Below are 55,248 nucleotides of genomic sequence, written 5' to 3'. Positions count from 1 at the left end.
CGAATTATTTCTCGACGAACGCACGCTCGATCAGGTAATCACCCGGCTCACGCATCCGTGGCGAAACTTTCAGGCCGAAGCTGTTCAGCACTTCGCTGGTCTCATCCAACATGCTTGGGCTGCCGCACAGCATGGCGCGGTCGTCCTCGGGGTTGATCGGTGGCAGGCCGATGTCGCGAAACAGCTTGCCGCTGCGCATCAGGTCGGTCAGGCGGCCTTCGTTTTCGAATGGCTCGCGGGTTACGGTCGGGTAGTAGATCAACTTCTCACGTAGCGCTTCGCCGAAGAACTCGTTCTGCGGCAGGTGCTCGGTGATGAATTCGCGGTAGGCGACCTCGTTGACGTACCGCACGCCGTGGCACAGGATCACTTTTTCGAAACGCTCGTAGGTTTCCGGGTCCTGGATCACGCTCATGAACGGCGCAAGGCCCGTTCCGGTACTGAGCAGGTACAGGTGCTTGCCCGGCTTCAAATCGTCAAGCACCAGGGTGCCTGTCGGTTTTTTGCTGATGATGATCTCGTCGCCTTCCTTCAAGTGTTGCAACTGGGAAGTCAGCGGGCCATCCGGGACCTTGATGCTGAAGAACTCCAGATGCTCTTCCCAGTTCGGGCTGGCGATGGAGTAAGCGCGCATGAGCGGGCGGCCGTTGGGTTGTTGCAGGCCGATCATCACGAACTGACCGTTCTCGAAGCGCAGGCCCGGATCGCGGGTGCACTTGAAGCTGAACAGAGTGTCGTTCCAGTGATGAACACTGAGGACACGCTCGTGGTTCATGTTGCTCATGTACGGGGGACTCCTGGAAATGGGTCTGCGCCAAAGGTATAGATGCGCAATTGCATAGCATTCTAATGGCGGCGACAATATCTGTTAACTGGATTATTAAGATAAGGGTTATCGGTTATATCGATATGCGATTTACTCTCCGTCAACTGCAAGTCTTCGTTGCCGTCGCCCAGCAGGAAAGCGTCTCCCGCGCTGCTGGCCTTCTGGCCTTATCTCAATCCGCCGCCAGCACCTCGATCACCGAGCTGGAGCGTCAATCCAGCTGCCAATTATTCGACCGCGCCGGCAAACGCCTGAGCCTCAACGCCCTCGGCCATCAGTTGTTACCCCAGGCGGTGGCCCTGCTGGACCAGGCCAAGGAGATTGAGGACCTGCTCAACGGCAAGTCCGGCTTCGGCTCCCTGGCGGTCGGCGCGACCCTGACCATCGGCAATTACCTGGCCACCCTGCTGATCGGCAGCTTCATGCAGCAACACCCGGAAAGCCAGGTGAAACTGCATGTGCAGAACACAGCCAATATCGTGCACCAGGTGGCGCACTACGAAATTGATCTGGGTCTAATTGAAGGCGACTGCAGCCACCCGGACATCGAAGTGCAAACCTGGGTAGAAGATGAACTGGTGGTGTTTTGCGCGCCGCAGCATCACCTGGCCAAGCGCGGCGTGGCCACGATGGAAGAGTTGACCCATGAAGCGTGGATCCTGCGGGAACAAGGCTCCGGCACGCGCCTGACCTTTGACCAAGCCATGCGCCATCACCGCAGCGCGTTGAATATCCGTCTGGAGCTTGAGCATACCGAGGCGATCAAGCGGGCGGTGGAGTCGGGTTTGGGAATTGGTTGCATCTCGTGCCTGGCGCTGCGCGATGCATTTCGCCGTGGCAGCCTGGTGCCGATAGAAACTCCGGATCTGGACCTGGCGCGACAGTTCTACTTCATCTGGCATAAACAGAAATACCAGACCTCAGCGATGCGCGAGTTCCTGGAGCTGTGCCGCGCTTTCACCGCCGGGGTTCAGCGCAGCGACGAGATCGTGCTGCCGAACATTGCCTGAGCGTTAGATCAGGATCACGGCCCACACCAGGGTGATCATGGTCAAGGCCACGAACTGCGCGGCGCTGCCCATGTCCTTGGCATTTTTCGACAGGGGGTGGCGGTCCAGGGAAATGCGGTCGATGGCCGCTTCCACCGCCGAGTTGAGCAATTCGACGATCAAGGCCAGCAGGCATACGGCGATCAGCAGGGCGCGCTCGACCCGGCTGACATGCAGGAAAAAGCTCAGCGGGATCAGGATGACGTTGAGCAGCACCAACTGACGAAAGGCCGCCTCGCCTGTGAACGCCGCGCGCAGGCCATCCAGGGAATACCCCCCTGCATTGAAGATACGTTTGATACCGGTTTGACCCTTGAAAGGCGACATAGACGTAGGCAACTGAACCAAAGAAGTGGGGAAACTAGATCACGCAAAGTCAAAAAAGCGTGAATCGATAACAACTTAATGCTGCGAAATTGACTCTAGTTGTTGCAGGAGCAGCGCCGCCTGGGTTCGCGTACGCACGCCCAATTTGCGAAAAATCGCCGTCACGTGGGCCTTGATGGTCGCTTCCGAGACGTTCAGCTCGTAGGCGATCTGCTTGTTCAACAAGCCTTCGCAGACCATAGTCAGCACCCGGAACTGCTGGGGCGTGAGGCTGGCCAGGCCGTCACGGGCGGCCTTGGCTTCGTCGGACACATTGATTTCTTCAAACGCTTGCGGCGGCCACGACACGTCGCCATCCAACACTTTACGCACAGCTTTCTGGATATCGGCCATCGCGCTGGACTTGGGAATGAACCCGCTGGCGCCAAACTCCTTGGAGCGTACCACCACGTCGGCTTCTTCCTGGGCCGAGACCATCACCACGGGGATCTGCGGGTATTGCCCACGCAACAGCACCAGCCCCGAAAACCCGTAGGCACCGGGCATGTTCAGGTCAAGCAGCACCAGATCCCAGTCGGATTTTTCGGTAAGGCGAGACTCCAGCTCGGCAATGCTGGCCACTTCCACCAGGCGGACGTCCGGACCGAGGCCCAGCGTTACCGCCTGATGCAGCGCACTGCGAAACAGCGGGTGGTCATCGGCTATCAGGATTTCGTATGTGGCCATTGATTAAATGATCCTGTTTTTATGGCAGCCCTGATGGGTTCAGGGTTCGCCAGTACACACGGCAACGGCCAGGCAGCCATTGCCACAGGGCAAGCTCAACGTCAAAAGCACCTGAAACGACGTCGAAAATTCGCGGGTGCGCCCCAATCGGCGCCCAGCATGCCCAGCGCAGCCTGGAGGGTCAAGCACTACCCCGCGGGCATTTTAGCGGCGTGCGGGTTTACGGTGCCATCATGCCAACGTCGTCTGGTTATACCGCCGGGATATAGGGCGCAAGACGAGTATGGACGATGTCTGCAAAATCGAGGGGCCCCTGGAACTTGGCCGCCAGGTAATGGGTGCTGAACACGTCCAGATAGGCGTCCAGCACTTCACTGGCGGCAACGTCGCCGGCCAACTCCAGACACAGCGCCGCGACTTCGGCGGTGCAGAAATGATCATCACGCTTGGACCGGCGCAGTTTGTAGCGTGAGAGTTGTTCAGGCGCCAGGCTTAAAACCGGCAGGTGCTCAAGGTACGGGCTTTTGCGAAACATCTTGCGCGCTTCGCTCCACGTACCGTCCAGCAGAATAAACAACGGGCGCTTGCCCGCTTGCACGGCGACCTCACTGACAACCCTTTCCGGGGCTACGAATTCGCCGGGAAAGACGATATAGGCTTGCCATTGCGGGTCAGCCAGCAAGGCAAGCAATTGAGGATCGACTTCGGTGCGCGACCAGGCAAACGCTGTGGTGTCGTCAATCACATCGGCGATCAGCCAGCCGGTGTTGCTGGGCTTCATCGGTTCGACATCGTGCATCAGCAGGCACATAGCGGACGTGGCCTGGACCTTGGGCCGCCAGGCACACAGGCAGTACTCGGGGATCACCCGGCAACCAGGGCAGCGTTCGGCACGCGAACCGCGATTGACGAAAGGCTTGATAGCACGCGCCAGGCGCTGGGTGCGCAGGCGGGAGACGGCGTGGCTCATCGGATGCACCACAGGGACGGGTAAATCGACACGGGGTAGCTCAAGAAAGATGAAAGTGGCCGCAGTTTACCAGCGATACGCCTGGCTGTAGTGGCAAGGGGTCACCTATAATTGCGCGCCACTGAACGCACAGCGCAGTGGCTGGTCTATGCACCAGTACCCGAATCAGGAGAGTTTCATGCTGCGTTCCATGCTGCGTCTTGCCGCCCCATCCATCGCGCTTGCGCTGGTATTGCCTGTGGGCGCCCAGGCGGCCTCGCTGCTGGAGGCCCAAATGAACAGGAAGCTGCAGAGCGTCGCGGCCGAGAGCAACAAGAGCTTGCCCCGGGAAATCGACGAAAAAACCCTGGAAGTGGCCTATACCGTTGAAGGCATGCAACTGATCGACCACCTCAGTGTGCTTCCCGACCGTGCCGAACAGATGCGCGCCAACCCCAAGGCCGTGTATTTCCAACTGGGCCAGAGCGTGTGCCTGAACAAGGGTTATCGCGAGCTGATGGCCAAGGGCGCGGTCATGCGCTACGAGATCACCGAGAACAAGACCAACCGTCCTGTGGCATCGGTAAAGTTCGTGGAAGCGGATTGCCCTGCACCGGCGGCGGCAAAGAAGAAAAAGTAACCTTTACCTGACTGTCGCGCGCTGCTGTCCAGTGGTGCGCACGCCTCCCGCTTCAACGCTGCGTCCGCAGCCAGACTTCATGTGAGTGCCCAATAAGCGGTTGCCAGCCAAGGGTTTTTCGGCCCATGATCAAGTCATCCCCACCGCTCACTCACAGTATTTTTGATGCTGTTCTGTAACATTTTCAGGGCAAAAGAAGGTTGCCCCCTGCGGCAAGCAGCGACACATGCAGTGTCGTAGCCTCCGGCGAATCTCTCGTCGGCCACCCGGGCCCTGCAAGAAGGAGACGTTGAATGCCTTACGAACCGAACGACAGTCTGCTCCGGTATTTTGAAGAAAACGGTACCGACCTCACGCAGCAGGTAGAAACCCAACTCCAGCTGATCGCCCCCACCAGCCCGAATATCCCCCTGTATCGCGACATGATCCTCACCGTGCTGCGCATGGCCCAGGACGACCGCAACCGCTGGAACGCCAAGATCACCCTGCAAGCCATCCGCGAGCTGGACCACGCTTTCCGCGTGCTTGAGCAGTTCAAGGGCCGACGCAAGGTGACAGTATTCGGCTCGGCACGTACACCGGTAGAAAGCCCGTTATACGCCTTGGCCCGCGAAGTGGGTGCCGTGCTGGCCCGCTCCGACCTGATGGTGATCACCGGTGGTGGTGGCGGCATCATGGCAGCTGCGCACGAAGGTGCCGGACTGGAGCACAGCCTGGGGTTCAATATCACCCTGCCATTTGAACAACACGCCAATCCGACCATTGATGGCACCGAAAACCTGTTGTCGTTCCACTTCTTCTTTACCCGCAAGCTGTTCTTCGTCAAGGAGGCCGATGCGCTGGTGTTGTGCCCCGGTGGTTTCGGCACGCTGGATGAAGCACTGGAAGTACTGACCCTGATCCAGACCGGAAAGAGCCCCCTGGTGCCGGTGGTGTTGTTGGACGCCCCGGGTGGCGGCTTCTGGCAAGGTGCCTTGGACTTTATTCACAACCAGCTGGAAGCCAACCGCTACATTCTGCCCACCGACCTCAAACTGATGCGGCTGGTATACAGCGCTGAAGAAGCGGTGGACGAGATCAACCAGTTTTATGCCAACTTCCATTCAACCCGTTGGCTGAAGCGTGAGTTTGTGGTGCGCATGAACCACCCACTCAGTGATCGAGCGCTGGCTCATTTGCAGAACGAGTTCGCCAGCCTGCGATTGAGTGGTGAATTCCAGCAGCTGGCCTACACAGGCGAGGAACATGATGAGCCACAGTTCAGCCATTTGACCCGGTTGGTGTTCAACTTCAACGGGCGTGACCAAGGTCGGTTGCGGGAGCTGGTGGATTACATCAATTTGCCGGAGAACTGGGCACAGGCCCAAGGTAAAACGCAGCAAAGAGTGGCGCCGGAGCCAGCGTGATTTTCGAGCCAAAAAAAGCCCGCTATTTCCATAGCGGGCTTTTTTATTTTGTCGAGGTTTTCACGCCGTAGTAAAAACGACGTGGGGTTCGACCGCTCCCACATTTTGATCTTCAGCCGTTTGAAGAATCAGTCGTCCATATCCCGGCCGCTGAACAAGCGGCTGATCATCTCCATTGAAAACCCGCGATAACTCAAAAAGCGCCCTTGCTTCGCACGCTCTTTGGCATCAATCGGAAGATGGCCAGAGAACTTGCGACGCCAGGTGTCTTCCAACTGCGCCTGCCAGTTGATACCGCATTCGCGCAGGGCAAGGTCAATATCGGCGCGTTGCAGCCCGCGCTGGTTCAGCTCTTCACGAATCCGCGCAGGGCCGTAGCCGGAGCGCGCTCGGTAGGAGACAAAACTTTCGAGGTAACGGGATTCCGACAGCAATCCCTCTTCCGTCAAACGGTCGAGGGCGGTTTCGATCATCTCGGGCTCTGCGCCGCGCTGACGCAGTTTACGCGTCAGCTCGACTCGACCATGCTCGCGGCGAGCGAGCAGGTCCATTGCAGTGCGCCGAACGGCGACAAGTGTATCCAGTACAGCAGTCATCGTTTGTTTCAGACGTCAGTGTCGGCTTCTTCCATTTCGTCAACCGGCTCGCGGTTGGCGGCAGCTTTCACGTCTGGCGCTGGGGTCAGCAGCTTGTCGCGGATCTGCTTCTCAAGCGTGGCAGCGATGTCCGGGTTGTCTGCCAGGAACTTGGCCGAGTTGGCCTTGCCCTGACCGATCTTGCTGCCATTGTAGGCATACCAAGCACCGGATTTTTCGACGAAACCGTGCAGTACACCCAGGTCGATCATCTCGCCGTTCAGGTAGATACCCTTGCCGTAGAGAATCTGGAACTCAGCCTGACGGAATGGCGGAGCCACCTTGTTCTTCACAACCTTGACGCGGGTTTCGCTACCGACAACCTCGTCGCCTTCCTTCACTGCGCCGGTACGGCGGATGTCCAGGCGGACCGAGGCATAGAACTTCAGCGCGTTACCACCGGTGGTGGTTTCCGGGCTGCCGAACATCACGCCGATCTTCATACGGATCTGGTTGATGAAGATCACCAGGCAGTTGGCGTTCTTGATGTTACCGGTGATCTTACGCAGCGCCTGGGACATCAGGCGGGCTTGCAGGCCAACGTGCATGTCGCCCATTTCGCCTTCGATTTCAGCCTTGGGTACCAGGGCAGCCACGGAGTCGACCACGATCACGTCGATGGCGTTGGAACGCACCAGCATGTCGGTGATTTCCAGGGCCTGCTCACCAGTGTCCGGCTGGGAAACCAGCAGGTCGTCAACGTTGACGCCCAGCTTGCCGGCGTATTCAGGGTCCAGGGCGTGCTCGGCGTCGACGAACGCGCAGGTGGCGCCCATTTTTTGCGCCTGGGCAATCACCGACAGGGTCAGGGTGGTTTTACCGGAAGATTCAGGACCGTAGATTTCAACGATACGGCCTTTTGGCAGACCGCCAATGCCGAGCGCGATGTCCAGACCCAGAGAGCCAGTGGAAATAGCCGGGATCGCCTGACGGTCGTGATCGCCCATACGCATTACGGCACCCTTGCCGAATTGACGTTCGATCTGACCCAGGGCCGCAGCCAAGGCTTTCTTCTTGTTGTCGTCCATTAAAGTCCTCACGTAATCAATAAGGCCTGACGGCCAACACCTGTATAAGTAGACAGTATTGTTCCATAAAGATCAGAGATCGCCTACCCCTGATTTTCTATTTCTGCTGCAGCTCGTCGCAACAGGCCCTCTAGCGCGGCCTTTACCGTTTGTCGGCGGACCTCGTCGCGGTTACCGGGGAAGTGCCGAAGTTCGGCCGTGACCTCGTCACCCACGCCAAAGGCCAGCCACACAGTGCCCACAGGCTTGTCCGGCGAACCACCATCCGGCCCGGCAACGCCGCTGACCGCCACGGCAAAGCGCGCCAGGCTTTTTTCCTGCGCTCCGCGAACCATGGCCTCCACCACTTCCTGGCTGACGGCGCCCACTTTGGGGAACAGCGCCTGCGGCACATTCAACTGGCGGGTCTTCTGCCGATTGGAATAGGTCACGTACCCCGCCTCGAACCAGGCCGAACTCCCCGGGACCCGCGTGATGGCTTCGGCGATACCACCACCGGTGCAGGACTCGGCAGTGGCGACGTGGGCATTGAGCACTTGTAGACGGCGACCCAGGTCAGCGGCAAGTTGAGTGATTTCCTTCACGGTCATCTCCAGGAGTGGGCGGGGATTTGCCTACCCTACAGGAGCAAATCGCTCATGCAAGCGACAGACTGGAACAAGAGATTAGCGGGCAACTGCGCGCACATATGCCTGGCAAGCACGCAGTGCGATCAATCCTTCGTCGCCGGCATCGGTGATGCCGATAATTCGCTGAGCATGCGCCGGGTCAAGTCGGGCTCGCGTGGCTGCATGAACCACGCCGCCGGCGGGGGCGGTGGCGGGCATAGAACCGACACCACCGGGCTCGGTGGCGTCGAGAAGGACTGACAACCGCACATCAGCAGTGGCCAGGCGGTCGCGCAGAGCAGCCTGGTGACGTTGGGCATCGCTTAACTCCCGAGCATGTTGTTGGTCGCTGGCGCTGAGTTGTTGCTCCAGGGCCAGCCGTTTGTCGTATTCGGCCTGTTGTTGACGCAAGGCCGCCTGATTTTGCTGACTGAGCGCCTGGGCATGGGCAGTTGATTGCCGCTCCATCTGCGCACCCAAGCGCCAGGCCTGCACCTGCCAAGTCAGCGCCACCAACAGGCAAGCGCCGATCAGGCGCCAAGCCCCTAGGAAACGCATAACACCGCCTTCGCCCGTGCCCATAGCTGCAAGCGGTTTTCCAGACCATTGAGCCCGCCGTTGATACGCCGGGTGATGGCGGTGAACTGGTCCTTGTCCGCCAGCTCGTTCAGGCCGTTGCTTTGCCAGAACCAGGCTGCCGACTCCGCGGCCCATTGGGGCTGCTCCAACAGTTCCGGTTGCCGCAACAAACGATCGTCGCCAAACAGTGCCTGGCTGCACGTCAGGTAATTGCGACGCCCGGTAATCTGGATCAGCCCCCGGCCCCGATACTGCTGACCGTCGCCGTCGGCTTCGGGGGTGTTGCCCAGGCGGGCGGCCAGGGTGCCGGTGTCGTATTTGCTCAGGTATTGATCGCTGCCCAGTTCGCGTACGTAGCGCAGTTCGCCGGATTCATGGCCAATTTGGGCGAGGAAGGCGGCGGTGCGTTTGGGACTATTTATGTTGTGCCGAACAAACGCCGCATTCAGAGCAGTTAAAAAAAGGCCCGCTCTCAGGCGGGCTCCAGGCATCACTTGAAGCAGTTGAGGGAGCGAAATCACCATTGGCTTTACTCTTAAACGTCTTATATAGACAAGCCACCGGCCGTGATCGAACTGCGGTAGCCCGTTGCCGGATCGCCCACATGGGTCACCTGGGTAATCGACCATCGCCCCTGCATATAGGAAGGCCAAGACTCATCCAGCAGCAACAGCCCTTCGGCGGCCAACAGCGGGTTGCCTGGGCAATCGATCATCAGTGTCTGGCCTTCACGCTCGACGCGGCGCAGTTCCGCTTCAGCCACGGCACGCGCTTGCGCTTCGTTCTGGTAACGCTGGCGCAGGGTCTTGAACGGCGCGGTGCCGACCTGCACCACATGCTGCCTGCCCGCGGCGGCATCCCACCAGGTGACGCGACTGCCCTTGTATTTCGAGCGGGATGTTTCATCGAGCCTGGCGGTGATGAAGGCGGATTCGCCGGGGCGGTTATCCTCGGTGACAGACAGTTTCACCTCCGGCAGCAACCGGCCGGAGAGCGAGTTGACCCGCCCGGCCTCAGCCAGCACATACAGTTCGTTGATCGGCTTGGTCACTGCGCGATAACACTTGGCCAGGCGAGTGATGAACGCCATGTCGCTTTCGTTGGACTGGTCGATATGAGGAATCGCAATACCGTCCAGCGCAGGCGCCACACGCGGTGAATAACCGTGGCGGCTGACCAGTTGCCGGAACAATGCCCCCAGCGTCGTCGGCCCGTAACTGGCGGAGCGACGCTGGCGATAGCCACTGGCGTCCGCCACGCTGAAGGGCGCAGCCGTCGCCACGATCATCAAGCGCATGGGAAACAACACCGGGGTGCGCTGGGTAATGACGAACTCGCCTTTTTCCACCAGCCCCGATTCCTGATACCCGACCCGCAGGCCGATCTTGCCGCTCAGGCTGGGCAGGCCTTCCAGGCCCTCGATATTAAGGGTCAGTTCCAGTCGATCCGTCTGGATGCCGGCGGCGTCGGTGTGGCTCCAGTGCATCAGGCGTTGATTGAGCAGCGCCGCGTTGGCGCCGTAGAACTCCACAATGGGCGTAAATCCCTGTGCCATGCCGCCTCCTCAATCCCAGGCCGAAACGGGACGCACGGCAGCCGGCCGCGTCGCCAGTTCGGGGATGACCACCCACACGCCGGCCGGCAGCACCGGGCCATATTCGGCAAGCTCGGGGTTCAGCCGCCAGAGGGTTTCTTCCGCCGCATCATCGCAACGGCCCAGTTCGCGGTAGAGCAGCAGGTTGACCGAATCACCGGCAATACTTCGTACTCTACGCATTGACGAATTCCTCCAGCTCAAGGGTCCAGATCATAACCATGGCGGTGCCGTCATCGATCACATTGCTTTGGTTTTCCACCACTGAATTGATCCGCCACAGGCCCCAGTTGCGGCCGATACCATCGACCAGCGGCAACGGCGCCCGGGCGTTTTGTAAGGCGCGCAGTTCGTCCAGGCGCTGCATGCCCACAGCGTGCATCGCCGTGCCGCCGAACGTGAGTTTTTCCAGCTTCTGGCCGTTCTGTCGCGACTGCGACTTGCTGGCAATGATCGCCAGGTCGGCCCAGCCACCATCGCTGTTGCGAATCAGCGTGGAATACGCGAAGCCTCGGGAGAGGCCAAAAATAAAATCGCCCAGTACCATTTGTTGTCGCATCAATCACCTCCTGAAGGGTCGGCCAGTGCCGCGTTGCGCCGGATGCCGAGGGTGTCGGTGACCATCGGCATGCATTGGAATTGCAGGGCCTGGATCACCTGGTTGACGACTTGCTGGGCGTCGGCCGGGTTAATGCCGGTGATCTGGATGCTTGGCGCGATCGTGACCTGCACGTTATCGGTGCGGGCGGTGTTGAGTTCCTTGCTGACGGCATTGGGCGCGGGCAGACGATCGTTTGAGCCGAACAGCTTGTCACCCAGCCAGGTGCCCGCCTCGCCGCCGAGCAGGCCACCGATGACACCGCCTACGGCGGTGCCAACGCCAGGGAAAATCATCGTGCCGATGGCGGCGCCTGCCGAGGCGCCTGCCGAGGCGCCGGCCCAGGTGCCGCCGGCAGCGCCGAGGCCGGAGGCAATGGCTTTGGTATCGCCGGTGCGCAGGCCTTGAACGACATCGTAGGCCGCGTCGGCGTACCTCAACGGGCCAAGACGGGAGGCGCCAGCGGACTCCAGCCGAGTCATCGCAGCGGCCAGGCGGGACGTTGGGACATGAGGCGTATTCGGTGCAGGCGTTGGGTGTGGCACGGACACTGCGATAGGAACAGGCTTAGGCGATGGGCCACCGGCACCACCCGGCCTCTCGAACTGCCCCCGCGCCAACGCGTCGATCAAACCGAGTGGTTTGCCTGGGTTGCCACTCACACGCTGAGCACTGCTCACGGCACCTTGAGTCGTCGGTACGGCCTGAAAGCCCATCCGCGATGGGTAGCCCGCGCCAGTGCCCAACCTGTCCGACGCCGTTCGCAGCCACGTACGAAGCTTTCCAGGTTTCTTGCCAGAGGTTTTCTTCTCTTCCGTGCGGCGATAGTCAGGTGCCAGGTAAATGCTCGGGCTGGCCGGGCCTGGAACAGGTGAGCCGGGGCAGCAGACGCCCTTGCTTTTATCGTTTTTAAGCCACTTACCGGCGTTGGGAAATCGCTCGGCGATGGCATCCACCGCTTTGCCAGAGACTCTGCTTTTGGCCGTATCCCACAGACTGGTGAGCAGTTCCTTCCCGACAAATTTCGCGGCAGTCGCGCCGTACTCCAGGCCCTTATCCGTCCAGGAGCTTGTCGATGAAGCAGGCTCTTTCTGCTGGTTTTTCGCGGGAACCGATGTGGCATCGACCGTCTTGGTTTCCAGCGAACTGCCATTAATGAACAACGTACTGTTAAGCGTCTCCAGCGTCTCGCGCAGCCGCACTTGCTCCAGTGTTAACGCATTGAGGTCGACACTGACAGTGACCAGCGCTGCGCTGAGTTGCGACTGTGGCTCCGGCGGCGGCGCGGTATCCAGGCCCACAGGCGCGGCGAGGCCCGCGTAGAACGGCGCCAGCACATTGCCTAGGTCCGCATCGCCCATCAACCAGCGCCTATCTTCCTGGGCGAGCCTGGTCGCAAATTGAGTCTCTTGCATCCCGCTTACTCCTGTTTAACGCCAAGGCGAGTGATCGCGATGTCGTAGCGGCGCAATGCTTTTCCGGCGTTCCAGTCGAGGATTTCCGCCTCATTGACTGCGTAAATCAGCGGCACCACATCGAGGATTACTTCGATGTCGCGCTCCGAAAGAAGTCCGCCGGTTGATTTAAAAAATCGTCGATACGCTCCTGCAGTTCCGTCCAGTCGGGCACCGTCAGGCCGGCCAGGTCGGGGATCATCAGGCCGGTGCAGTGGGCGGTAATGAACTCGGCGCGCTCTTTATTGGTGGCGAGTTTTTTCATCACCTTGGTGGCGCGCAGCGCAGGCATTTCGAGGGGCAGTTCGGTCCAAGTGCGGCCGGCCGCGTCGAGGGGCAACAGCAGGTGAACGGGCTGGTCGTGCGTCGCAGCTTCGGGTGCTTGCAGAAAGAACGACGCCGGGCGCGTAGACATTTCGTGTACGTATTGGGCAATGCTGACGTAGTCCGGGCGCTTGAGTTGGTCGAGTTCTTTTTCCGACAGGCCGGTGGCGAGTTTCGCCAGCTCGAAAAACTGGTCATCCTCGTCATCACCGGCCCGGGCCAGCGCGTCTTTTTGCGCGGCGTAGTACAGCGGTTTGAGTTGCACCTGCTCGATCGTCGCGCCAGTGTCAGCGGTAATCGGGGACAGCAGGCGGTGCAGCGGTGGCATCCAGGCCATGGGGCAATTCCTTGGTCAAGTATGGGGGCGAGCGAGCCCGCCCCCCAGGGGTTACGGCATCAACACCGCGCGGCGGGCATCGCCCAGAATGTCGACGCCATTGAGCACGAACTTCTGGGTGCGCACGTCAATGTCGATCACCGAAATGCCGTTCTCCAGGCGGTTGTAGGTGCGGCACGACAGCTCCAACGTAGTGATGGCATTCTCACCCATCTTCAGCTTGCCTTCGCTCAGCGATTTGAGCTTGCCGCCGACGGTGTGGTAGGTGAAATAGGTCTTGCCGTCCTGGTCCTGGCCGGCTTCACGCACGTTCAGCAGGATGTCGTCGCCCAGGCGCACGCCCAGCGCCAGCATGATTTCCGGGCCGGCACCTTGCAGGATCAGCGTGGCGTTGAGCACCTTGCCACTCTTGGCCATTTCCTCGGCGATGAAGCGGCCGCCGGACATGGGCTCCATCTCGAACTCGATCTTCGGCGGGGTGAACTCCTCAACGGTCGCGGACAACGGCAGGCCTTGAAGGGTGGCCGCAATGGCCTGTCTGACTCGGTTGGTAAACATTAGAGAACGTCCTCCAGGAACTGCTCGATGATTTCATCGCGGGCGTTGAGTTGATAAACCATGTGCTCATTCGGCGCGTAGCGGCCATAGTCGATGACAATGAACCAGGTGCCGTTCTTGTACTTCTCGACACTGTTCAATTCCGGGTGCAGGTACACGCTGCCGCCGGGGATGGTTTCGTCGGCGACCAGGGTTTGCAGCCAGTCATTGATGCGCTTGACCTCCTGGTCCATGAAGGACTTGGTGAGGTTCTTGGCCATGGCCTTCTGGCCGGCCTTGACCAGCTTGCGGCTGATGGCATCTTCCAGGCCGACATAACTGAGGAACTTGCCGGTGATCGAACGGTTACCCAGCAGCGAAAAGCCACCAAGGATGGTGCGGGCGTAGTAGCTCACGCCGTAGCGGTTGAGCAGGTCGCCTTCGGTGGAGGTGTCGAGGATGTTGTACTCGACCACGCGGGAAACGTCCTCGGCGAACGTCACCTGGTTGCCCGGGCTTTCCCACTGCTTGACCTTGGCCAACGCTGCGATGGCCAGGGAAGATGGCGACAGGAACACGTTTTTCTTCGCTGCCTTGGAATACACCGATGGCATGTTGTGCACCAGCAGGCAACGGTCGAAACCGAGGTCGGCACCGCCCAGTTCGCCGCTGTAGGTCACCTGGTCGGCCACCGAAGCGTCCTTGCCATCCAGCACTACACGGGCCTTGATACGTTTGCCGAACGAGGCGAACTCGCCCGCCACGGCCTTGGTGCCGGTGAAGCCTGGGGCTCCGATGATAGTCAGGTCTTCCGGGACGCTGCTCAGAGCCGCCAGGCCCAGTTTGCGGCCGGTGACGGGGTCGTTGCCGCCAATCACATTGTTGATCGTGTCGGCCGCCGTAGCGCCCTCTTCGACGATCACCACGTAGACCGGCACCTTCACCACTTTGAGAATCTGGTACACCGCCTGGAACAAGGTCCCCGACTCGGCACCGGTTGGGTCCAGCAGCGCCTGGGTGGTAAAGCTATTGATGCGGAACGGCGCGTTTTTCGGGATCGATGCATGGGCGTTCGGCGCGGTGCCGACCAGGCCGATCACGTTATCGCCCAGGCCACCCATGGCCTCGGGGGATTCGGTGGCATTGACGGTGATGCCGTTGTGCTCGAAGTTCAAAACCTCAGCCATGGTTATTCAGCCTTCTTTGGGGTGGAGTTGAGGACGCTGGTCAGTTCCAGACGGCCGGCGGTGCGCAGGGCGGTTGCTTCGACGTCCAGCAGTTCCAGTTCCTCGCCAGCGGTGGACCAATGGCCGTTGCCGGTGGGGAATGGGATGAGGACGGTGTAGGTTTGGCGGTTAGGCATGTGTTGAATTCTCCGGGTAGAAAACGCCAAAGCCCCTGCGGGAGGGGCTTTGGGGAGGCGAAAAAAAACCGCTTTCGCGGTGACGGTCAGATGCGAGCTGGAAGGGGGTAAAGTGCCTTGATTTCTGCAACTTTATCGCGCCATGCCTTTTCCTTTTCGGGCGTTTCGTCGTATTGCCACTCGAGAAAAAGAGGGTCTGCCTCTGTTACGTAGAGCGTGCGACGTGCAGCGATAGAGTTTTCCAATTGAATGGTTTTAGCCGCTTGAGTACAGAGCTCAGTTGCTTGTTCGGCAGAAAAACCAAGACTTTTAAGAATCTCGAAATCCGCTGGGATATTGATCAAATGTTCGCCGCTGGGTGTTACCGCAGACTTGATGGAGATATTCATTTACGCCCCCTTCATCGCATAGATTTTGTCGTTGTCATAAGCGTAGGCCATCCGCTTTTCAGGCAATGTCGCGCCCAGTACCGCATCGGCATCTGCCAAGCGATAAGGACGAACAGCCCAACGGATTTCCCAGCCATCCTGTGTGGCTTCGCCCATGGAAACTTCGCTGTCCAAACGACTGAAACCTACTGCACCAGCAAACGACTTGTTCACCGTATAGCCCAACCCCCCCGCAGATAGAGTCCAGAGTGAATCGGGGACTGAATGATTTGTCCATCAGCGACCCCTTGGTACAACGGCCTCACTCCCGATACATGTCGAGCAGTGCAAATCATGCCGAAGCTTACTCCGCGAACTGTTTCGCGGTACGTCTGCGAAATTCGCTTTATCGTAAGAAAGTTGCCATCACCATTCCAGATATAACCACAACCTTCCATTTGCAAATTTAGACCTGCAATATGGACCACGCCCTGACCGAACGGAGCTGAGCCTGAATCGCGACTGTAGATGCGAGAGATCGTGACTTCTGTCTCACCGCTCTCATTTCCTGGCATTGTCCACCACACCGGATAGAACGTATCCGTAGGTAGTCCGGTAAGGTCAATTTCCTGGCTATAAAGGGCCCGACCATTGATATCTTTAGCCTGAACACTGTTACGCCAAGACGTGAACTGGCTGGATGCCAGATCTACCTGGGCATTAATTTTCCCAATCTGGTTGGTCACCGTATCGGTAAGTTTGTTACATGCATCCACAACTTTTGTGATAGTCGTTTCAATTCCCATCATCAACTCCCTGTCAATTTAGTCTTTCCAGCACTTTTATAAGCGCCCTACTTGGCTTCCAGGTGTATAACCCTGAACATCAAATCCACGTGTCGGGACATATTGCCAACCGAAGCCGCCGCCATAATCGCGATCTCCTCAGCCAACAACACATTCAAGTTTTCACTCCCCACCACAATCGTCACGCTATCCGCCGGCAACGGCGAAATATCCAACGTGAACTTCTGCAGTACCCGCGCCGCCGCCGCTTTATACGTCAGCAACTTTCCTGCCACGGAATACACCGCCAGCAACGTCCCGCTGGCGAGGTAAAACCCGAACTCGCCAATCTCATACTCACCGTCGCCATCAAACAGCGCGGCCATCCTGAGTTGGCGGTCGCCCAGGTCTTCGTAATCCACAATGGCGACCCGTTGGCGCTCATCGCGCAAGGCCACTTCCGTGCCGTCTGGGTTGTAGCGGCCGGTACCGGCGCCGATGTGGGTGATTTCGCCTTTCAAGCCTTGGTTCTTTGCCTGCAGCACTTCATCCAAACCCTTGGAGGTGAAGCGCACCAGGCGCGTAATGTCATCTGTCATGGCTGCGCCCTGAGGTCGTAGTCGTTAATGGTGTAGTGCTGGGCAACCCCGGCACTGTTAAGCCGAGCAACCAGCGCCAATTCCGGCAGGGCGCCGTTTAGATACAGCTCTGCGTCGATTAATGGCGGATGGAGGACTTGCGTGAACGCAAGCTGACCTTCGGTTTCGTGAACGATGGTGATCGTCGCCTGATCCCGCTCACTCTTCGCTGCATTGACACGGCGGATCAGCCGATTGTGATCGCCACTGGACCAACTGCGCCCAATGATTGCCTGCACATCAAAGGTGTAGGGCATGCCCAATGGCCGCTGCTGATACCAGGCGCTGATGTTGGGAGTGAACCCCAGCGACTCCACTGCATGACTCAGCGCCTTGGGCGTGCCCGCCTGGCGCTGGATCTGCCAGGACAAGGCCACGGTCAGGCGTTTTTCCGTCTCGCTGGCGTCGGCGTCCCATTCGCTGACACCCCGGTCAGCAGCCAGGTAAGGAAGAAACTCGGTCGGCGTTTGCAGCGGGTTCATCAGCGCCGGAAACGGCGGTACAACCCGATCCAGCAACGCGCCAAACCCCAGATCCAACGCCTTCTCCAACGGTGAGCTGTTGGCCGGCAACAAACTCGTTTCAGGTTTACTCATAGCGTACGCACCTCCACCTCGACACCCGTGCAATACGGGGCCTGGAACGCGGTGCAGACAATCGGCTCCAGCGGTTCAAGGATTTGCAGTTGCGCCGCGCCGGCGCTGTGGATGGCGTAGTCGATCCAGCTCGGATCCACCCGCCCTTCCAGGCGATGACAGGACTCTGCGTAGCTTCGCAGCAACGCTTGGGCCGCGGCCTGAGTCAAACCCGAATCCGGGCCGGCATTGATCCTGGCGACCACGCGAATGTTGTAGCGCAGGATCTGCGCCCCTTGCACGGTCACCAGATCGGTCTCTGGTCGTACATCTGGCCGTGCGAAATGTCGGCGAACACCGTCAAGCAAATCCGCAGATGGCGTACCGTCGCCCTCACGAGACAGCACGGTGACCATGACTTCACCAGGCGCGGTACGCCGACCGTTGCCATCCTTGACCTGGGCTGCGTAACCATCCAGATCGAACGTATAGGTAACGGTCACCACGCCCGGTGTGGCGCTTTGCACTTTCACCGCCGGCCTTTCCCCCAGGGTGAAGACCTCGCGGCGATACTGCATGCGCGAGCCGGCCGCAGGGGCGTGCGGCGCCAGGTAGTAGCGCAGGCGGGCGTCGTCGTCGCTTTCCAGGGTCGGCGGCACCGGAGGGAAAGCCGCCGGGTCACCGGGGTCGAGTACCTGGCGCTCCAGGCCCATATCGGCCAGGCGTGCATCGAGGTTACTGCCGGTGGCCCACCAGGCCAGCATCTGCTTGATGCGGGCGTTGTATTGGCGTTCATGGGTTTGCAGGCGCACGCAAAAGGCTTCCAGAGCCAGCGTCAGCAGTTCGCTTTCATTGTCGAGGCTGGCCTTGAGTTTGGTTGCGCTTTGCGGCGCTCGGGTGGCGACGTAATCGACGACGAACGCTTTGAATTCGGCCAGCAACGGTTCGAATTCATCGACGGCAATGAGGGCCGGCTCCGCCAGTTGGTTCTGGCCTGGGATCAACATGCTCATGTCACGACCTCGAAGGATTGTTGGCGGTTTTTCCAGGTGCCGGCGAACCGCAACAGCAAGCCGGCTCCCTGGCGGGTGGCGACGATGACCTGGGGTTGAAAATCGGCGATGCCGTTCTGCACGTTATAAAACGCCTGGGCGGCGTGGCTCTGGGCGAGGATCAACAGGTCATCGCCGAGGTTTTGGCCGAGCAGTTGGGGGATCAGCGAGCCGTACAACGGACGCTTCTGGCGAGTGCCCAGGGGGGTGGTCAGCGCTCGGGTGGCACGCTGTACAAATTGCAGCCAGTCATCGACGGCTGCCCCGGTGTTTCGATCGATGCCGATCATGGGAGGTCCTTGTCAGGGGCTGATGACGCGACCTTGGTGGTCCACCACCGGGCCGCTGAAGTGCGCGCCGCCGGCATCCAATACCAGAGCGGTGCCGCCGATTTGCAGGGTGACGCCCTGGGCGTTGATCGTGACGCTGGCGGCGCCAACCTTGGCCTCGACGTGTTCACGAGAGCCGGTGAACGTGGTCGGGCCATTGACCCAGTTGAAGGTGTGACTGGCGTCGTCGTAGTCGCTTTGCGTACCGTCCTGATGGCGTCGCCGGGTCAGCGAGGCAACGCTGGAGACCGGCGGAAAAAGGCTACTGTTGAGGCCGAACAACGCCACGGATTGAGCGCCGCCGTCCCCGCCGCCATAGTTGAGCAACAGGCATTGTTCGCCGACCGAAGGAATGCGGGTTTCGGTCTGCGCACCCGCGCTGGGGTTGAAGAAGCGAATGGCCGGGGTGAGCAAATCACCGTGGCTGACCTTACAGGTGTTGCTGGCGGCATCGACCTGCTGGCAAACGCCAATCCGGCAGAAGCTTTCAGCACGTCGGTACAGGTCTTCGAGCTGGGCTTCCATTTCTGCCAGGCGCTCGACGATCGGCCCCAATTGCATACGCAGCAATGCGTCGAACATGGGCTACTCCCCAAGTGGCTTGTATTGATCAGGGTCATTGATGTTCGAGACGTCCCAGGTGCTGGCGAACAGAGGTTGGCCTGTAGGGTCGTCGAGCAACACCGGTCCGATGTAGAGCGTTTGAGTGAAGGAAACCGTCCATGTGTCGTAGTCCCTTTCTCCGGCTGCCAGCGAAGACGGAGCGGCAACGATATTCGTCGGCAAATCGCACTGGGCCTGGGGCAGAGTCCAACGGTTATCCAGCACCAGGTCCATCAGTTGGCTGGCCAGGTCGCAGGCCTCAAACGGCAAGGCCCCTGGAGCAACCATGGCCGTGAGTGACATCGCCAAGGCATGGGCCTTGCGCCCCTCGCGGGAGCGGATCCCCGGGCCATTGCCTTCGACCGTGACCAACACACCGGTTTTTACCCCGTCGCCCTGGAAATCCTGGTGACTGCCGACCTTCAGGTCCGGGAAGGCGGCGCGCAGCGCCTCAGCAATGGCTTGAGGCAGTTGAGATGGCTTTTCGATAAGCATCATTTGAGTAGCATCCTTGCAACGGTTACTGCGGATCCTGGCGGGTGCCTTCGGTGATCCCGATGCGCTTGGCCGCCCAGCGCTCGTAAAGCCCGATAGCCACATCGGCGCCGGCCATGGCGGTCAGGCAACCAATGGCACCGGCCGTCCAGATCGACATGCCCGCGGCATAACACAGCATCAAGGCTGAAACGCCGCAGACCATGCAGGCCCCGGAGCGCAAGGCCAGGCGGCGGATCAGCGACCACCCCCGCGCGCCTTCTTTGTCTGCACGCCACATTTCTCCCGACACCCCGCCGATCACTGCCAATACGACGACCAGCCAGATAGGCATTTCCGCTAACGCTTGCTGTTCATTTGTCATGTCACGCCTCCTGGCTGAGCACTAGATAGTCCATTTTTCATTTACACAGGCTTCGATAGGTAGGCATTCCAAAAAGCCCGGTCGCCCGGGCTTTTCAGTAATGATGTCCTCGGACTTTCGGCGCTACTGGCGCGGTACGGTCCTTTCCTCAATGTTTTTCCGACCACGATCCCTGTCTGCCGGATAACTGCTTCTGGTGCTTTACGCTGCACACCCGGGTCAGTTGCCAACCCTCTGAACCGTCAAGGCCGGTTCATCGCTGCCTGTTTTTGAAGCGGTACAACTAAAGAGCGTCGGCATCCTTGCCGGTGTTGCCTGGCATCCTTGCCATCGCTCTGATGGCGTCCTTGCCGATGTTGCGTGCCTTCCTTGTCTTCCTTGGCAGCATCCTTGCCGCCTCCACCAGGCCTTGTTGGCTGGCTTGAGATGAAGAATATGCATGCATGCATATACAGTCAATGCATAAATGCATTTATTTTTGCCATCTGAATGCACACATGCATTTTCAGCCTTGTCGGCGTGGGGTTTGGTGATTTTCTACAAGCGAAAAAAAGCCCGCTGCGTTGGCGGGCTTTGTCTTACAGAAGGTGGTTAGCGAGCGTACATGCCCCACCAGAACACATGACCAAGGATGCTGATCTGCTCATCCTGAATCTCCTGGAAGCTGTAGTCTTCGTCCGGGTGTTCGTCACGATTGAAACTGCGCAGCCGTATCCCGGAAGGCAGGCGATAGAGCTGTTTAACCCGCAGTTGCCCATTGTGATTGATGGCATACAGATCACCATCGACGATATCGCCAATCGCGCTTTTACCCGCATTCACCCCGACCGTCGCGCCATCGCGCAGTACGGGCAACATGCTGTTGCCGCGCACCGTCACGCACTTGGCCTGGTCGAACTGCACACCGTTATGCCGCAGGCTGCGCTTTCCAAAACGCAGGCTGGCCTTCTCGCTTTCCTCGATGACGAATCTTCCTGATCCAGCAGCCAATTCAACCTCGCGCAAAAAGGGGATAGACACCTCGTCATCATTCACGGGCGTGTCATCGTCCCACAGGCTTATGTCCTTGAGTTCCGAATGCATCGGGTCGCGCCCGTCATCCCGCAACGCGCCCACGGCCGCGCGCCCGCGCAGCTGGTCGGTGCTGACGCGGAAGTACTCGGCGATACGGGAAATATGCTTGTCCGACGGATCAACGATCTTGCCGCTGAGAATCCGGGACAACGTGGATTGAGGCACGCCGGTACGCCGGTGAAGCTCCGTGGGGGAGATCCGGTCGCGGTCCAGCAGCTCTCTTAAGACGATAGAAACGTTGCGTTTTTGCATAACGTGGATAGTGACGGGAGTTTCAGGGGTTGGCAAATGCTAATTTGCATATCTGATGCATTTACCATGCCTCCGGGTCTATCCGTTTGCGACCTGCGAACCCTCGACCTCGCGTGTTAACCTTGCCGCCATCGCAAAAAATGCTGGGCCAAGCGCGCCCTTTGCCCCATCACTTTCAACGAATTTGCCTATTACCCAATGAGTAAAAACACTTCAGACCTATCCTCCCACACCCCAATGATGCAGCAGTACTGGCGCCTGAAAAACCAGCACCCTGATCAGTTGATGTTCTATCGCATGGGCGACTTCTACGAGATCTTCTACGAAGATGCGAAGAAGGCCGCCAAGCTGCTGGACATCACCCTGACCGCGCGTGGGCAGTCGGCGGGGCAGGCCATTCCGATGTGTGGGATTCCTTACCATTCGTTGGAGGGTTACCTGGCCAAGCTGGTGAAGCTGGGTGAATCGGTGGTGATCTGTGAGCAGATCGGCGACCCGGCCACCAGCAAGGGCCCGGTAGAGCGTCAGGTGGTGCGCATTATTACGCCGGGCACGGTGAGTGATGAGGCGCTGCTGGATGAGCGTCGCGATAACCTGATCGCGGCGGTGTTGGGCGATGAGCGTTTGTTTGGCCTGGCGGTGCTGGATATCACCAGCGGTAATTTCACGGTGCTGGAGATCAAGGGCTGGGAGAACCTGCTGGCCGAATTGGAGCGGATCAATCCGGTGGAGTTGATGATCCCGGACGATTGGCCCAAGGACCTGCCGGCGGAAAAACGTCGTGGTACCAAGCGTCGCGCGCCGTGGGATTTCGAGCGTGACTCGGCGCTGAAAAGTCTGTGCCAGCAATTCTCCGTACAGGACCTCAAGGGCTTCGGTTGCGAAACCCTGACCCTGGCCATCGGTGCTGCCGGTTGCCTGCTCAGCTATGCCAAGGAAACCCAGCGCACCGCCCTGCCGCACTTGCGCAGCCTGCGTCATGAGCGCCTGGACGATACCGTGGTGCTCGATGGCGCCAGCCGTCGCAACCTGGAGTTGGACACCAACCTGGCCGGCGGGCGCGACAATACCCTGCAGTCGGTGGTGGACCGTTGCCAGACCGCCATGGGCAGCCGCTTGCTGACCCGTTGGCTGAACCGCCCGCTGCGGGATTTGAACGTGCTGCAGGCGCGCCAGTCGTCCATTACCTGCCTGCTGGACGGCTATCGCTTTGAAAAGCTGCAACCACAGTTGAAAGAAATCGGTGATATCGAGCGCATCCTGGCGCGGATCGGCCTGCGCAACGCTCGCCCCCGTGACCTGGCGCGCCTGCGCGATGCCCTCGGCGCCCTGCCGCAACTGCAAGCGGCAATGACCGAGCTGGACGCACCGCACCTGCAACAGTTGGCCGTGACCACCAGCACCTACCCGGAACTGGCGGCCTTGCTGGAAAAAGCCATCATCGACAACCCACCCGCGATCATCCGTGACGGCGGCGTGCTGAAGACCGGTTACGACAGCGAACTGGACGAACTGCAAGCCCTGAGCGAAAACGCCGGGCAGTTTCTGATCGACCTGGAAGCCCGCGAAAAAGCCCGTACCGGCCTGGCCAACCTGAAAGTCGGCTACAACCGTGTGCACGGCTACTTTATTGAGTTGCCGAGCAAGCAGGCCGAATCGGCACCGATAGATTACCAGCGTCGCCAGACGCTCAAGGGTGCCGAGCGCTTTATCACGCCGGAGCTCAAGGCGTTCGAAGACAAGGCGCTGTCGGCCAAGAGTCGCGCCCTGGCGCGTGAAAAAATGCTCTATGAAGCCTTGCTGGAAGATTTGATCGGCCAGCTGGCACCGTTGCAGGACACCGCTGCCGCCCTGTCGGAACTGGATGTGCTGAGTAATCTCGCCGAACGCGCGCTGACCCTTGACCTGAACTGCCCACGGTTTGTCAGCGAACCGTGCATGCGCATCGTGCAGGGGCGCCACCCGGTGGTTGAGCAAGTGTTGACTACGCCGTTCGTCGCCAACGATCTGTCGCTGGACGACGATACCCGCATGTTGGTGATCACTGGTCCGAACATGGGCGGTAAATCCACCTACATGCGTCAGACGGCCTTGATTGTGTTGCTGGCGCATATCGGCAGTTTCGTGCCGGCGGCCAGTTGCGAGCTGTCCCTGGTCGACCGGATTTTCACCCGGATCGGCTCCAGCGATGACCTGGCCGGGGGCCGTTCGACCTTTATGGTGGAAATGAGCGAAACCGCCAACATCCTGCACAACGCCACCGAGCGCAGCCTGGTGCTGATGGACGAAGTCGGTCGCGGTACCAGCACCTTCGACGGCCTGTCCCTGGCATGGGCGGCGGCCGAGCGTTTGGCCCATCTGCGTGCCTATACGCTGTTTGCCACCCACTACTTCGAGCTGACCGTACTGCCGGAAAGCGAACCGCTGGTGGCCAACGTGCATCTCAATGCCACCGAGCACAACGAGCGCATCGTGTTCCTGCACCACGTGCTGCCGGGCCCGGCCAGCCAGAGTTACGGCTTGGCCGTGGCGCAACTGGCTGGCGTGCCGAATGACGTGATCACTCGCGCCCGCGAGCACCTCAGCCGCCTGGAAACCACGGCCCTGCCCCACGAAACCGTGGTCGTCAGCCCAGCCAAGGCCGCCCGCAAACCTGCCGCGCCGCACCAGAGCGATATGTTCGCCAGCCTGCCCCATCCGGTGCTGGATGAGTTGGCAAAGCTTGATCTGGATGACTTGACGCCGCGCAAAGCGCTCGAAATGTTATATGCACTGAAGACTCGGATATAACGCAGACGCTTGCAAGCTGGTAGACTCTCGCGCGGTTTGGGATGCTGCTGGCTCTTAGCCTGGCCCGCAGACTATCGCTCCCGAACCTCGCGAGCCCCACCATAAGGGGTTTCGCCGCCGCCGCCTGAGGAGAAAATTAGAAATGACCTTCGTCGTTACCGACAACTGCATCAAGTGCAAGTACACCGACTGCGTCGAAGTGTGTCCGGTGGACTGCTTCTACGAAGGCCCGAACTTCCTGGTGATCCACCCGGACGAGTGCATCGACTGCGCCCTGTGTGAACCAGAATGCCCGGCCCTGGCTATTTTCTCCGAGGACGAAGTCCCGGCGGGTATGGAACAGTTCATTCAGTTGAACGTTGAATTGGCTGAAATATGGCCAAACATCACCGAGAAGAAAGATCCGCTGCCGGATGCCGAGAAATGGGATGGCCAACCCAACAAGGTTGAGCAACTGGAGCGCTAAAAGCGCTACTGCCCGATAAAAAAAGGCCCTTTAAGGGCCTTTTTTGCGTTCAGAGAAACACACTCACTTTTCTACAGGCAAAAAAAGGGGCGGTATGACCCGCCCACATTTTTTCCCTAGTCCCTTTATTCCTTTTTCATCATCCTGATGAATCGCATCCTGCGACGTTCCCTGAGCCATCGTTCCGTGATGGCTGTGTCAATCCGTGGACACAGGACTGATGTTAGAGACTTCCAAGGGAAGTTCAACGCCATCCAAGCGATCGTCCAACGGACGGTTCTGCCCACATACAAATAAATAGTTATTAATTTTCAACAGGATAGAAATATCTTCCGAGTTTTTTAGTCGCACACGCCCGGTAAAAAAACCGAACGCTTACGGCAAAGTACGTGAATGCTTACACCCGCAGTTGCGCAAATGGGCTTTTCGCGCACGCTCACCGGGCGCCAGATGTAAAAAAGCCACGACACGGTCGAGGCTTTTCCCCTCAGGCCCCTCAGTCGTCGCTCGCGGTAATGGTCGGCATTGCGGGCGACTCGGCTTCCTGCAGGACAATTCTCGCGCCTACGTGACGAGCGAGTTCCTGGTAGATCATGGCGATCTGGCCGTCGGGCTCAGCGGCCACTGTGGGCTTGCCACCGTCGGCCTGTTCACGAATTTCCATCGCCAGTGGCAACGAGGCCAGCAGTTCGACGCCGTACTGGGTGGCCAGCTTCTCGCCACCGCCTTCGCCAAACAGGTGCTCGGCATGGCCGCAGTTGGAGCAGATGTGCACCGCCATGTTTTCCACGACGCCCAGCACCGGAATGTTGACCTTGCGGAACATCTCCACGCCCTTTTTCGCGTCAAGCAATGCGAGGTCCTGTGGCGTAGTCACAATCACTGCGCCGGCCACCGGGACTTTCTGCGCCAGGGTGAGTTGGATGTCGCCGGTGCCTGGCGGCATGTCGATCACCAGGTAATCCAGGTCGCCCCAGGCGGTCTGGGTGACCAATTGCAGCAAGGCACCGGAGACCATCGGCCCACGCCAGACCATCGGCGTGTTGTCATCGGTGAGGAAGGCCATGGACATCACCTCCACCCCCATCGACTCGATCGGCACGAACCACTTCTGGTCCTTGATCTTCGGCCGCGTGCCTTCGGCGATGCCGAACATCACGCCTTGGCTCGGGCCATAGATATCCGCGTCGAGAATGCCCACGCGTGCGCCTTCGCGAGCGAGGGCCAGGGCCAGGTTGGCCGCGGTGGTGGATTTGCCCACGCCGCCCTTGCCGGAGGCCACGGCGACCACATTCCTGACGTTGGCCAGGCCAGGGATCTGCGCCTGGGCTTTGTGCGGTGCGATCACGCACTGGATCTCGACCTTGGCCAAGCGCACGCCCTCTAGACCTTCGATGGCCATTTGCAGCATCTGCGCCCAGCCGCTCTTGAACCTGCCTGCGGCATAACCCAGCTCCAGCTGGACCGACACCTGGTCCCCCTGAACCTCGATGCCGCGCACACAACCGGCACTGACCGGGTCCTGGTTCAAGTAGGGGTCGGTGTATTGGCGAAGAACGGCTTCCACCGCTGCGCGATTGACGGCGCTCATGGGCTACTCCCGAAAAAGACTGAGTGAAACAGGCGGCTATCCTACCCGTTCCAGCCGTCCAGCGGCATGCTTTCGACGGTATGGAAGATGCTGAAACAGCGCCACGGGGTGAAATAAATTTCCCGGCGCTTTATAGTGGCCGACCTCCGTTTCATCAAGTAGCCGAGCCCCATGTCCGAGCCACGCAAGATCCTCGTCACCAGCGCCCTGCCCTATGCCAATGGTTCCATCCATCTTGGCCATATGCTTGAGTACATCCAGACCGATATGTGGGTGCGCTTCCAGAAGCATCGCGGCAATCAATGCATCTATGTCTGCGCGGACGACGCCCACGGATCGGCCATCATGCTGCGCGCCGAAAAGGAAGGCATCACCCCGGAACAACTGATCGCCAACGTGCAGGCTGAACACAGCGCCGACTTTGCCGAGTTCCTGGTCGACTTCGACAACTTCCACTCGACCCACTCCGAGGAAAACCGCGAGCTGTCGAGCCAGATCTACACGCGGCTGCGCGATGCCGGGCACATTGATACCCGCTCGATAACCCAGTATTTCGACCCGGAAAAGAAAATGTTCCTGGCCGACCGCTTCATCAAGGGCACTTGCCCGAAATGCGGCACCGAAGACCAGTACGGCGACAACTGCGAAAAATGCGGTGCCACCTACGCTCCCACCGACCTGAAGGAACCGAAGTCGGCAATCTCCGGCGCCACTCCGGTGCTCAAGGACTCCCAGCACTTCTTCTTCAAGCTCCCGGATTTCCAGCAGATGCTGCAAACCTGGACCCGCAGCGGCACCCTGCAGGACGCCGTGGCCAACAAGATCGCCGAATGGCTGGATGCCGGCCTGCAACAGTGGGACATCTCCCGCGATGCGCCGTACTTCGGTTTCGAAATTCCAGGCGAGCCTGGCAAGTACTTCTATGTATGGCTGGACGCGCCCATCGGCTACATGGCCAGCTTCAAGAACCTGTGCGCGCGCACACCGGAGCTGGATTTCGACGCGTTCTGGGGCAAGGACTCCAGCGCCGAGCTGTACCACTTCATCGGCAAGGACATCGTCAACTTCCACGCCTTGTTCTGGCCAGCCATGCTCGAAGGTTCGGGCTACCGCAAGCCGACCGGCATCAACGTGCACGGCTACCTGACGGTCAATGGCCAGAAGATGTCCAAGTCCCGTGGCACCTTTATCAAGGCGCGCACCTACCTGGACCACCTGTCGCCGGAATACCTGCGCTACTACTACGCCTCCAAGCTGGGCCGTGGCGTCGATGACCTGGACCTGAACCTGGAAGACTTCGTACAGAAGGTCAACTCGGACCTGGTTGGTAAAGTCGTTAACATCGCCAGCCGCTGCGCCGGTTTTATCCACAAGGGCAACGCCGGTGTGCTGGTGGCTGAAAACGCCGCGCCGGAACTGACCGACGCCTTCCTGGCTGCTGCGCCAAGCATCGCCGATGCCTATGAAGCCCGCGACTTTGCCCGTGCCATGCGCGAAATCATGGGCCTGGCCGACCGCGCCAACGCCTGGATCGCCGACAAGGCGCCATGGTCACTGAACAAACAGGAAGGCAAGCAGGCAGAGGTCCAGGCGATCTGCGCCACGGGCGTCAATCTGTTCCGCCAGCTGGTGATCTTCCTCAAGCCCGTGCTGCCATTGCTGGCCGCCGACGCCGAGGCGTTCCTCAACGTCGCGCCGCTGACCTGGAACGATCACACCACATTGCTCGGCAACCATCAGTTGAACGCGTTCAAGCCACTGATGACCCGCATCGATCCCGTCAAGGTCCAGGCCATGACCGACGCCTCGAAAGAAGACCTGGTGGCCAGCCAGACCGACACCGGCGAGTCGACGCCCGCCGGCAACGGTGAACTGATCAAGGACCCGCTGTCCCCGGAAATCGACTTCGACGCTTTTGCCGCCGTGGACCTGCGCGTGGCGCTGATCGTCAAGGCCGAAGCGGTGGAAGGTGCCGACAAGCTGCTGCGCCTGACGCTGGATATCGGCGACGAGCAACGCAACGTGTTCTCCGGGATCAAGAGCGCTTATCCTGACCCGTCCAAGCTCGACGGTCGCCTGACCATGATGATCGCCAACCTCAAGCCACGGAAGATGAAGTTCGGCATCTCCGAAGGCATGGTGATGGCGGCCGGCCCCGGTGGCGAAGAGATCTACCTGTTGAGCCCTGACAGCGGCGCCAAGCCGGGCCAGCGCATCAAGTAAGCCTGCAAACCAGCCCTGTCGTTTCGGCGACAGGGCGATTCAATCGTCAAGCCCTTGCGCGACCTCGGCGCAGTGGATCAGTGCCCGGCTGATGTACTGGCTTTCTTGGGTTTCAACGCAATGATCAAAACATGAGCCTGATTCAACGTATCGACGCGCTGCTGCCGCAGACCCAATGCGGCAAGTGCGGGCACCCAGGCTGCAAGCCCTACGCCGAAGGCATCGCGCGGGGCGAGGCCATCAACAAGTGCCCACCGGGTGGGCAGGAAACCATTCGCGAGCTGGCGCGCCTGCTGAACGTGCCCGCGCTCGAACTGGATACCTCCCGTGGCGAGGCCCCAGCGCAGGTCGCCTATATCCGTGAAGCCGAGTGCATCGGCTGTACCAAGTGCATTCAGGCGTGCCCGGTGGATGCCATCCTGGGCGCCGCCAAATGGATGCATACGGTGATTGTCGACGAGTGCACCGGCTGTGACCTCTGCGTCGCGCCCTGCCCGGTGGATTGCATCGAGATGCGCCCGGCGGACACGGTGCTGCCGATTGTGGGCGACCTGGCGACCAACGCCGAGGAACGTCGTGAACGTGACCTCAAGCGCAACCGCGCGCGGCGGCGCTTCGAACAACGTCACGCACGCCTGCAACGGGAAGAAGCACACAAACTCGCCGAGCGCCTCGCCCGGGCCAAGCGTTCGGTGCCAGCTCCCCCCGAGCAAGTCGATGCGGCGCAGGCGGCCCGTGAGGCGGCGCTGAAGAAAGCCAGGACCAACGTCGCGATGAGCCGCGCGCAATTGCACAAATCCTTGAAAGCATTTGGTCACCCGCCGACGTTCGAGCAGCAATCGCAATTGATCCTGCTGCAACAGCAGTTCGACGCGGCGGAGCAGGAGCTTGCGGCGCTGGAGCTCAACAGGGCATCGGCGGCACCACGGCCCACCACCAACAGCGCCGACCTCAAACGCGCGAAAATCCAGCTGGCGATGCGCCGCGCCGAGCTGAACAAAGCTCAGAACCAACAGGCCGACGCGCAACAATTGGCTGAAGCACAAAGCAAGCTCGATGACGCGCAACGCCAGGTAGACGCCCATGGCGCCTGAAGTGCGTGCGGCTGGCCACACTGCCCGTCGTGGTGGTGCTATTGATACTGGCCGGGTTTATCCTGCTCGCTGGGTTTCAGGCCTGAACCCACCCTTCGCCCTCTCGCTGATTGCCCGCAAGGAACCTTCCGCCCCATGAACGCCGCAAAACGCCTGGAAATTTTCCGCAGGTTCCACGAAGACAATCCGCACCCCAAGACCGAACTGGCCTACTCCTCGCCCTTCGAGTTGCTGATTGCGGTGATCCTGTCAGCCCAATCCACCGATGTTGGCGTCAACAAGGCCACGGCCAAGCTGTTTCCGGTGGCCAATACTCCGCAGGCGATCCACGCTCTAGGGGTGGATGGGTTGTCGGAGTACATCAAGACCATCGGGCTGTACAACAGCAAGGCTAAAAATGTCATTGAGACCTGCCGCCTGCTGGTAGAACTGCACGGGGGCGAAGTGCCGCAAACCCGCGAAGCACTGGAAGCCTTGCCCGGTGTGGGCCGCAAAACCGCCAACGTGGTGCTCAACACAGCCTTTCGGCAACTGACCATGGCGGTGGACACGCATATTTTCCGGGTCAGCAACCGTACTGGCATCGCGCGTGGCAAGAATGTGGTGGAAGTGGAAAAGCAACTGATGAAGTTCGTGCCCAAGCCCTATCTGCTGGATTCTCACCACTGGCTGATTCTTCATGGTCGCTATGTTTGCCAGGCCCGCAAGCCACGCTGCGGCAGCTGTCGCATCGAAGACCTGTGCGAATACAAGGAGAAGACGTCCGACGATTGAGGGATCATTGATTTTTTAGATAAATCGATTGAAAAAATCTTTTTTACCCGTTCGTGGATTATCGTTATAAGGAGCGCCAACGGCAGTCTTAGCCTGGAGTTAACCTTATGAGCACTGGCAAGGAACAACTGGAAGTTGATGACGACCTGGTTGAGTTGGACGACGATGGGGCAGAAGCACCTGTCGCAGAGGTGGCCAAGACCAATCTGAGCAAACGCCGCACCATCGACAACCTTCTGGAAGAGCGACGCTTGCAAAAGCAACTGGCCGATTACGATTTCGACCTCTGATCAAGCGGTCAACGACCGGAAGCCTCCCTGACGGAGGCTTTTTTCTGCCGGTTACCCTGGTCACCCGGGGTGTATCACCCTCCTCTATACCAGGCCGTTGCGCTGGGCCAGTTCAATCAGGTCCACCAATGAGCGGGCATTGAGCTTGAGCAACAGGCGGGTCTTGTAGGTGCTGACGGTCTTGTTGCTGAGGAACATGCCGTCGGCGATCTCCTTGTTGGTCTTGCCCCGGGCCAATTGCTGCAACACCATCATTTCACGGCCCGAGAGGCGCTCCACCATATCGGCTTCGCTGGCGTTGCCCATGGTTGAGCGCACCGAATTGAGCGCCTGGTTGGGAAAGTAGCTGTAGCCCGACAACACGGCCTTGATCGCACTCAGCAACTCTGTCAGGTCCTGTTGCTTGCACACGTACCCGGCAGCCCCCGCCTGCATGCAACGCATGGAAAAATGACCTGGGGCCTGGGAGGTCAGTACCAGCACCTTGAACGGCGCGGGTTGTTTGGTAGAAGACAGCCGGCAAATGACTTCCAAGCCATCAAGTTTGGGAATCCCAATGTCCAGTATGACAATGTCCGGCATATGCTCCCGTGCAAGTTGCAACGCATCGACACCGTTATCGGTCTCGGCAACGACCTCATAACCATGGCGTTCCATGAGCATACGCACAGCAAGACGAATGACGGGATGATCATCCACGATCAGCACTTTATTCATGAGAAAGTCCAATTTCGCTGTTCGAATTATTTAGAGCAAGCACAATAGCCTAGTCGTTTCCTGGTTGGCATAGCATTCCACCCCGAGCAACAGCAAGCAGAGACCCAACCCACGACGATAAAGGAATTCCCCTACAAAAAAACGCCAACCCGGATGTTTCCAGTTTTATGCTGCCTTTCAGAACTTTCCGGGGGCTTACATATTTTGGGTGAAATCTCCAAACCCTTTGGGCATTGGGTAAACGCACCTCACGCAACTTTCAGGAAATGCCCCTTGCCGGGGTACCACGGACGCTGACGAACAGAAAAAAACTCGTTTGTTTCAGTTCCATTTAACATATTTATTTACTTCCTTATTTCCTACAGAACTTTCAGCGCCTTACACCTTCGCTGTACTTTCATGAGTGAATTATCTGTAAGACTAGTTCCCATGAAGATGTAAAAGAATCTTCCCCCTACGAAGCCAATGCTTCGACCTACAAGAAACGACAAAAAATTGCTGACTCAATGAAGATAAATATCGATTAAGCGAATAAAAACACTTCGTGCATTCAAAACATTCAGGCAAAAAAAATGGCCCCTTTAACAAGGGGCCATTCTTTACCGCCGACGGAACACTCAGAACAACGAGCGACCTTTGTTGGCGGCAATGCGCATGCGCAGTGCATTCAACTTGATAAAGCCCGCTGCGTCCGCCTGGTTGTAGGCGCCGCCATCTTCTTCGAAGGTGGCGATATTGGCATCGAACAGTGAGTCATCGGACTTGCGGCCGGTGACGATCACATTGCCCTTGTACAGTTTCAGCCGCACAACGCCATTCACGTGGGCCTGGGAGGCGTCGATCATCTGTTGCAACATCAGACGCTCAGGGCTCCACCAGTAGCCGGTGTAGATCAGGCTGGCGTACTTGGGCATCAACTCATCCTTGAGGTGAGCGACTTCGCGGTCCAGAGTGATCGACTCGATGGCGCGGTGAGCGCGCAGCATGATGGTGCCGCCCGGGGTTTCGTAGCAGCCACGGGACTTCATGCCCACGTAACGGTTCTCGACGATGTCGAGTCGGCCGATACCGTGTTCGCCACCGACACGGTTCAGGGTCGCCAGTACGGTGGCCGGGGTCATTTCGACGCCATCCAGCGCGACGATGTCGCCGTTGCGGTAGGTCAACTCCAGGTACTGCGGCTTGTCTGGAGCGTTCTCCGGGGAGACGGTCCATTTCCACATGTCTTCTTCGTGCTCGGTCCAGGTGTCTTCCAGCACGCCGCCCTCGTAGGAGATGTGCAGCAGGTTGGCGTCCATCGAGTACGGGGACTTCTTCTTGCCGTGACGCTCGATCGGGATCGCGTGCTTCTCGGCGTAATCCATCAGTTTTTCACGGGACAGCAGGTCCCATTCACGCCAAGGGGCGATCACTTTCACACCGGGCTTGAGCGCATAGGCACCCAGTTCGAAACGCACCTGGTCGTTACCCTTACCGGTGGCGCCATGGGAAATGGCGTCGGCGCCGGTTTCGTTGGCGATTTCGATCAGGCGCTTGGCGATCAGCGGACGTGCGATGGAGGTACCCAACAGGTACTCGCCTTCGTAGACGGTGTTGGCGCGAAACATCGGGAAAACGAAATCGCGGACGAACTCTTCGCGCAGGTCGTCAATGTAGATCTCTTTCACGCCCATTGCTTGCGCCTTGGCACGTGCAGGTTCGACCTCTTCGCCCTGACCCAGGTCAGCGGTGAAGGTCACCACTTCACAGTTATAAGTATCCTGCAGCCACTTGAGGATCACCGAAGTGTCCAGGCCGCCGGAATACGCGAGAACGACCTTGTTTACGTCGGCCATGCCATCACTCCACGGGGTTGTACGGAAAGGCGTCGATTCTACCGACCAAAACCGTGGATTTACAGGGGCGCGACAGCAAATGAAGATAAAGCGACAGATTATGTCGAGCGGGCGACCTGGGGCCGCACCTTACGATGTGGCCGCAGGATTACTTCGCACAGTGGCCTGGGGCGCCGGCTTCTCGGGGGTCGCCACCCGCTCAAGCTGAATATTCACGCGGCGGTTGCGGGCACGATTGGCGGCATTGGTATTGGGGACCAATGGGTAGCTTTCACCGTGGAAGCGCAGGGTAATCTGGGACTCCGGAATACCATTGGCCTTGAAGTATTCCATCACCGCCAACGCACGACGGCGCGAAACATCGCGATTACTTAAGCGATTGCCGCTGTTGTCCGAATGGCCGTTCAACTCGATATGGTTGACGGTAGGATCAGCCTTCAAGAACTCAAGGATTACTGAAAGCTTCTGCTTGGCCGCCGCCTCCAGCTCGATGCCACCACCAGGAAAGCCGACTTCCGTCTGCTTGACCTGATCGTAATTCATCGGCAGCAACTTGGCCGTGCACAGTTGATAGTCACTGTAGGCCTTGTTGAATTTCACCGGCAGCAGGCGGATTTCCGAATAACCGCCTTCACGGCCATAGTGCCGTACGGTGGGAGAGCGCCCTTCGAGCAAGCCATTGAATAGACGCCCGGCCTGGGCCTGGGAGCTGTTGAACAGCACATCGCCACTGCCGGCGCGCACGGCACCGAGGTTGATATCACCCCGGCCCGGCTGCCAGGGGGCAGCGGCGGCCAGCAACGTGGCCGATCCGCCGCCCAGTGAGCCGTTGTAGGCTTTCAGACGAAATGTCGCTTGCTCGCCGGCACGGCGAACGAACTCACCCGAACCGAAATCGGCGATCGGCTGGGTCAGGCGACACTCGAACTTGTCGCCTTCCACCTTCCACTCAATGTTCTCCAGACGTGTCTGGAACGTGAGGGCCATCGCAGGCAGGCTGGCGAACACACTGAGCAGGGCTAGATAATGCTGGCGCACGGGAGGCTCCACTGGTTTCTACAACACGTTAAAGCGTCATACATCGTTAAGGCATACCCAGGGCTATCGGTTGCATCCGGCAAAACTTGATAGCGAGTGCCTGCAAGAGTCTTTTCCGGTAGCATTCCCACCAGATTGACCCGCCTGGAATCCCCAATGTCCGACCGCCTGACCCTGCTGCGTCCCGACGACTGGCATATTCATCTTCGCGATGGTGCCGCGTTACCCCAAACCGTGGCCGATGTAGCGCGTACGTTCGGCCGCGCCATCATCATGCCTAACCTGGTACCACCGGTGCGTAATGCCACTGAAGCCGACGCCTATCGCCAGCGTATCCTCGCTGCACGGCCGGCCGGTAGCCGCTTCGAACCGTTGATGGTGCTCTACCTGACCGACCGCACCCAGCCCGAAGAGATTCGTGAAGCCAAGGCCAGCGGCTTCGTGCACGCCGCCAAGCTGTACCCGGCGGGCGCGACCACCAACTCCGATTCCGGCGTGACCAGTATCGACAAGATCCTGCCGGCCATCGAAGCCATGGCCGAAGTGGGCATGCCGCTACTGATCCACGGCGAAGTCACCCGTGGCGATGTCGACGTGTTCGATCGCGAAAAGGTCTTCATCGACGAGCACATGCGCCGCGTGGTCGAGCTGTTCCCCACCCTCAAGGTGGTGTTCGAGCACATCACCACGGCCGATGCCGTGCAGTTCGTCACCGAGGCCTCGGCCAACGTCGGTGCGACCATCACCGCGCATCACCTGCTGTACAACCGCAACCACATGTTGGTGGGCGGGATTCGGCCGCACTTCTATTGCCTGCCGATCCTCAAGCGCAACACTCACCAAGTGGCGTTGCTGGATGCCGCGACCAGCGGTAACCCGAAGTTCTTCCTCGGCACCGACTCCGCGCCCCATGCCCGGCACGCCAAGGAAGCCGCGTGCGGCTGCGCCGGCTGCTACACCGCGTATGCCGCCATCGAGCTGTATGCCGAAGCGTTCGAGCAACGCAACGCCCTGGACAAGCTCGAAGGCTTCGCCAGCCTCAACGGCCCACGTTTCTATGGCCTGCCGGCGAATACCGACCGTATCACCCTGGTTCGTGAAGACTGGACCGCCCCTGCCAGCCTGCCGTTTGGCGAGCTGACCGTTATCCCGCTGCGCGCCGGTGAAACACTGCGCTGGCGCCTGCTGGAGGAAAGCAAGTGAGTGAAGACCATTACGACGACGAACACGAGCACAGTGGTGGCGGTTCCCGCCATCCGATGGCCGAGCGATTTCGCGGCTATCTGCCGGTAGTCATCGACGTAGAAACCGGTGGTTTCAATTGCGCCACCGACGCCCTGCTGGAAATCGCCGCCACCACCATCGGCATGGACGAACAGGGTTTCGTGTTCCCGGAACACACCCACTTCTTCCGCGTCGAGCCGTTTGAAGGCGCGAATATCGAAGCGGCGGCCCTGGAGTTCACTGGGATCAAGCTCGATCACCCGCTGCGCATGGCGGTGAGTGAAGAAGCCGCGCTGACCGATATCTTCCGTGGCGTACGCAAGGCACTGAAGGCCAATGGCTGTAAACGCGCGATCCTGGTCGGGCATAACAGCAGCTTTGACCTGGGCTTCCTGAATGCCGCGGTGACGCGCCTGGACATGAAGCGTAACCCGTTTCACCCGTTCTCCAGCTTCGACACCGCCACCCTCGCCGGCCTGGCCTACGGTCAGACCGTGCTGGCCAAAGCCTGCCAGGCAGCCGGTATCGACTTCGACGGTCGTGAGGCGCACTCGGCCCGCTATGACACCGAGAAGACCGCCGAGCTGTTCTGCGGCATCGTCAATCGCTGGAAACAGATGGGTGGCTGGGAAGACTTCAACGACTGAAGTTGAGCGCCGCGCATAAAAAAACCGGCCTTTTCAGGCCGGTTTTTTTTTACCGCGACGATGGCTTACAGGTTGCCAGCATTCTCGGTCAGGTAAGCCGCAACGCCTTCTGGCGAAGCGTTCATGCCCTTGTCGCCTTTCTTCCAGTTGGCCGGGCAGACTTCGCCGTGCTCTTCGTGGAATTGCAGAGCGTCAACCAAGCGGATCAACTCTTCCATGTTACGACCCAGTGGCAGGTCGTTGATGATCTGCGAGCGCACAACGCCCTTGTCATCGATCAGGAATGCACCACGAAAGGCAACGCCGCCTTCGGACTCAACGTCGTAGGCCTTGGCGATGTCGTGCTTCATATCGGCAGCCATGGTGTATTTGACTTTACCGATGCCACCATCATTGATGGCCGTGTTGCGCCACGCGTTGTGGGTGAAATGGGAGTCGATGGAAACCGCGACTACCTCAACGTTACGAGCTTTGAAATCGTCCATGCGGTGGTCCAGAGCGATCAGCTCCGAAGGGCAGACGAAGGTGAAGTCCAGCGGGTAGAAGAACACCAGGCCGTATTTGCCTTTGATGGCTTCAGACAGCTTGAAGCTGTCAACGATTTCGCCATTGCCGAGCACGGCGGGTACATCGAAATCCGGGGCTTGTTTGCCGACGAGTACGCTCATTGGGTATCTCCTGATGTAAGGGTGACGATTGAAGTAAAAGGACCGGCCTTGAGTCTGCCGCGTTTAAGCGACAGGCCTGTGACGCAGTCACGCTTCGTGAAGACCGACCATCATACACTGAAAAAACCGTCCGTCAGTGTGAGGGCGATGCAGGTGAATACCCTACGATTCAACTTTGACAATCATTCTTGTTAACATTAAGATCCATTGCACTTAAGCCTTAAACCCGCGACGGTTCTCCCTTATGTATGTGTGCCTGTGTACCGGCGTCACCGACGGACAAATCCGCGAAGCAATCTACGAAGGTTGCTGCAGCTACAAGGACGTACGTGAAACCACCGGCGTTGCCAGCCAGTGTGGTAAATGTGCTTGTCTGGCCAAGCAAGTGGTACGAGAAACCCTGACGCAGCTGCAGACAGCCCAGGCCACGCTCCCCTATTCAGCAGAATTTACACACGCCTGATCAGGTGTGTTTTAAGGAACCGGACTTAGTGTCCGGTTTTTTATGCCTTTAATTCAACTAGTTAGCGTCGAGACGCGGAACACAAACATTCTTATTCCGATTAATTTTCATTTATTATTCAATAACTTAGGTTTGACACAAGGAATTTCGCCGCTCAAACTCCGCCTTATACACAGCTATTACAGGGCAGGACCCCAGTCATGAAAGGCGACATCTCAGTCATCCAGCAACTCAATAAAATCCTTGCCAATGAACTGGTCGCGATCAATCAGTACTTCCTGCATGCGCGCATGTATGACGATTGGGGCCTGGAAAAGCTCGGCAAGCGTGAATACAAAGAATCGATCAAGGCCATGAAGGACGCCGACGCGCTGATCAAGCGCATCCTGTTCCTCGAAGGCCTGCCGAACGTACAGGACCTGGGCAAGCTGAACATTGGCGAGCACACCCAGGAAATGATCAGCAGCGATCTGGGTTTTGAACGTAAGAGCCACAGCGACCTCAAGGCTGCCATCGCGCACTGTGAAACCACCGGCGACTACGGTAGCCGCGAACTGCTGGAAGATATCCTGGAAGACCAGGAAGAACATATCGACTGGCTGGAAACCCAACTGGGCCTGATCGACAAGGTCACCCTGGAAAACTACCTGCAATCGCAGATGGGTGAATAACCCTATCGCGCAGGTATAAAAAAGCCCCGCTCTCTCACGAGAAGCGGGGCTTTTTATTGCAGGCGAATCAGGCTTCGGTCTTGGCCGCCGCTTTTGCCGCTGCGTCTTTGATCAGCGCTTGCAGCGAACCATCAGCCGCCATTTCAGTGATGATGTCGCTACCGCCAACCAGCTCACCAGCCACCCACAGTTGCGGGAAAGTCGGCCAGTTCGCGTACGTCGGCAGGTCACGACGGATTTCAGGGTTTTGCAGGATATCCACGTAAGCGAATTTCTCGCCACACGCCATGATGGCCTGGGAAGCCTTCGCGGAGAAACCGCACTGAGGAGCGTTCGGGGCGCCCTTCATGTAAAGCAGAATGGTGTTATTGGCAATCTGCTCTTTGATCGTTTCGATGATATCCATGGAACACCTCGGCTGGAACTTTGCGACTCACAGGTCGGCACGGTGGCGCATTGTAACGCAAAATTCCAGCGCGGTGCTCGGGTGCCTTACGCGGCCACGACCTGTACCGGCACGCCATTCAACGCGGCGTTGCCCGACAACTCATCCAACTGCCGTTCGTCGGTCAAATCATTCGCGCTCGCCCCCGGTTGCCCGCTGGCAATACTCATGTGCACGCCCGGTCGAGCATGGCCCCAACCGTGAGGCAGGCTGACCACGCCGGGCATCATGTCCAGGCTGGCTGACACGTCCACCTCGATCATGCCGATGCGCGAGCTGACACGCACCCGCTGCCCATCGCTCAATTTCCGGCTGGCCAGGTCGTCGGGGTGCATCAGCAATTGATGCCGAGGCTTGCCCTTCACCAATCGATGATAGTTATGCATCCAGGAATTGTTGCTGCGTACATGCCGACGACCGATCAGCAGCAGTTCGTGGGCCACAGGCTCAGGTTGCGCGGTGAAGCGTGCCAGGTCAGCCAGAATCACCGCCGGCGCGGCTTGCACCTTGCCATCGGCCGTTTTCAGACGCGCGGCGAGGTTGGCCTTGAGCGGCCCCAGGTCCAGGCCATGGGGATGATCCGCCAGCATCGCCACTGACAGCTTGTGAGTGGATGCATCACCGTACACCCCGGCGCGCAGCCCGAAATCAATCATCTGCGCCGGCGCCAGGGTGGGCTTGAGCATCACACCGGTCTGTGCCGCGAACGCCTTGGCCAGGCCGACAAAAATCTCCCAGTCATGCAGGGCGCCTTCTGGCTTAGGCAGAATCGCGCGATTGAAGCGCGTGACATTGCGCACCGCGAACAAGTTGAAGGTGGTGTCGTAGTGATCGTTTTCCAGTGCCGAGGTAGACGGCAAAATCAGGTCGGCATAGCGCGTGGTCTCGTTGATATAGAGGTCGACGCTGACCATGAACTCCAACCCGTCCAAGGCCTGCTCCAACTGGCGGCCGTTGGGTGTCGACAGCACCGGATTGCCCGCGACCGTGACCAACGCGCGGATTTGCCCTTCGCCTTCGGTGAGCATCTCTTCGGCCAGGGCCGACACCGGCAACTCGCCACCGTACTCCGGCCGCCCGGACACGCGACTCTGCCAGCGGTTGAAGTGCCCACCCGAGGTCGACGCCACCAGGTCCACCGCCGGCGTGGTGCACAAGGCGCCACCCTCGCGATCCAGGTTGCCGGTAACCAGGTTGATCAATTGCACCAACCAATGGCACAGCGTACCGAACGCCTGGGTCGAGACCCCCATGCGCCCGTAACACACCGCCTTGTCCGCTGCGGCAAAGTCGCGCGCCAATTGGCGGATCTGCTCGGCCGGCACCGCACACTGGCGGCTCATGGCTTCGGCGGTAAATCCGGCGATCGCACGGCGTACATCGTCCAACCCCTCCACCGGCAAATGACTGCCACGGGTCAGGTTCTCGGCAAACAGGGTGTTGAGCAGCCCGAACAACAACGCCGCATCGCCGCCCGGACGCACGAACAGATGCTGATCGGCAATCGCCGCTGTCTCGCTGCGCCGAGGGTCGACCACCACCACTTTACCGCCCCGGGCCTGGATCGCCTTGAGGCGTTTCTCCACGTCCGGCACGGTCATGATGCTGCCGTTGGACGCCAACGGGTTGCCGCCCAGAATCAGCATGAAGTCGGTGTGATCGATATCCGGGATCGGCAGCAACAGGCCATGGCCGTACATCAGGTGACTGGTGAGGTGATGGGGCAACTGATCCACCGAGGTCGCGGAAAACCGATTGCGCGTCTTGAGCAGGCCGAGGAAGTAGTTACTGTGGGTCATCAGCCCGTAGTTGTGCACGCTGGGGTTGCCCTGGTACACCGCCACTGAATTCTGCCCGTGCCGGGCCTGGATGCCCGCCAGCCGCTCGGCAACCAACGCAAACGCCTCGTCCCAGGCGATTGGCCGCCATTCGCTGCCCACCCGCAGCATGGGCTGGCGCAGGCGGTCCGGGTCATTCTGGATATCCTGCAACGCCACGGCCTTGGGGCAGATGTGGCCGCGACTGAAACTGTCTTGAGGATCGCCCTTGATCGAGGTGATCGCCAGGCTGCCGTCTTCGGCTTGGGTGGTTTCCAGGGTCAGGCCACAAATGGCTTCGCACAGATGGCAGGCACGGTGGTGGAGAGTCTTGGTCATGGCCAGTCTCTTTATAGGGCTTTGGCCCGACTATGGGCCCCGAACGGCATGCGTACCAGCATCGTTCGCCATATGAATCGACTGGCATCAGGCCAGGCCATAACTAAACATGAGCAGATGTTACAGAACCCTCAAAGCAGCCCCTGAAACCGACGCAGCCTGGCCCAAGCCCGCCTCCGCGCATTGCAAAAGGTTGCGACGCCAGTGTACAAATGACCTGCTGCTGTGTGGAAATCGTCTTCAAAAGCGCTCTCGCGCCCTTCTTGAACACCCTTGAAAACCGTAGCCCTATTGGTAAGACGCGACATTTAATTATAAGATCGCGCCTTCCCCTATTTCGTCGCCCCGTGCGGCTTTCGCCGCAGGTCTCGCCCGTTGTCACAATAAACAAGGCTTTGAGTATCTGCGGTCTGTTGCAAAAAGGTAGTTAATGATGAGCGCAAGGCACTTTCTCTCCCTGATGGATTGCACGCCCCAAGAGCTGGTCAGCGTGATCCGTCGAGGCATTGAGCTTAAAGACCTGCGTAACCGCGGCGTACTGTTCGAGCCTTTGAAAAACCGCGTGCTCGGGATGATTTTCGAGAAGTCGTCCACCCGCACCCGCCTGTCCTTCGAAGCCGGCATGATCCAGCTGGGCGGCCAGGCCATCTTCCTGTCCACGCGAGACACTCAACTGGGCCGTGGAGAACCGATCAGCGATTGCGCCATCGTCATGTCGCGCATGCTTGATGCAGTGATGATCCGCACCTTCGCCCACAGCACCCTGACCGAGTTTGCCGCCAACTCGCGCGTTCCCGTAATCAACGGCCTGTCCGACGACCTGCATCCCTGCCAGTTGCTGGCCGACATGCAAACCTTCCTCGAACATCGCGGTTCGATCCAGGGCAAGACCGTGGCCTGGATCGGCGATGGCAATAACATGTGCAACAGTTATATAGAAGCGGCGATCCAGTTCGACTTCCATCTGCGCATTGCCTGCCCGGAAGGCTACGAGCCCAACGCCGAGTTCCTGGCCAAGGCCGATGGCCGCGTGCAACTGCTGCGCGACCCCAACGATGCCGTAGTGGGCGCGCACCTGGTCAGCACCGACGTCTGGACCTCCATGGGCCAGGAAGACGAAACCGCCAAGCGCCTGGCCCTGTTCGCACCGTTCCAGGTGACCCGCGCCATGCTCGACCTCGCCGCGCCCGATGTGTTGTTCATGCACTGCCTGCCCGCCCACCGTGGCGAAGAAATCAGCCTCGACCTGCTCGACGACCCGCGCGCGGTCGCCTGGGATCAGGCCGAAAACCGCCTGCATGCGCAAAAGGCCCTGCTCGAATTCCTGGTTGAGCCCGCGTACCACCACGCATGAGTCACCCACTCCTGCTGAACCTGCGCAATCTGGCATGCGGCTATCAAGACCAGCGCGTGGTGCAGAACCTCAACCTGCACCTCAATGCAGGCGACATCGGTTGCCTGCTGGGCTCCTCGGGGTGCGGCAAGACCACAACCCTGCGCGCCATTGCCGGTTTTGAACCGGTGCACGATGGCGAAATCAGCCTGGCGGGCGAAGTGATCTCCAGTGCTGGCTTTACCCTGGCTCCGGAGAAACGTCGCATCGGCATGGTGTTCCAGGACTACGCACTGTTTCCTCACCTCAGCGTGGCCGACAACATTGCTTTCGGCATTCGCAAGCACCCGCAAAAAGACCGCGTGGTCGCCGAGTTGCTGGAGCTGGTCAACCTCAAGAGCCTGGGCAAGCGCTTCCCCCATGAACTCTCGGGCGGCCAGCAACAACGTGTCGCCCTTGCCCGTGCCCTGGCGCCAGAACCGCAACTGCTGCTGCTGGACGAACCCTTCTCCAACCTCGACGGTGAATTGCGGCGCAAGCTCAGCCACGAGGTGCGCGACATTCTCAAGGCGCGCGGCACCAGTGCGATCCTGGTCACTCACGATCAGGAAGAAGCATTCGCCGTCAGCGATCAGGTAGGTGTTTTCAAGGAGGGCCGGCTTGAACAGTGGGACACGCCCTACAATCTTTATCACGAACCGCAGACGCCTTACGTCGCCAGCTTTATCGGCCAGGGCTACTTCATTCGTGGCCAGTTGAGCTCGCCGGAATCGGTCAGCACCGAATTGGGTGACCTGCGCGGCAACCGTGCCTACACCTGGCCGACCGGTGCCGCGGTGGATGTGCTGCTGCGCCCGGACGACATCGTTTACGCCCCCGACAGCCTCTTGAAAGCACGGATCGTCGGCAAGACCTTTCTCGGCGCGTCGACCTTGTACCGCCTGCAACTGCCGACCGGTGCGCAACTGGAGTCGATTTTTCCCAGCCATGCCGATCATCAGGTGGGCGCCGAGGTAGGCATTCGTGTCGCCGCTGAACACCTGGTGCTGTTCCAGGCGTCAGGCAGCATCGCGGCGCAGATTCCTGCCACTGAATCAGGCGTAAGACGTCATAGCGTTGCCCGCTCCCACAGTTGACCTCCAAAGCCTTCAAGAATGACTGTCAGGCCCGGCCAATCGGTGCGAATGTGGCCTGGGTATGTTCAGCCAGTACGGCCGCTGGCAATTCAACTTCCAATCCCCTTCTCCCCGCACTGACAAAAATCGTCGCGAACGGCTGCGCCGTGACATCGATAAAGGTGCGCAAACGCTTCTTTTGTCCCAACGGGCTGATGCCCCCCAGCAGGTAACCGGTAGAGCGCTGCGCGGCGGCAGGGTCGGCCATTTCGACTTTTTTAACGCCAGCCGCGTGGGCCAACGCTTTCAAATCCAGACTTCCGACGACCGGCACCACGGCGACCAATAATTCGCCCTTCTCGCTGCTGGCCAGCAAGGTCTTGAATACCTGCGCCGGGTCGAGGCCCAATTTTTCCGCGGCCTCCAGCCCATACGAGGCGGCCTTGGGATCGTGTTCATAACTGTGGATGCGATGTTCGGCGCGAACTTTTTTCAACAGATCCAATGCGGGGGTCATGAAGGCTCCAGACGTGGCAAACAGATGGCCAATTCTAGGCCAAGCCCGCGCAAAACGCTCTAGTGCGGCGCTTTATCCAACTATGCCTGTTCATGCGAAACGCGATCATTCATCAAACCAATAGTTCGAAAGTGACCAACAGTTCATTTTCGACCTTTGACAGCCGTCATTCTTGTCTATATTTTTTCGTTTCCGAATACCGTAGAAATACACCTGCGGCATTCGAGCAGTAAGCCGTGCCTTGGATGGGGATCCTCGTCACGGTGAAAATCGCGCAACCGCCGGTTGAGGCCTTGCGCCAGACAAGAACAACAATCGAGGTTTTCCATGACAACTGCTCTTCAACAGCCTTCACTTTCGAGCCAATGCATGGCCGAGTTCCTGGGGACTGCGCTTCTGATCTTCTTCGGTACCGGGTGTGTCGCTGCGCTCAAGGTCGCGGGTGCCAGTTTTGGATTATGGGAAATAAGCATCATCTGGGGCGTCGGCGTGAGTATGGCGATCTACCTGAGCGCCGGTATTTCCGGAGCCCACCTCAACCCGGCCGTCAGCATTGCGCTGTGTCTGTTCGCCGACTTCGACAAGCGCAAACTGCCTTTCTACATCCTTGCTCAGATTGCCGGCGCCTTCTGCTCGGCCGCACTGGTGTACACCCTCTACAGCAACCTGTTTTTCGATTACGAACAAACCCACCATATGGTGCGCGGCACCCAAGCCAGCCTGGAATTGGCGTCGGTGTTCTCCACTTACCCCCATGCGCTGTTGAGCACCGCCCAGGCCTTCCTGGTAGAAATGGTCATCACCGCCATCCTGATGGGCGTGATCATGGCCCTTACCGACGACAACAATGGCCTGCCACGCGGGCCGTTGGCGCCGCTGCTGATTGGTTTGCTGATCGCGGTAATCGGCAGCGCCATGGGCCCGTTGACCGGTTTTGCGATGAACCCGGCACGGGATTTCGGGCCTAAGCTGATGACCTTTTTCGCCGGCTGGGGTGAAATAGCCTTTACTGGCGGCCGCGATATTCCTTACTTCCTGGTACCGATTTTCGCGCCGATTGTCGGAGCCTGCCTCGGTGCCGCGGCCTATCGCGGGCTGATTGCCCGTCATCTGCCCAGCGCCGCGCCTGCTATAGCTGAAACACCTGACACGGCTGTCAACGGCAACACCCGTATTTCCTGATAGCGCCAGCCTGGTCCTGCTGCCCTTTTGGCCCAGGCTGATTTCTGACTTCCTTATTTTCGTGCAAGGCAATCGACATGACCGACCTTCAGAATAAGAACTACATCATTGCTCTCGACCAAGGCACCACCAGTTCCCGGGCGATCATCTTCGATCGTGACGCCAACGTGGTGTGCACCGCCCAGCGTGAATTCGCCCAGCATTACCCGCAGGCGGGCTGGGTCGAGCATGACCCGATGGAAATCTTCGCCACCCAGAGCGCGGTGATGGTCGAAGCCCTGGCCCAGGCCGGCCTGCACCATGACCAGGTCGCCGCCATCGGTATCACCAACCAGCGTGAAACCACCGTGGTGTGGGACAAGGTGACCGGCCGCCCGATCTACAACGCCATCGTCTGGCAGTGCCGCCGCAGCACCGAGATCTGCCAGCAGCTCAAACGCGACGGCCACGAACAGTACATCAGCGACACCACCGGCCTGGTCACCGACCCGTACTTTTCCGGCACCAAACTCAAGTGGATCCTCGACAACGTCGAAGGCAGCCGCGAGCGCGCACGCAACGGCGAACTGCTGTTCGGCACCGTGGACAGCTGGCTGATCTGGAAATTTACCGGCGGCAAGACCCACGTCACCGACTACACCAACGCCTCGCGCACCATGCTCTTCAACATCCACACCCTGGAATGGGATGCGAAGATGCTGGAGATCCTGGATATTCCGCAGGAAATGCTGCCGGAGGTGAAGTCCTCCTCGGAAATCTACGGCCGCACCAAGAGCGGCATCGCCATCGGCGGTATTGCCGGTGACCAGCAAGCGGCACTGTTCGGCCAGATGTGCGTAGAAGCCGGCCAGGCCAAGAACACCTATGGCACCGGCTGCTTCCTGCTGATGAATACCGGCGACAAGGCGGTGAAATCCAAGCACGGCATGCTCACCACCATTGCCTGCGGCCCACGTGGCGAAGTGGCCTATGCCCTGGAAGGCGCGGTGTTCAACGGCGGCTCCACCGTGCAATGGTTGCGTGACGAGTTGAAAATCATCAACGACGCCCACGACACCGAGTACTTCGCCAGCAAGGTCAAGGACAGCAATGGCGTGTACCTGGTCCCCGCCTTCACCGGCCTGGGCGCGCCGTACTGGGACCCCTACGCCCGTGGCGCGCTGTTCGGCCTGACTCGTGGCGTACGTGTGGATCACATTATTCGTGCCGCCCTGGAGTCGATTGCCTACCAGACCCGCGATGTACTCGACGCCATGCAGCAGGATTCCGGCGAACGCCTCAAGGCGCTGCGCGTGGACGGCGGTGCGGTGGCCAACAACTTCCTGATGCAGTTCCAGGCCGACATCCTCGGCACCCAGGTCGAGCGCCCGCAAATGCGTGAGACCACGGCACTCGGCGCTGCCTATCTGGCAGGCCTGGCCTGTGGCTTCTGGGGTAGCCTGGACGAGTTGCGCGGCAAGGCGGTGATCGAGCGCGAATTCGAACCGCAGCTGGAAGAGAAGGCAAAAGAAAAACTCTACGCCGGCTGGCAAAAAGCAGTGAGCCGCACACGGGATTGGGAACCCCACGAAGGCGCTGAATAAGCCAAGCGCCGGACCCGCTTAGGGTTGTAACTGGCAGGGAGGCGATTCCTGCGTCATCATGGGCCACTTTTGTATGGCAGCCCAAAGGACGCCCCATGAATCTGCCTCCCCGCCAGCAACACATCCTCGAACTGGTCCGCGAACGCGGCTACGTCAGTATCGAGGAGATGGCGCAGCTATTCGTTGTCACCCCGCAAACCATCCGCCGCGATATCAACCAGTTGGCGGACGCCAATCTGCTGCGCCGCTACCACGGCGGCGCGGCCTATGACTCCAGCGTCGAAAACACCGCGTACGCCATGCGTGCCGACCAGATGCGCGACGAGAAACAGCGCATCGGCGAAGCCATTGCCGCGCAGATCCCCGATCACGCCTCGCTGTTCATCAATATCGGCACCACCACCGAATCCATCGCGCGTGCGCTGCTTAATCACAACCACCTGAAAATCATCACCAACAACCTCAACGTCGCCACCATGCTCAGCGCCAAGGACGACTTCGACGTGCTGCTCACCGGCGGCAACGTGCGGCGTGACGGCGGTGTGGTGGGCCAGGCCAGCGTCGACTTCATCAACCAGTTCAAGGTGGACTTCGCATTGGTGGGCATCAGCGGCATCGACGAAGACGGCAGCCTGCTCGACTTCGATTACCAGGAAGTGCGCGTGTCCCAGGCGATCATCGCCAACGCGCGCCAAGTGATCCTGGCGGCCGACTCCAGCAAATTCGGGCGCAACGCCATGATTCGCCTGGGGCCGATCAGCCTGGTGGACTGCTTGGTGACTGATCAACAGCCGGTACCGGCGCTGGTGCAGTTGTTGAACCAGCACAAGGTTCGTCTAGAGGTTGTGTAGTGCCCGCACCGCCGCCTTCGCGAGCAAGCCCGCTCCCAGATTCGCCCGCATTCTCAGTTAGAACTCGGTCAAATGTGGGAGCGGGCTTGCTCGCGAAGGCGACCTATCTAACATCCCATCTTTAAAGCCTTCCCTGGGCTCATGTTCACAAATTTTCCTTTTCCCGCCCTTCGATGAGTTTTTTCAATCGAAGTTGGCTGGCTGTGCCCGCGTTTATCAGCTACCATTTTCGCAAATGAACATTAATGTTCGAATTCAAAGACGATAAGATCGCGAGGCCAGCCGATGAACCCTTCTACCTTGCCTGCTCCACCGCTTGCCGAAGTCTATGACGTTGCCGTGATCGGCGGCGGGATCAATGGCGTCGGCATCGCAGCAGACGCAGCCGGGCGCGGTTTGTCGGTATTCCTTTGCGAAAAGGACGACCTGGCCAGCCACACCTCCTCCGCCAGCAGCAAACTGATCCATGGTGGCCTGCGCTATTTGGAACATTACGAGTTCCGCCTGGTGCGCGAAGCCCTGGCCGAACGCGAAGTGTTGCTGGCCAAGGCCCCGCACATCGTCAAGCAGATGCGTTTCGTGCTGCCGCACCGTCCGCACCTGCGTCCGGCGTGGATGATTCGCGCCGGCCTGTTCCTGTATGACCACTTGGGCAAGCGCGAAACGCTCGCCGGCTCCAAAAGCCTGAAGTTCGGCGCCGACAGCCCGCTCAAAAGCGAAATCACCAAAGGCTTCGAATACTCCGACTGCTGGGTCGATGACGCTCGCCTGGTGGTGCTCAATGCCATGGCCGCCCGTGAAAAAGGCGCACATATCCACACCCAGACCCGTTGCGTCAGTGCTCACCGCAGCAAGGGCCTGTGGGAAATGAACATGGAACGCGCCGACGGCAGCCTCTTCTCGATCCGTGCCCGCGCACTGGTGAACGCCGCCGGCCCGTGGGTTGCCAAGTTCATCAAGGACGATCTGAAGCTGGATTCGCCCTACGGCATCCGCCTGATCCAGGGCAGCCACCTGATCGTGCCGAAACTGTACGAAGGCGCACACGCACACATCCTGCAGAACGAAGACCAGCGCATCGTCTTCACCATTCCCTATCTGGACCACCTGACCATCATCGGCACCACCGACCGCGAATACACTGGCGACCCGGCGAAAGTGGCGATCACCGAAGGTGAAACCGACTACATGCTCAACGTGGTCAATGCCCACTTCAAGAAGCAACTGAGCCGCGCCGACATCGTCCACACCTACTCCGGCGTACGCCCGCTGTGCAACGACGAGTCGGACAACCCGTCGGCCATTACCCGCGACTACACGCTGTCGCTGTCCGGTGGCACCGGCGAAGCGCCGATCCTGTCTGTGTTCGGCGGCAAGCTGACCACCTATCGCAAGCTCGCCGAGTCGGCGATGGCGCAACTGGCGCCGTATTTCCCAGGGATGCGCCCGAGTTGGACCGCCACCGCCAGCCTGCCAGGCGGTGAAGACATGACCACGCCGCAAGCCCTGGCCGAAGCGGTTCGCGCCAAGTTTGACTGGGTCCCCGAAGACATCGCGCGCCGCTGGTCCACCACCTACGGCAACCGCACCTGGCGCCTGCTGGAAGGCGCGCAGTCGCTCGCCGACCTGGGTGATCACCTGGGTGGCGGCCTGTACACCCGCGAAGTCGACTACCTGTGCACCGAAGAGTGGGCTACCCAGCCCCAGGATGTACTGTGGCGCCGGACCAAACTTGGCCTGTCCACCACCCCGGAAGAACAGGGCAACCTGCAGCGTTACCTGTGCACGATTGAACAAAACCGTAGCAAGACCCAAGCGGCCTGACAGGCCAGGCTTACAAAAGCCCCTGCACCGTAAGGTCCAGGGGCTTTTTTATATCCGGCCTCCCATTCGGTTTTCCGAACATGACAGCTAAGGCTATTCGGTTTACCGGACCAAATGTTTGAACATCTGCCGTCACACAAACTTAATATTGATAAAAATCATATAGTTAACCTTTTATTTCCAGCCTGGCACGAGTCATGCTCTACACTTCTTAACGATCGTCTGGGACGCTTCAGGAGCCGTCGCGGACATTCGCTGTACGAAGAGAGCCGTTCAGCCGGCTTCATAAAAAAAACAAATGTCGAGGAAGTATTGATGCGCATCGTTCCCCCTATCTTGGGCGCAGCTATCGCTGCCGCTCTGATCAGCACTCCAGTGTTTGCCGCCGAACTCACCGGCACACTGAAGAAAATCAACGACTCCGGCACCATCACTCTCGCGCACCGTGACAGCTCCATTCCGTTTTCCTATATCGCGGACGGTTCGGGCAAACCCGTGGGCTATTCCCACGATATTCAGCTGGCCGTCGTTGAAGCCCTGAAAAAAGACCTGAACAAGCCCGACCTGAAGGTCAAGTACAACCTGGTGACCTCGCAAACCCGTATCCCGTTGATCCAGAACGGCACCGCGGACCTTGAGTGCGGCTCCACCACCAACAACGCCGAACGCGCCCAGCAGGTCGACTTCACCGTCAACATCTTCGAAATCGGCACCCGTCTGCTGGTCAAGAAAACCGACAAAGGCATGCCGTCCTACACCGATTTTGCTGACCTGAAAGGCAAAAACGTCGTAACCACCGCCGGCACCACCTCAGAGCGCATCATCAAGGCGATGAACGCCGACAAGCAGATGGGCATGAACATCATCTCCGCCAAGGACCACGGCGAATCCTTCAACATGCTCGAAAGCGGTCGCGCCGTTGCCTTCATGATGGACGACGCCCTGCTGGCCGGCGAAGAAGCCAAGGCCAAGAAGCCGGATGACTGGGTGATCACCGGTACTCCGCAGTCCTTTGAAGCCTACGCGTGCATGGTTCGCAAAGGCGACCCGGCCTTCAAAAAAGCCGTGGATGACGCCATCGTCGGCCTGTACAAATCGGGCGCAATCAACAAGATCTACAGCAAGTGGTTCGAAAGCCCGATCCCACCCAAAGGCCTGAACCTCAACTTCCCGATGAGCGACAAGGTCAAGGAGCTGATCGCCAATCCAAGCGATAAACCAGCGCCTGACGTAAAAATCTGATTCCTGACTAACCTTATCTCCTGAGGGAGCGTCCCTCCCTCAGGCGTCTGTTACTACCTGCTGGCTGTACTTTGGAACACTCGACCGGGCGGTTTTCGAGCCGATCGTGTGTGCCTGGCGTTCACCGCCAGGCGGGAATGGATTTTCCCCAAGCGGGTGCTTGTACATCGATCGATCTCGAGGGGAGACCCTAATGAACTACAACTGGGACTGGGGCGTATTCTTCAAGTCCACCGGCGTTGGCAGCGAGACTTATCTCGACTGGTATATCGCCGGCCTGGGCTGGACCATCGCCATCGCTGTCGTGGCATGGATTATCGCCTTGCTGCTGGGCTCCATTCTGGGGGTCATGCGCACGGTGCCAAACCGCCTCGTGTCGGGCATTGCGACCTGCTACGTGGAGCTGTTTCGTAACGTGCCGCTGCTGGTTCAGCTGTTCATCTGGTACTTCCTGGTGCCGGACATGCTGCCGCAAAACCTGCAGGACTGGTACAAACAAGACCTGAACCCGACCACCTCGGCCTACCTGAGCGTTGTCGTGTGCCTGGGCCTGTTCACCGCCGCCCGTGTGTGCGAACAGGTGCGTACCGGTATCCAGGCGCTGCCACGGGGCCAGGAGTCGGCCGCGCGCGCCATGGGCTTCAAGCTGCCACAGATCTACTGGAACGTGCTGCTGCCCCAGGCCTACCGCATCATCATTCCACCGCTTACCTCGGAATTCCTCAACGTCTTCAAGAACTCCTCCGTGGCGTCCTTGATCGGCCTGATGGAATTGCTGGCGCAAACCAAGCAGACCGCCGAGTTCTCGGCCAACCTGTTTGAAGCTTTCACCCTGGCCACGCTGATCTACTTCACCCTGAACATGAGCCTGATGCTGCTGATGCGCGTGGTCGAGAAGAAAGTCGCGGTGCCCGGCCTGATCTCCGTGGGGGGTAAATAATGGACTTCGATTTCAGCGGTATCATCCCCGCCATGCCAGGCCTGTGGAACGGCATGGTCATGACCTTGCAGTTGATGGTCATGGGCGTGATCGGCGGCATCGTCCTGGGCACGATCCTCGCGCTGATGCGCCTGTCGTCGAGCAAGCTGCTGTCGCGCGTGGCCGGCGCCTACGTGAACTACTTCCGCTCGATCCCGCTGCTGCTGGTGATCACCTGGTTCTACCTGGCGGTGCCGTTCGTGCTGCGCTGGATCACCGGCGAAGACACACCGATCGGCGCGTTCACCTCCTGCGTCGTGGCCTTCATGATGTTCGAGGCCGCGTACTTCTGTGAAATCGTGCGGGCTGGCGTGCAGTCGATCCCCAAGGGCCAGATGGCAGCGGCGCAAGCGATGGGCATGACCTACGGCCAGACCATGCGCCTGATCATCCTGCCCCAGGCGTTCCGCAAGATGACCCCGTTGCTGCTGCAACAGAGCATCATCCTGTTCCAGGACACCTCGTTGGTCTACACCGTGGGCCTGGTGGACTTCCTCAACTCCGCCCGCTCCAACGGCGACATCATCGGTCGCGCCAATGAGTTCCTGATCTTCGCCGGTGTCGTCTACTTCATCATCAGCTTTTCCGCCTCGCTGCTGGTCAAGCGTCTGCAAAAAGGTTTGCCGTATGATCTCTATCAAGAATATCAACAAGTGGTATGGCGACTTCCAGGTGCTGACCGATTGCAGCACCGAGGTTAAAAAAGGCGAAGTGATCGTGGTGTGCGGGCCGTCCGGCTCGGGTAAATCCACCCTGATCAAATGCGTCAACGCGCTGGAACCGTTCCAGAAAGGCGACGTGGTGGTCGATGGCACATCCATCGCCGACCCGAAGACAGACCTGCCCAAACTGCGTTCGCGCGTGGGCATGGTGTTCCAGCACTTCGAACTGTTCCCGCACCTGACCATCACCGAAAACCTGACGATCGCGCAGATCAAGGTGCTTGGCCGCAGCAAGGAAGAAGCCACCAAAAAAGGCCTGCAACTGCTGGAGCGCGTTGGCCTGTCGGCACATGCCCACAAGCACCCTGGCCAGCTCTCCGGCGGCCAGCAGCAACGTGTCGCCATCGCCCGCGCGCTGGCCATGGACCCGATCGTCATGCTGTTCGACGAACCGACCTCGGCGCTGGACCCGGAAATGGTCAACGAAGTACTGGACGTGATGGTGCAACTGGCCCAGGAAGGCATGACCATGATGTGCGTGACCCACGAAATGGGCTTTGCCCGCAAAGTAGCCGACCGCGTGATCTTCATGGACGCCGGCAAGATCATCGAAGACTGCCCCAAAGAAGAGTTCTTCGGCGACATCAGCGCCCGCTCCGAACGCGCGCAGCACTTCCTTGAGAAAATCCTGCAGCACTAAAAAGCCGCAGCTCGCTCCTCCTGCAGGAGCGAGCTTGCTCGCGAAAAACGACAACGATGACGCGCACATCCTGGATGAACGCGGTGCCCTTGGCTTTTTCGCGAGCAAGCTCGCTCCTACAGGAAAGGGTGAGCGGTAGCTGACCCAAGGCATCTGTGATGAAATGCGACCCCAACCTCTATCGCGCCGCACCGCCATCACTTGCCGTGAAGCCCCGTCTGATTCGCCAACTGTTCCTGCCGCCGCTGATCATCGCGCTGATGATCGGCCTGGGTTATATCGGCTTCTGGATCAGTGAGTACTATGGCATCCGCACCCTCAGCGACACGGGCGAACGCCAGCTGGAGCTGCATGCCCGCACCGTCGAAAGCGAACTGAGCAAATACACCTACCTGCCCAGCCTGCTGGAATTGGAAACCAGCGTATCCACGCTGCTGGCCGACCCGAACCAGGAAACCCGCAAAGCGGTCAACGATTACCTCGAAGGCCTGAACCGACGCAGTCGCAGCCGGGCCATCTACGTCATGGACACCACCGGCCGTGTGCTGGCTACCAGTAACTGGCGCGATGCCGACAGTTACCAGGGTGAAGACCTGTCCTTTCGCGCCTACTTCCAGAACGCAGTACGTGGCCAGCCCGGCCGGTTCTATGGCATCGGCAGCACCAATGGCGAACCCGGCTATTACCTGGCCCACGGCCTCGAAGAGCATGGCAAGATCATCGGTGTCGCGGTGGTCAAGGTCCGCCTGGAAGCCCTCGAAGAACGCTGGCAACGCGCGCGCCTGGAAGCCTTCGTCAGCGATGAGAACGGTATCATCATCCTTTCCAGTGACCCGGCCCGCCGCCTCAAGGCCGTGCGGCCGCTGAGCGATGACACCAAGGACCGGCTGGCCCACAGCCTGCAGTATTACTGGGCCACACTGAACGAGCTGGAACCCCTGGCCCGTGAGCGCTTGAACGAAAGCGCGGAAAAACTCACCTTTCCGGCCAACAGCGAAGTGGTCAACGACGAACACGAAGTCAGCTACCTGGCGCAAACCCGTCCGCTCAACGACACGCCATGGAATTTCACCCTGCTCACCCCACTCAACGACCTGCGCCGCGAGGCGATCAACCAGGGCATCCTGGTAGCGGTCGTCTTTGGCCTGGTGGCATTTTTTCTGATTGCCTGGAACGAGCGGCGCAAGGTCATCGCCACCCGCCTCGCCGCGCGTGAAGCCTTGCAGGAAGCCAACAGCCAGCTGGAAAGACGCATCGCCGAACGCACCGCCGACCTGCGCGCCAGCAACGAACGGCTCAAGGGCCAGATTCGTGAACGGCGCCAGGCCGAAGAAACCTTGCGCCGCGCCCAGGACGAACTGGTGCAGGCCGGCAAACTGGCGGCCATCGGCCAGATGTCCACCAGCATCGCCCATGAGTTGAACCAGCCCCTGGCCGCGCTGCGCACCCTGTCCGGCAACACCGTGCGCTTCCTCGAACGTGGCGCGCTGGACACCGCCAGCGCCAACCTCAAGACCATCAACGAATTGATCGATCGCATGGGCCGCATCACCGCCAGCCTGCGCTCCTTTGCCCGGCGCGGCGACGATCAGGGCGAAGCCAGCCTGAGCAAGGCCGTGGACGCCGCGTTCCAGGTACTGGGCCCACGCCTGGACAGCCCGGCGCTGACCCTGCACCGCGACTTCGCCAACGCTCAATTGCAGATCGACCAGACGCGCCTGGAGCAGATCCTGGTCAACCTGATCGGCAATGCTCTCGACGCCATGCAGGCGCAGCCGGCCCCCGAACTGTGGCTGGAAGGCAGCAGCAGCGAGGGCAGATACCGCCTGTACGTGCGCGACAACGGCCACGGCATCGACCCCGAGGCACGCAAGCATCTGTTCGAACCGTTCTTCACCACCAAACCCGGCGAGCAAGGCCTGGGCCTGGGCCTGACGCTGTCCGCCAGCCTCGCGGCGGCCACCGGCGGCAACCTCGCGGTGGAGCACCCGGCCAGTGGTGGTACCGCCTTTGTCCTGAGCCTGCCACTGGTGGGCGCTCATGGAGCTGACTCGACATGAATCCAGACGCTACAGCCCCTACAGACGACCTCACCGTGCTGATCGTCGAAGACGATCCCCATGTGTTGCTCGGCTGCCAGCAAGCCCTGGCGCTGGAAGATATACCCAGCGTTGGCGTGGCCAGCGCCGAAGAGGCCTTGAAGCGTGTTGGCGAGAACTTCGCGGGCATTGTGATCAGCGATATTCGCCTGCCGGGCATTGATGGCCTGGAGCTGCTCACGCGCCTCAAAGCCCTGGACAAAAGCCTGCCGGTGGTGCTGATCACCGGGCATGGCGATATTTCCATGGCGGTCGGTGCCATGCGCAATGGCGCGTATGACTTCATGGAAAAACCCTTTTCCCCCGAGCGACTGGTGGACGTCGCCCGTCGCGCCCTGGAGCAACGCGGGTTGGCGCGAGAGGTCTGGTCGCTGCGCCGCCAGTTGGCCGAGCGCGATTCCCTGGAAGGCCGCATCATCGGCCGATCACCGGCCATGCAGAACCTGCGCGAACTGATCGCCAACGTCGCCGACACCTCGGCCAACGTGCTGATCGAAGGCGAGACCGGCACCGGCAAGGAACTGGTCGCCCGCTGCCTGCATGATTTCAGCCGT

At 59.6% G+C, this 55,248-nt stretch carries 59 protein-coding genes and 2 pseudogenes (1 of these 61 cut by a window edge); 25 read left to right on the top strand and 36 right to left on the bottom strand.

The window, feature by feature from the left end; all coding sequences use genetic code 11:
- Window positions 1–4: 4 nt before the first annotated feature.
- The gene (gene fpr, locus AB4O05_RS10670; RefSeq protein ID WP_024073760.1) at window positions 5–784 is read right to left on the bottom strand and encodes a ferredoxin-NADP reductase; all 780 of its coding nucleotides are present in this window, start codon (window positions 782–784) and stop codon (window positions 5–7) included.
- A 125-nt stretch (window positions 785–909) separates the two neighbouring features.
- Here fpr and AB4O05_RS10665 point away from each other — a divergent pair, with 125 nt between their 5' ends.
- On the top strand, window positions 910–1,836 hold the full coding sequence (locus AB4O05_RS10665) for a LysR family transcriptional regulator (RefSeq protein WP_460131123.1): 927 nt from the start codon (window positions 910–912) through the stop codon (window positions 1,834–1,836).
- Window positions 1,837–1,839: 3 nt separating this feature from the next.
- On the opposite strand, the gene AB4O05_RS10660 is transcribed toward AB4O05_RS10665, so the two are convergent.
- From AB4O05_RS10660 to AB4O05_RS10650, 3 genes are all read right to left on the bottom strand, one after another.
- Window positions 1,840–2,202 (bottom strand): diacylglycerol kinase, encoded by a 363-nt coding sequence (locus AB4O05_RS10660; RefSeq protein WP_017137081.1) that lies wholly within the window; start codon window positions 2,200–2,202, stop codon window positions 1,840–1,842.
- Between the two features lie 75 nt (window positions 2,203–2,277).
- Window positions 2,278–2,928 carry a response regulator transcription factor ErdR gene (erdR, locus tag AB4O05_RS10655; RefSeq protein WP_460131125.1) on the bottom strand — a complete coding sequence of 217 codons (651 nt, stop codon included), beginning with the start codon at window positions 2,926–2,928 and terminating at the stop codon, window positions 2,278–2,280.
- A 250-nt stretch (window positions 2,929–3,178) separates the two neighbouring features.
- Window positions 3,179–3,898 carry a tRNA-uridine aminocarboxypropyltransferase gene (locus tag AB4O05_RS10650; protein WP_460131127.1) on the bottom strand — a complete coding sequence of 240 codons (720 nt, stop codon included), beginning with the start codon at window positions 3,896–3,898 and terminating at the stop codon, window positions 3,179–3,181.
- Between the two features lie 178 nt (window positions 3,899–4,076).
- On the opposite strand from AB4O05_RS10650, the gene AB4O05_RS10645 reads away from it, so the two are divergent.
- Entirely contained in the window at window positions 4,077–4,517 is a 441-nt protein-coding gene (locus AB4O05_RS10645) for a PA3611 family quorum-sensing-regulated virulence factor (protein ID WP_460131129.1), read from the top strand.
- A gap of 293 nt (window positions 4,518–4,810) precedes the next feature.
- Entirely contained in the window at window positions 4,811–5,923 is a 1,113-nt protein-coding gene (locus AB4O05_RS10640) for an LOG family protein (protein ID WP_460131131.1), read from the top strand.
- Between the two features lie 128 nt (window positions 5,924–6,051).
- Here the strand turns inward: AB4O05_RS10640 and recX are convergent, their stop codons facing one another.
- The 24 genes from recX to AB4O05_RS10520 form a co-directional block, all read right to left on the bottom strand.
- Window positions 6,052–6,519, bottom strand: a complete 468-nt coding sequence (gene recX, locus AB4O05_RS10635; protein WP_460131134.1) for a recombination regulator RecX — start codon at window positions 6,517–6,519, stop codon at window positions 6,052–6,054.
- Between the two features lie 8 nt (window positions 6,520–6,527).
- Window positions 6,528–7,586, bottom strand: coding sequence for a recombinase RecA (gene recA / locus AB4O05_RS10630; RefSeq protein WP_124385393.1), 1,059 nt, complete (start codon window positions 7,584–7,586; stop codon window positions 6,528–6,530).
- An 83-nt stretch (window positions 7,587–7,669) separates the two neighbouring features.
- Window positions 7,670–8,170: a CinA family protein gene (locus AB4O05_RS10625; protein WP_460131137.1), complete on the bottom strand. Its 501-nt coding sequence runs from the start codon at window positions 8,168–8,170 to the stop codon at window positions 7,670–7,672.
- 81 nt (window positions 8,171–8,251) lie between these two features.
- Window positions 8,252–8,752 (bottom strand): lysis system i-spanin subunit Rz, encoded by a 501-nt coding sequence (locus AB4O05_RS10620; protein WP_460131139.1) that lies wholly within the window; start codon window positions 8,750–8,752, stop codon window positions 8,252–8,254.
- Window positions 8,740–9,297 (bottom strand): glycoside hydrolase family 19 protein, encoded by a 558-nt coding sequence (locus AB4O05_RS10615; RefSeq protein ID WP_460131140.1) that lies wholly within the window; start codon window positions 9,295–9,297, stop codon window positions 8,740–8,742. The genes AB4O05_RS10620 and AB4O05_RS10615 overlap by 13 nt, the downstream gene beginning before the upstream one ends.
- 20 nt (window positions 9,298–9,317) lie before the next feature.
- Window positions 9,318–10,328 carry a phage late control D family protein gene (locus AB4O05_RS10610; RefSeq protein ID WP_460131142.1) on the bottom strand — a complete coding sequence of 337 codons (1,011 nt, stop codon included), beginning with the start codon at window positions 10,326–10,328 and terminating at the stop codon, window positions 9,318–9,320.
- Window positions 10,329–10,337: 9 nt separating this feature from the next.
- A complete protein-coding gene (locus tag AB4O05_RS10605; protein ID WP_460131145.1) occupies window positions 10,338–10,550 on the bottom strand; it encodes a tail protein X in 213 nt (70 codons plus the stop codon).
- Window positions 10,543–10,926: a phage tail protein gene (locus AB4O05_RS10600; protein WP_460131148.1), complete on the bottom strand. Its 384-nt coding sequence runs from the start codon at window positions 10,924–10,926 to the stop codon at window positions 10,543–10,545. The genes AB4O05_RS10605 and AB4O05_RS10600 overlap by 8 nt, the downstream gene beginning before the upstream one ends.
- On the bottom strand, window positions 10,926–12,380 hold the full coding sequence (locus tag AB4O05_RS10595) for a tail tape measure protein (RefSeq protein WP_460131150.1): 1,455 nt from the start codon (window positions 12,378–12,380) through the stop codon (window positions 10,926–10,928). The genes AB4O05_RS10600 and AB4O05_RS10595 overlap by 1 nt, the downstream gene beginning before the upstream one ends.
- A 127-nt stretch (window positions 12,381–12,507) precedes the next feature.
- Window positions 12,508–13,080, bottom strand: a complete 573-nt coding sequence (locus tag AB4O05_RS10590) for a phage tail assembly protein (RefSeq protein ID WP_460131151.1) — start codon at window positions 13,078–13,080, stop codon at window positions 12,508–12,510.
- A gap of 51 nt (window positions 13,081–13,131) precedes the next feature.
- Window positions 13,132–13,638 carry a phage major tail tube protein gene (locus AB4O05_RS10585; RefSeq protein WP_460131153.1) on the bottom strand — a complete coding sequence of 169 codons (507 nt, stop codon included), beginning with the start codon at window positions 13,636–13,638 and terminating at the stop codon, window positions 13,132–13,134.
- The gene (locus tag AB4O05_RS10580; RefSeq protein WP_460131155.1) at window positions 13,638–14,804 is read right to left on the bottom strand and encodes a phage tail sheath protein; all 1,167 of its coding nucleotides are present in this window, start codon (window positions 14,802–14,804) and stop codon (window positions 13,638–13,640) included. Before AB4O05_RS10580 ends, AB4O05_RS10585 begins: the two co-directional genes overlap by 1 nt.
- Window positions 14,805–14,806: 2 nt before the next feature.
- Window positions 14,807–14,980, bottom strand: coding sequence for a hypothetical protein (locus AB4O05_RS10575; RefSeq protein ID WP_460131158.1), 174 nt, complete (start codon window positions 14,978–14,980; stop codon window positions 14,807–14,809).
- 86 nt (window positions 14,981–15,066) lie between these two features.
- Entirely contained in the window at window positions 15,067–15,369 is a 303-nt protein-coding gene (locus tag AB4O05_RS10570; protein ID WP_460131160.1) for a hypothetical protein, read from the bottom strand.
- Window positions 15,370–15,582 (bottom strand): hypothetical protein, encoded by a 213-nt coding sequence (locus tag AB4O05_RS10565; RefSeq protein WP_460131162.1) that lies wholly within the window; start codon window positions 15,580–15,582, stop codon window positions 15,370–15,372. It lies immediately after the preceding gene.
- On the bottom strand, window positions 15,579–16,154 hold the full coding sequence (locus AB4O05_RS10560; RefSeq protein ID WP_460131165.1) for a phage tail protein: 576 nt from the start codon (window positions 16,152–16,154) through the stop codon (window positions 15,579–15,581). The genes AB4O05_RS10565 and AB4O05_RS10560 overlap by 4 nt, the downstream gene beginning before the upstream one ends.
- Before the next feature lie 47 nt (window positions 16,155–16,201).
- Window positions 16,202–16,732, bottom strand: a complete 531-nt coding sequence (locus AB4O05_RS10555; protein WP_460131167.1) for a hypothetical protein — start codon at window positions 16,730–16,732, stop codon at window positions 16,202–16,204.
- Complete coding sequence (locus AB4O05_RS10550; RefSeq protein WP_460131168.1) at window positions 16,729–17,367, bottom strand: phage tail protein I; 639 nt, start codon at window positions 17,365–17,367, stop codon at window positions 16,729–16,731. The genes AB4O05_RS10555 and AB4O05_RS10550 overlap by 4 nt, the downstream gene beginning before the upstream one ends.
- Window positions 17,364–18,359 (bottom strand): baseplate J/gp47 family protein, encoded by a 996-nt coding sequence (locus tag AB4O05_RS10545; protein ID WP_460131170.1) that lies wholly within the window; start codon window positions 18,357–18,359, stop codon window positions 17,364–17,366. The genes AB4O05_RS10550 and AB4O05_RS10545 overlap by 4 nt, the downstream gene beginning before the upstream one ends.
- Entirely contained in the window at window positions 18,356–18,688 is a 333-nt protein-coding gene (locus tag AB4O05_RS10540; protein WP_248075712.1) for a phage baseplate protein, read from the bottom strand. Before AB4O05_RS10540 ends, AB4O05_RS10545 begins: the two co-directional genes overlap by 4 nt.
- A 12-nt stretch (window positions 18,689–18,700) precedes the next feature.
- A complete protein-coding gene (locus tag AB4O05_RS10535; protein WP_460131173.1) occupies window positions 18,701–19,309 on the bottom strand; it encodes a phage baseplate assembly protein V in 609 nt (202 codons plus the stop codon).
- A gap of 3 nt (window positions 19,310–19,312) precedes the next feature.
- Entirely contained in the window at window positions 19,313–19,828 is a 516-nt protein-coding gene (locus AB4O05_RS10530; RefSeq protein ID WP_460131175.1) for a hypothetical protein, read from the bottom strand.
- Between the two features lie 22 nt (window positions 19,829–19,850).
- A complete protein-coding gene (locus tag AB4O05_RS10525; protein WP_460131177.1) occupies window positions 19,851–20,189 on the bottom strand; it encodes a phage holin family protein in 339 nt (112 codons plus the stop codon).
- A 591-nt stretch (window positions 20,190–20,780) separates the two neighbouring features.
- Entirely contained in the window at window positions 20,781–21,515 is a 735-nt protein-coding gene (locus AB4O05_RS10520) for a LexA family transcriptional regulator (protein ID WP_460131179.1), read from the bottom strand.
- Between the two features lie 198 nt (window positions 21,516–21,713).
- Here AB4O05_RS10520 and mutS point away from each other — a divergent pair, with 198 nt between their 5' ends.
- Both mutS and fdxA read left to right on the top strand, forming a co-directional pair.
- Window positions 21,714–24,305, top strand: coding sequence for a DNA mismatch repair protein MutS (mutS, locus tag AB4O05_RS10515; RefSeq protein ID WP_460131181.1), 2,592 nt, complete (start codon window positions 21,714–21,716; stop codon window positions 24,303–24,305).
- A 142-nt stretch (window positions 24,306–24,447) separates the two neighbouring features.
- The gene (gene fdxA / locus AB4O05_RS10510) at window positions 24,448–24,771 is read left to right on the top strand and encodes a ferredoxin FdxA (protein ID WP_460131182.1); all 324 of its coding nucleotides are present in this window, start codon (window positions 24,448–24,450) and stop codon (window positions 24,769–24,771) included.
- 496 nt (window positions 24,772–25,267) lie between these two features.
- Here the strand turns inward: fdxA and apbC are convergent, their stop codons facing one another.
- On the bottom strand, window positions 25,268–26,362 hold the full coding sequence (gene apbC, locus AB4O05_RS10505; RefSeq protein ID WP_460131183.1) for an iron-sulfur cluster carrier protein ApbC: 1,095 nt from the start codon (window positions 26,360–26,362) through the stop codon (window positions 25,268–25,270).
- A 171-nt stretch (window positions 26,363–26,533) separates the two neighbouring features.
- On the opposite strand from apbC, the gene metG reads away from it, so the two are divergent.
- The 4 genes and pseudogenes from metG to AB4O05_RS10485 all read left to right on the top strand — a co-directional run bounded on the left by metG (window position 26,534) and on the right by AB4O05_RS10485 (window position 30,743).
- A complete protein-coding gene (gene metG / locus AB4O05_RS10500; RefSeq protein WP_460131184.1) occupies window positions 26,534–28,585 on the top strand; it encodes a methionine--tRNA ligase in 2,052 nt (683 codons plus the stop codon).
- Between the two features lie 131 nt (window positions 28,586–28,716).
- Window positions 28,717–29,103 (top strand): annotated as a pseudogene (gene rsxB, locus AB4O05_RS10495) (electron transport complex subunit RsxB); the annotation flags it as partial.
- A 711-nt stretch (window positions 29,104–29,814) separates the two neighbouring features.
- The gene (gene nth / locus AB4O05_RS10490) at window positions 29,815–30,453 is read left to right on the top strand and encodes an endonuclease III (RefSeq protein WP_460131186.1); all 639 of its coding nucleotides are present in this window, start codon (window positions 29,815–29,817) and stop codon (window positions 30,451–30,453) included.
- Between the two features lie 107 nt (window positions 30,454–30,560).
- Window positions 30,561–30,743 (top strand): PA3496 family putative envelope integrity protein, encoded by a 183-nt coding sequence (locus AB4O05_RS10485; protein ID WP_460131187.1) that lies wholly within the window; start codon window positions 30,561–30,563, stop codon window positions 30,741–30,743.
- Between the two features lie 84 nt (window positions 30,744–30,827).
- On the opposite strand, the gene AB4O05_RS10480 is transcribed toward AB4O05_RS10485, so the two are convergent.
- From AB4O05_RS10480 to AB4O05_RS10470, 3 genes are all read right to left on the bottom strand, one after another.
- Window positions 30,828–31,460, bottom strand: coding sequence for a response regulator transcription factor (locus AB4O05_RS10480; RefSeq protein ID WP_034096139.1), 633 nt, complete (start codon window positions 31,458–31,460; stop codon window positions 30,828–30,830).
- Window positions 31,461–32,077: 617 nt separating this feature from the next.
- The gene (locus tag AB4O05_RS10475; RefSeq protein WP_460131188.1) at window positions 32,078–33,295 is read right to left on the bottom strand and encodes an argininosuccinate synthase; all 1,218 of its coding nucleotides are present in this window, start codon (window positions 33,293–33,295) and stop codon (window positions 32,078–32,080) included.
- Window positions 33,296–33,424: 129 nt separating this feature from the next.
- A complete protein-coding gene (locus tag AB4O05_RS10470) occupies window positions 33,425–34,333 on the bottom strand; it encodes a flagellar protein MotY (RefSeq protein ID WP_460131189.1) in 909 nt (302 codons plus the stop codon).
- Window positions 34,334–34,489: 156 nt separating this feature from the next.
- Between AB4O05_RS10470 and pyrC the strand changes: the two genes are divergently transcribed.
- Both pyrC and rnt read left to right on the top strand, forming a co-directional pair.
- Complete coding sequence (gene pyrC / locus AB4O05_RS10465; RefSeq protein WP_460131191.1) at window positions 34,490–35,536, top strand: dihydroorotase; 1,047 nt, start codon at window positions 34,490–34,492, stop codon at window positions 35,534–35,536.
- The gene (gene rnt / locus AB4O05_RS10460; RefSeq protein WP_017137041.1) at window positions 35,533–36,204 is read left to right on the top strand and encodes a ribonuclease T; all 672 of its coding nucleotides are present in this window, start codon (window positions 35,533–35,535) and stop codon (window positions 36,202–36,204) included. The genes pyrC and rnt overlap by 4 nt, the downstream gene beginning before the upstream one ends.
- Before the next feature lie 65 nt (window positions 36,205–36,269).
- Here the strand turns inward: rnt and AB4O05_RS10455 are convergent, their stop codons facing one another.
- Complete coding sequence (locus AB4O05_RS10455; RefSeq protein WP_460131192.1) at window positions 36,270–36,872, bottom strand: peroxiredoxin C; 603 nt, start codon at window positions 36,870–36,872, stop codon at window positions 36,270–36,272.
- Window positions 36,873–37,116: 244 nt separating this feature from the next.
- On the opposite strand from AB4O05_RS10455, the gene AB4O05_RS10450 reads away from it, so the two are divergent.
- Complete coding sequence (locus AB4O05_RS10450; protein WP_460131193.1) at window positions 37,117–37,335, top strand: bacterioferritin-associated ferredoxin; 219 nt, start codon at window positions 37,117–37,119, stop codon at window positions 37,333–37,335.
- Between the two features lie 200 nt (window positions 37,336–37,535).
- Window positions 37,536–38,006, top strand: a complete 471-nt coding sequence (bfr, locus tag AB4O05_RS10445) for a bacterioferritin (protein ID WP_460131194.1) — start codon at window positions 37,536–37,538, stop codon at window positions 38,004–38,006.
- Between the two features lie 67 nt (window positions 38,007–38,073).
- Here the strand turns inward: bfr and grxD are convergent, their stop codons facing one another.
- Together grxD and AB4O05_RS10435 are read right to left on the bottom strand one after the other, a co-directional pair.
- Window positions 38,074–38,412 (bottom strand): Grx4 family monothiol glutaredoxin, encoded by a 339-nt coding sequence (gene grxD / locus AB4O05_RS10440; protein WP_460131195.1) that lies wholly within the window; start codon window positions 38,410–38,412, stop codon window positions 38,074–38,076.
- Window positions 38,413–38,498: 86 nt separating this feature from the next.
- Window positions 38,499–40,607, bottom strand: coding sequence for a molybdopterin oxidoreductase family protein (locus AB4O05_RS10435; protein ID WP_460131197.1), 2,109 nt, complete (start codon window positions 40,605–40,607; stop codon window positions 38,499–38,501).
- 433 nt (window positions 40,608–41,040) lie between these two features.
- Here AB4O05_RS10435 and argF point away from each other — a divergent pair, with 433 nt between their 5' ends.
- Together argF and AB4O05_RS10425 are read left to right on the top strand one after the other, a co-directional pair.
- On the top strand, window positions 41,041–41,961 hold the full coding sequence (gene argF, locus AB4O05_RS10430; protein ID WP_460131199.1) for an ornithine carbamoyltransferase: 921 nt from the start codon (window positions 41,041–41,043) through the stop codon (window positions 41,959–41,961).
- Entirely contained in the window at window positions 41,958–43,076 is a 1,119-nt protein-coding gene (locus AB4O05_RS10425; RefSeq protein ID WP_460131200.1) for an ABC transporter ATP-binding protein, read from the top strand. Before argF ends, AB4O05_RS10425 begins: the two co-directional genes overlap by 4 nt.
- A 25-nt stretch (window positions 43,077–43,101) precedes the next feature.
- On the opposite strand, the gene ybaK is transcribed toward AB4O05_RS10425, so the two are convergent.
- On the bottom strand, window positions 43,102–43,572 hold the full coding sequence (gene ybaK / locus AB4O05_RS10420; protein WP_460131201.1) for a Cys-tRNA(Pro) deacylase: 471 nt from the start codon (window positions 43,570–43,572) through the stop codon (window positions 43,102–43,104).
- Between the two features lie 327 nt (window positions 43,573–43,899).
- Here ybaK and AB4O05_RS10415 point away from each other — a divergent pair, with 327 nt between their 5' ends.
- The 10 genes and pseudogenes from AB4O05_RS10415 to aauR all read left to right on the top strand — a co-directional run.
- A complete protein-coding gene (locus tag AB4O05_RS10415) occupies window positions 43,900–44,754 on the top strand; it encodes an MIP/aquaporin family protein (protein WP_460131202.1) in 855 nt (284 codons plus the stop codon).
- A gap of 77 nt (window positions 44,755–44,831) precedes the next feature.
- On the top strand, window positions 44,832–46,337 hold the full coding sequence (gene glpK, locus AB4O05_RS10410) for a glycerol kinase GlpK (protein ID WP_460131203.1): 1,506 nt from the start codon (window positions 44,832–44,834) through the stop codon (window positions 46,335–46,337).
- Window positions 46,338–46,432: 95 nt separating this feature from the next.
- On the top strand, window positions 46,433–47,188 hold the full coding sequence (locus tag AB4O05_RS10405) for a DeoR/GlpR family transcriptional regulator (protein WP_034102402.1): 756 nt from the start codon (window positions 46,433–46,435) through the stop codon (window positions 47,186–47,188).
- Between the two features lie 285 nt (window positions 47,189–47,473).
- Window positions 47,474–49,012: a glycerol-3-phosphate dehydrogenase gene (gene glpD, locus AB4O05_RS10400; RefSeq protein WP_460131205.1), complete on the top strand. Its 1,539-nt coding sequence runs from the start codon at window positions 47,474–47,476 to the stop codon at window positions 49,010–49,012.
- A 315-nt stretch (window positions 49,013–49,327) separates the two neighbouring features.
- A complete protein-coding gene (locus tag AB4O05_RS10395; protein WP_460131207.1) occupies window positions 49,328–50,254 on the top strand; it encodes a glutamate/aspartate ABC transporter substrate-binding protein in 927 nt (308 codons plus the stop codon).
- Between the two features lie 193 nt (window positions 50,255–50,447).
- Window positions 50,448–51,194, top strand: a complete 747-nt coding sequence (locus AB4O05_RS10390) for an amino acid ABC transporter permease (RefSeq protein WP_046034435.1) — start codon at window positions 50,448–50,450, stop codon at window positions 51,192–51,194.
- Window positions 51,194–51,856: pseudogene (locus AB4O05_RS10385) on the top strand (amino acid ABC transporter permease); the annotation flags it as partial. The gene AB4O05_RS10390 and the pseudogene AB4O05_RS10385, both read left to right, overlap by 1 nt.
- Window positions 51,857–51,860: 4 nt before the next feature.
- Entirely contained in the window at window positions 51,861–52,595 is a 735-nt protein-coding gene (locus AB4O05_RS10380) for an amino acid ABC transporter ATP-binding protein (RefSeq protein ID WP_460131208.1), read from the top strand.
- A gap of 158 nt (window positions 52,596–52,753) precedes the next feature.
- Entirely contained in the window at window positions 52,754–54,655 is a 1,902-nt protein-coding gene (gene aauS / locus AB4O05_RS10375; protein ID WP_460131209.1) for a two-component sensor histidine kinase AauS, read from the top strand.
- Window positions 54,652–55,248, top strand: partial view of a two-component response regulator AauR gene (gene aauR / locus AB4O05_RS10370; protein WP_460164872.1) — the beginning only. 753 nt of this gene lie beyond the right edge of the window; 597 of the gene's 1,350 nt are visible here — the first part of the coding sequence; it begins with the start codon at window positions 54,652–54,654; its stop codon lies off the right edge, out of view. The genes aauS and aauR overlap by 4 nt, the downstream gene beginning before the upstream one ends.

This window comes from Pseudomonas sp. S1_G07 (assembly GCF_054668565.1).
This window is presented reverse-complemented; position numbering and strand designations above follow the sequence as displayed.

Bases quoted from the DNA above. Each gene is read 5' to 3' on its own strand.
- fpr (WP_024073760.1), bottom strand. From the start codon at position 784: ATGAGCAACATGAACCACGAGCGTGTCCTCAGTGTTCATCACTGGAAC.
- AB4O05_RS10665 (WP_460131123.1), top strand. From the start codon at position 910: ATGCGATTTACTCTCCGTCAACTGCAAGTCTTCGTTGCCGTCGCCCAG.
- AB4O05_RS10660 (WP_017137081.1), bottom strand. From the start codon at position 2,202: ATGTCGCCTTTCAAGGGTCAAACCGGTATCAAACGTATCTTCAATGCA.
- erdR (WP_460131125.1), bottom strand. From the start codon at position 2,928: ATGGCCACATACGAAATCCTGATAGCCGATGACCACCCGCTGTTTCGC.
- AB4O05_RS10650 (WP_460131127.1), bottom strand. From the start codon at position 3,898: ATGAGCCACGCCGTCTCCCGCCTGCGCACCCAGCGCCTGGCGCGTGCT.
- AB4O05_RS10645 (WP_460131129.1), top strand. From the start codon at position 4,077: ATGCTGCGTTCCATGCTGCGTCTTGCCGCCCCATCCATCGCGCTTGCG.
- AB4O05_RS10640 (WP_460131131.1), top strand. From the start codon at position 4,811: ATGCCTTACGAACCGAACGACAGTCTGCTCCGGTATTTTGAAGAAAAC.
- recX (WP_460131134.1), bottom strand. From the start codon at position 6,519: ATGACTGCTGTACTGGATACACTTGTCGCCGTTCGGCGCACTGCAATG.
- recA (WP_124385393.1), bottom strand. From the start codon at position 7,586: ATGGACGACAACAAGAAGAAAGCCTTGGCTGCGGCCCTGGGTCAGATC.
- AB4O05_RS10620 (WP_460131139.1), bottom strand. From the start codon at position 8,752: ATGCGTTTCCTAGGGGCTTGGCGCCTGATCGGCGCTTGCCTGTTGGTG.
- AB4O05_RS10615 (WP_460131140.1), bottom strand. From the start codon at position 9,297: ATGGTGATTTCGCTCCCTCAACTGCTTCAAGTGATGCCTGGAGCCCGC.
- AB4O05_RS10610 (WP_460131142.1), bottom strand. From the start codon at position 10,328: ATGGCACAGGGATTTACGCCCATTGTGGAGTTCTACGGCGCCAACGCG.
- AB4O05_RS10605 (WP_460131145.1), bottom strand. From the start codon at position 10,550: ATGCGTAGAGTACGAAGTATTGCCGGTGATTCGGTCAACCTGCTGCTC.
- AB4O05_RS10600 (WP_460131148.1), bottom strand. From the start codon at position 10,926: ATGCGACAACAAATGGTACTGGGCGATTTTATTTTTGGCCTCTCCCGA.
- AB4O05_RS10595 (WP_460131150.1), bottom strand. From the start codon at position 12,380: ATGCAAGAGACTCAATTTGCGACCAGGCTCGCCCAGGAAGATAGGCGC.
- AB4O05_RS10590 (WP_460131151.1), bottom strand. From the start codon at position 13,080: ATGGCCTGGATGCCACCGCTGCACCGCCTGCTGTCCCCGATTACCGCT.
- AB4O05_RS10585 (WP_460131153.1), bottom strand. From the start codon at position 13,638: ATGTTTACCAACCGAGTCAGACAGGCCATTGCGGCCACCCTTCAAGGC.
- AB4O05_RS10580 (WP_460131155.1), bottom strand. From the start codon at position 14,804: ATGGCTGAGGTTTTGAACTTCGAGCACAACGGCATCACCGTCAATGCC.
- AB4O05_RS10575 (WP_460131158.1), bottom strand. From the start codon at position 14,980: ATGCCTAACCGCCAAACCTACACCGTCCTCATCCCATTCCCCACCGGC.
- AB4O05_RS10570 (WP_460131160.1), bottom strand. From the start codon at position 15,369: ATGAATATCTCCATCAAGTCTGCGGTAACACCCAGCGGCGAACATTTG.
- AB4O05_RS10560 (WP_460131165.1), bottom strand. From the start codon at position 16,154: ATGGGAATTGAAACGACTATCACAAAAGTTGTGGATGCATGTAACAAA.
- AB4O05_RS10555 (WP_460131167.1), bottom strand. From the start codon at position 16,732: ATGACAGATGACATTACGCGCCTGGTGCGCTTCACCTCCAAGGGTTTG.
- AB4O05_RS10550 (WP_460131168.1), bottom strand. From the start codon at position 17,367: ATGAGTAAACCTGAAACGAGTTTGTTGCCGGCCAACAGCTCACCGTTG.
- AB4O05_RS10545 (WP_460131170.1), bottom strand. From the start codon at position 18,359: ATGAGCATGTTGATCCCAGGCCAGAACCAACTGGCGGAGCCGGCCCTC.
- AB4O05_RS10540 (WP_248075712.1), bottom strand. From the start codon at position 18,688: ATGATCGGCATCGATCGAAACACCGGGGCAGCCGTCGATGACTGGCTG.
- AB4O05_RS10535 (WP_460131173.1), bottom strand. From the start codon at position 19,309: ATGTTCGACGCATTGCTGCGTATGCAATTGGGGCCGATCGTCGAGCGC.
- AB4O05_RS10530 (WP_460131175.1), bottom strand. From the start codon at position 19,828: ATGATGCTTATCGAAAAGCCATCTCAACTGCCTCAAGCCATTGCTGAG.
- AB4O05_RS10525 (WP_460131177.1), bottom strand. From the start codon at position 20,189: ATGACAAATGAACAGCAAGCGTTAGCGGAAATGCCTATCTGGCTGGTC.
- AB4O05_RS10520 (WP_460131179.1), bottom strand. From the start codon at position 21,515: ATGCAAAAACGCAACGTTTCTATCGTCTTAAGAGAGCTGCTGGACCGC.
- mutS (WP_460131181.1), top strand. From the start codon at position 21,714: ATGAGTAAAAACACTTCAGACCTATCCTCCCACACCCCAATGATGCAG.
- fdxA (WP_460131182.1), top strand. From the start codon at position 24,448: ATGACCTTCGTCGTTACCGACAACTGCATCAAGTGCAAGTACACCGAC.
- apbC (WP_460131183.1), bottom strand. From the start codon at position 26,362: ATGAGCGCCGTCAATCGCGCAGCGGTGGAAGCCGTTCTTCGCCAATAC.
- metG (WP_460131184.1), top strand. From the start codon at position 26,534: ATGTCCGAGCCACGCAAGATCCTCGTCACCAGCGCCCTGCCCTATGCC.
- nth (WP_460131186.1), top strand. From the start codon at position 29,815: ATGAACGCCGCAAAACGCCTGGAAATTTTCCGCAGGTTCCACGAAGAC.
- AB4O05_RS10485 (WP_460131187.1), top strand. From the start codon at position 30,561: ATGAGCACTGGCAAGGAACAACTGGAAGTTGATGACGACCTGGTTGAG.
- AB4O05_RS10480 (WP_034096139.1), bottom strand. From the start codon at position 31,460: ATGAATAAAGTGCTGATCGTGGATGATCATCCCGTCATTCGTCTTGCT.
- AB4O05_RS10475 (WP_460131188.1), bottom strand. From the start codon at position 33,295: ATGGCCGACGTAAACAAGGTCGTTCTCGCGTATTCCGGCGGCCTGGAC.
- pyrC (WP_460131191.1), top strand. From the start codon at position 34,490: ATGTCCGACCGCCTGACCCTGCTGCGTCCCGACGACTGGCATATTCAT.
- AB4O05_RS10455 (WP_460131192.1), bottom strand. From the start codon at position 36,872: ATGAGCGTACTCGTCGGCAAACAAGCCCCGGATTTCGATGTACCCGCC.
- AB4O05_RS10450 (WP_460131193.1), top strand. From the start codon at position 37,117: ATGTATGTGTGCCTGTGTACCGGCGTCACCGACGGACAAATCCGCGAA.
- bfr (WP_460131194.1), top strand. From the start codon at position 37,536: ATGAAAGGCGACATCTCAGTCATCCAGCAACTCAATAAAATCCTTGCC.
- grxD (WP_460131195.1), bottom strand. From the start codon at position 38,412: ATGGATATCATCGAAACGATCAAAGAGCAGATTGCCAATAACACCATT.
- AB4O05_RS10435 (WP_460131197.1), bottom strand. From the start codon at position 40,607: ATGACCAAGACTCTCCACCACCGTGCCTGCCATCTGTGCGAAGCCATT.
- argF (WP_460131199.1), top strand. From the start codon at position 41,041: ATGAGCGCAAGGCACTTTCTCTCCCTGATGGATTGCACGCCCCAAGAG.
- AB4O05_RS10425 (WP_460131200.1), top strand. From the start codon at position 41,958: ATGAGTCACCCACTCCTGCTGAACCTGCGCAATCTGGCATGCGGCTAT.
- ybaK (WP_460131201.1), bottom strand. From the start codon at position 43,572: ATGACCCCCGCATTGGATCTGTTGAAAAAAGTTCGCGCCGAACATCGC.
- AB4O05_RS10415 (WP_460131202.1), top strand. From the start codon at position 43,900: ATGACAACTGCTCTTCAACAGCCTTCACTTTCGAGCCAATGCATGGCC.
- glpK (WP_460131203.1), top strand. From the start codon at position 44,832: ATGACCGACCTTCAGAATAAGAACTACATCATTGCTCTCGACCAAGGC.
- AB4O05_RS10405 (WP_034102402.1), top strand. From the start codon at position 46,433: ATGAATCTGCCTCCCCGCCAGCAACACATCCTCGAACTGGTCCGCGAA.
- glpD (WP_460131205.1), top strand. From the start codon at position 47,474: ATGAACCCTTCTACCTTGCCTGCTCCACCGCTTGCCGAAGTCTATGAC.
- AB4O05_RS10395 (WP_460131207.1), top strand. From the start codon at position 49,328: ATGCGCATCGTTCCCCCTATCTTGGGCGCAGCTATCGCTGCCGCTCTG.
- AB4O05_RS10390 (WP_046034435.1), top strand. From the start codon at position 50,448: ATGAACTACAACTGGGACTGGGGCGTATTCTTCAAGTCCACCGGCGTT.
- AB4O05_RS10380 (WP_460131208.1), top strand. From the start codon at position 51,861: ATGATCTCTATCAAGAATATCAACAAGTGGTATGGCGACTTCCAGGTG.
- aauS (WP_460131209.1), top strand. From the start codon at position 52,754: ATGAAATGCGACCCCAACCTCTATCGCGCCGCACCGCCATCACTTGCC.